Origin of the sequence: Oscillibacter sp., from assembly GCF_031978065.1 — a bacterium.
Lineage (GTDB): Bacteria > Bacillota > Clostridia > Oscillospirales > Oscillospiraceae > Oscillibacter.
In genome coordinates, this window is sequence record NZ_DALZCH010000013.1 from 1 (window position 1) to 46,849 (window position 46,849).

The window sequence follows — 46,849 nt, forward strand, 5'->3', positions numbered from 1 at the left end:
TTCAACCTGCGTCAGGTTTCACAGCGCGTCCGCGACGGCGTTTACCGTGCCGGCGGCACCCCCGTGGAATTTGGCGTGATTGGCGGCTGCGACGGCATGGCAAACGGCCATACCGGTATGCACTACATTCTTCCCCATCGCGAACTTATCGCCAACTCTATTGAGACCATGGCGCAGATCAATCAGTTTGATGCACTGGTCCTGCTGGGCTCCTGCGATAAAATTGTCCCGGGAATGCTGATGGCAGCCGCCCGTCTGGATATCCCCTGCATCGTGCTTCCCGGCGGTCCCATGGAGGGCGGCAAGGTGTTTGACGGCCGCGAATCCGATCAGACCTCCAGCACCGAGGCCTACGGAATGCTTTCTGCGGGTAAGATTACCGAGGAAGAATACGTGTCTCTTGAAGATACCGCCTGCCCCGGATGCGGTTCCTGCTCTTATCTGGGCACTGCCAACACCATGTGCTCTCTGTCTGAGGCTTTGGGTATGACGCTTCCGGACGCCAGCTTAGCGCCCGCCACCTCTGCCCGCCGCCTTGCTCTGGCCGAGGAAACCGGCATCAAGATCATGGAGCTGGTTGAAAAAGAGCTTACCTCCCGCAAGATTATTACCAACGGCAGCATCCGCAACGCCATCAAGGCCTGCATGGCCATGAGCGGCTCTACCAATGCCGTTATGCACCTGATCGCCATTGCTCACGAGGCTGAGCTGGATATCGACGTTCTGGCCGAGTTCGACGCCCTCTCCCGCACCACGCCGCAGATCGCCAAAATGAATCCCGCCTGCAACTACAATGTCATTGATTTCTTCAAGGACGGCGGCGTGATGCGTATGATGCAGAACCTGACCCGCGAGCATCTGGATTACGAGCAGATGACCGTTACCGCACATACCATTGGCGAGAACATTGCTTCCCACAAGTATCTCTATCCCGACACCGGCCACACCATCCGTACCCTTGACGACCCCTTCGGTTTCACCGGCGGCGTCGCAGTTTTGCGGGGCAACCTGGCCTCCAACACCGGCATTACCAAGCCCGGTGCCTTTGACAAGAGCCTTCATCACTTTCAGGGCGAGGCTATTTGCTTCGATTCTGAGGAAGCCGCCGAGGAGGCGATTTTGGCGGGCAAGGTCCACGACGGCCATGTCGTGGTCATTCGTTATGAGGGTCCCAAGGGCGGCCCCGGCATGCGGGAGATGTACAAGGCTATGAAGTATCTCTATGGCCGCGGGCTTTCAAAAACCACCGCTCTGATCACCGACGGTCGATTCTCCGGCACCAACAACGGCTGCTTTGTCGGTCATATCTCTCCCGAGGCTTCTGAGGGCGGCACCATTGCTCTGGTCCGTGACGGCGATCGCATTGCCATTGACGTCGAGGAGCGTTCTCTGAACGTTCTGGTCAGCGACGAAGAGTTGGCCGTCCGCAAGGCTGCATGGAAAGCCCCCGCGCCCAAGTTTACCCGTGGCTGGCTGAGCCTGTACTGCAAGCTGGCAGGCTCCGGTGCTGAGGGCGCTGTCATGGATATGAAGAAGCTGGAGAACCTGTAATCTCTTTTTAAATCATATACATCAAGAAGCGCCGGGGCGGAGGCACTTCCTGTGTCTCATTAAGTCCTCTGCAGAGGAAAAGGCCGCTTTACAGCGGCCTTTTCTCTTGCCGGAAATCTCTGCTCCCGCAACGCTTCCACGCATCCTTTTGCCTTAAATCTCTGTTTTCTTCGGCAGAATGCTCATACGGATATTACTTCCGTTTTTCAATTACAACCGATATTTTATGACGAACAATACAGGAGGATTATTATGACGATTGCAGAAATCAAAGAACAGGTCGATCAGGAAAAAGTCATTGCCATTGTCCGCGGCATCAAAACAGAGCAGTGCATGAAGGTGGCAGATGCGCTGTACGAGGGCGGCATCCGTCTGATGGAAGTCCCCTTCAATCCGAAGGCCCCCTCTTCCGATGAGGAAACCGCCAATTGCATTGCTGCCATCGCCAAAAAGTACGCAGGCAAAATGTTGGTTGGCTCCGGCACTGTTTTAACCGTAAAGCAGGTCGAGCTGACCGCGCAGGCAGGCGGTAGCTATACCATCGCCCCCAACACCAACGCCGCCGTCATCCGCCGCACGGTGGAACTGGGCATGGTGGCAATGCCCGGCGCCATGACCCCCACCGAGATCGAGTACGCACACGCGTGCGGCGCAGCGTATGTAAAGCTGTTCCCTGCCTCAAATTTGGGCGTGGATTACATCAAGGCCATCCGTGCCCCCTTGAGCCATATCAAGCTTCTTGCTGTGGGCGGCATCAGTGAAAAGAACTTTGCTGATTTCCTGAAGGTCGGAATGTCCGGCGCCGGTGTCGGCGGGAATCTGGCCAACAAGGCCTGGATTGAAGCCGGAGAGTACCAGAAGATCACCGAGGTGGCACGGCAACTGGTGGAAATTGCACACAACGCTTAAGGGCACCAATTACTTATCTGAAAAAGGAGTACATCGCTATGAAAATCGTTACCTTTGGCGAGATTATGATGCGCCTGAATCCGGAAGGGTACCAGCGCTTTGTCCAGTCCGAAAAATTTGAGGCCACCTATGCCGGGGGCGAAGCCAATGTCGCTGTGTCTCTGGCCAACTATGGCGTTGATGCCGCATTCGTAACCAAGGTCCCTGCTCATGAGATCGGTCAGTGCGCCATCAATGAGCTGCGCCGCTATGGTGTTGATACCGGCATGATCGCGCGCGGCGGCGACCGTCTGGGCATTTATTTCGTGGAGAAGGGTGCTTCTCAGCGTCCCTCCAAGGTCATCTATGACCGCGCCAACTCCGCTATTTCTCAGGCTCAGCCCTCTGATTTTGATTGGAATAGCATTTTCCGGGGCGTTGATTGGTTCCACTTTACCGGTATCACCCCCGCACTGGGCGGCAAACTTCCTGAAATCTGCATGGAAGCATGCAAGGCCGCTAAAGAGATGGGCGTCACCGTCAGCTGCGATCTGAACTTCCGCAAAAAGCTGTGGAGCCGTGAGCGGGCCGGCGAAACCATGAGCAAGCTGATGCCCTACGTGGACGTCTGCATTGCCAACGAAGAGGATGCCAAGGATGTATTCGGCATCGCCGCGGCTGATACCGATTTGAATACCGGCAAGATCAGCCACGAGGGCTACATCAGCGTGGCTAAGCAGCTAAGCGAACGTTTTGGCTTCAAGAAGGTCGCCATCACTTTGCGGGGAAGTCTCTCCGCTTCTGTAAACGACTGGGCCGGCATGCTGTACAGCGACGGCAAGGCCGTCTTTTCCCCCACCTATCGCATTGATATCGTGGATCGCGTGGGCGGCGGCGACAGTTTCGGCGGCGGCCTGATCTATGCTCTGATGAACGGCTGCGAAAGCCAGAAGGTCATCAACTTTGCCATCGCAGCCTCCTGCCTGAAGCATACCATTGAGCATGATTTCAACCTCGTTTCCATTTCCGAAGTGGAAAATCTGGCGGGCGGCAACGCTTCCGGTCGCGTCCAGAGATAAAACAGCTTCTTGCAGTAAGAATTTTGACGCAATCCTGTTGACATAGATACAGAGAGAAATCAGCAGATGACTGTCGCGGTCACAGCGTGGCTGTGCGACAATACGTCATTATTGACGAGAAGTGCCTTCCTCAAAAGAGGAAGGCACTTCTTGTCAAAGGGGAAGACAGCAATCATGAAAAATCATGCCCGCCTCTTGAAAACATCCATATACACTGCCATCTATGGCGGTGAGTTTTTGGCAAACCGCGCCTTGCTTTTCCCGCTCTCCTCTGCTAAGATGAGCAAAACATATCGAAGTGGAAAACCCCGATCCCGAGAACTGCCGCCGGGCGTTCCGGACCGCGTTCGCAGAAAGGGAGCTGTGCCATATGTCTGACATACACGAAAATCAGGACAAGCCCATTTTGATTAACTGGACGCCGGACCGCGCCTCCGGCGTCCCTCTGTACAGTCAGATTGTCAGCTATTTCAGCGGGAAAATTTCGCGCGGAGAGTGGGTAAGCGGCCAGAGCATTCCCTCTCAGCGGCGACTTTCCGAGCGTTTCGGCGTAAACCGCAGCACCATTGTGGAGGCCATGGACGAGCTGGCCGCCATGGGCCTGATCGAGCGGCACTATGGCGGCGGCACCCGGATTGCCAGCGACAGTTGGGCCGCGCTGATGCACGCCAAGTCCCCCAACTGGAAACGATATATTACGGCGGGGAGCTTTCGCTCCAACATTCCCACTGTCCAGACCATTAACCATTTGGAATTTGAGGAAGGTATCGTCCGCCTGAGCACGGGAGAGCTTTCCCCGGAACTGGTGCAGATGGATTTGGCGAAAAAGGCGCTGGCCAGCCTGTCGGAGCGCAAGCTCTTTATGAATTACCCGGACCCTTTGGGGATGCCGGGGCTGCGGCTGGCCGTGCAGGCTCATTTGAAGCGCAGCGGCATCAACGTCCCCATCTCCTGCATTTTAATTGTTTCCGGTGCGCTTCAGGCGCTTCAGTTGATTGCCAGCGGGATTGTTCAGCCCCGCTCCACGGTTTACATGGAGTCGCCCTCCTATCTCAAGTCCCTGAATATTCTTCAGTCCGCCGGGGCCACGCTGACAGGCGTGCCTATGGATAAAGACGGGATTTTACCGTGGATGATACACAATCAGCCCCGGGAGGGAGTGTGCTCCCTTCTATATACCATTCCCACGTTTCAAAATCCCACGGGAATCGTCATGCCCGAGGAACGGCGGCTGGAGGTGCTGAAATACTGCGCGGAGCAACATATGCCTATTATTGAAGACGACGTATTCTGCGATTTGTGGCTGGACACCCCGCCTCCGCCGCCCCTAAAGGCGCTGGATAAAAGCGGCGGCGTGGTGTATATCGGAAGTTTGTCCAAATGCTTCTCCCCCGGGCTGCGGCTGGGCTGGCTGGTGGGGCCGGAGCCGGTGGTGGACCGGCTGGCGGACATCAAAATGCAGATGGACTACGGCGTCAGCGTTCTTACGCAGCAGGTGACGGAGGAGCTTTTGAACAGCGGCCTTTATTACGAGGGCATCAACGTCACCAGAGCGCAGCTCCGGGAGCGGCGGGACTTTATGCTGCGCCTGCTGGAAGAGTTCTTCGGCGATCTGGCGGAGTGGAACCGGCCCACCGGCGGGTTTTTTGTTTGGGTGAAGCTGAAGCATCAGCTTTCTGCGGAGCGAATTTTTAACCTTGCGCTGAAGGAAAAACTTCTGGTTCCTCCGGGCAGTATTTACGATCCGCTTTATACCTCTCATCTGCGGCTGACCTATGGATATCTCTCTATGAGCGAGATGGAAAGCGGCATACGCTGCCTGTCGCAGATTGTGCGCGGCCTGCTGTAAACGCCGACCGCGGACGGCTGACCGTAACATTTTTTAGAAACTCTTGGATATTTTGAAGAAAAAATCTCCGGGCCGTGTTTATGGCCCGGAGATTTTGTGCTTTCAAAAGTTTGGTTGCTTTAGTTTGTGCCGCTTGGTCGGATACAAGCAGGGAAAGCCCCGATATAATGGGAGCAATTCCGAAACCGTAATATTACATTGCGCTTGGAACGCAGACTTTTTAAGGAGAGATTAACTATGGGAAAGCTGGACAACAGAATTGCCATTGTCACGGGAGCCGCGCAGGGGATCGGCAACGGAAGCGCCAAGGTACTTGCAAAGCACGGCGCTACCGTAATTCTCATGGATTTTGCAGAATCGGTGGAAGCAGCCGCAGAGGAAATTCGCAGCATGGGGTATCAGGCCGCGGCAAAGCGCGTGGACGTCAGCAATCTGGAAGACGTGCAGCGGGCGGTGGACGAGGTTGCCGCCGAATATGGCAGAATTGACATTCTTTTCAATAATGCCGGAGTCAACCGCCGCGTCCGGTTCGAGGAACTGGACACGAAGACCCGCGACTTTATTTTTGGCGTGAACATCATCGGCGTGTGGAACATGGCCCGCGCGGTATATCCCTATATGCTGAAGACAAAGTACGGCCGCATTATCAATACCTCCTCCGTCACGGGCGTGAAAGTGGTGGACGAAGGACAGACCACCTATTCCATGACAAAGGGCGCTGTGCTGTCCTTTACCAAGGCGCTGGCCTACGAAGCCGGCCCCTATGGCATCACCGTCAACGCCGTGCTTCCCGGCTGGGTACGCACGCCCAAGGTGGAGCAGGTGGCTGCCGACAGCCGCCCGGAGGATCCCGAGGGCGCACTGCGGGACATGGCGGGCTTCATTCCCCTCAAGCGGCTTTGCGACATTGAGGAAATCGGCGATTTGGTGGCCTTCCTCGCGTCCGACGAGGCGAAATACATTACCGGCACGGAAATGGTCATCGACGGCGGCAGCACTCTGCCTGAAACATTTGACATTCTCCACGCCTGAGCCTCGCCGCAAGGTTCAGATACAAAGCGGGTATCCCATTCCTTTAAAACGCGGTGATTGGCCGCAGACCGATTAGGAGGCAGACACTATGATGCAGTATCCGTACATCCCTAACAGCAACAACGCTGTGCGCAGGGAGATGCTGGATTTCATCGGCGCACAATCTGTGGAAGCGCTTTATGCGTTTATTCCGGACGAGGTTCGGATGAAGCAGGCCCTGGACCTGCCGGAGCCGTTTCTTTCCGAAATGGCCCTTAAAAAGCATGTGAACGGCATTCTTGACAAAAACAGCTCCTGCGACGAAAGCATCAGCTTTTTGGGCGCGGGCTGCTATAACCACCACGTTCCCGCCGTGTGCGACGAGATCAACGGCCGGTCGGAATTTCTCACCGCTTACAGCGGCGATACCTACGCCGACCACGGCAAGCTCCAGACCTTTTTTGAGTTCACCAGCATGATGGGCGAGCTGTTGGACATGGACGTGGTGGGCTTCCCCACCTATGACGGCGGGCAGGCGGCTTCCACCGCCGTGATGATGTCTCGCCGCATCAATGGGCGGGGAACCGCTCTGGTTCCCGCGGCCATGAATCCCAGTTTGTATTCCCAGCTTTCGTGCTACTGCGAGGGGATGGAGCTGGTGAAAGTGGCTTCCCGCTCCGACGGTCAACTGGATTTGGAGGACCTCAAGAGCAAGCTGCATGACGATGTAGCCTGCGTTTTCATTCAGAACCCGGCCTTCTTGGGATTTTTTGAAGAGCAGTGCGGGGAAATCGGGAAGCTTGCCCACTCCGTCGGCGCGGAGTACATTGTCTACGCCGACCCTTCAGCGCTGGGTATTGCTTCACCCCCGGCAGATTACGGCGCGGATATCGCCTGCGGAGACATCCAGCCCCTTGGTATCCACATGAGCTATGGCGGGGGCTTGGGCGGCTATCTGGCCACCCGGCAGGAAGAAAAATACGTCATGAACTATCCCCACCATCTGTACAGCATTTTCCAAAACTCCAAGGGCCAGTTTGGCTATGCCCGCGCCCTGCCGGAGCGCACCAGTTATTATGTCCGGGAAAAAGCCGTGGAATATCTTGGGACGTGCGTGGGCCTGTGGGCCGTGACCGCGGCGGTATATCTGGCGGTGATGGGCCCGGAGGGTATGCGGGAACTGGGGGAAAATATCCTCTGCAAAAGCGATTACGCCCAGAGAACCCTTTCCTGTTTAAAGGGCGTGCGGCTCCCCTATGCCGAAAGCCGCAGCTTTATGGAGCTGGTGGTGAATTTCGACGGCTGCGGAAAAACCGTGTCCGAAATCAACCGGGCACTGCTGGGCGCGGGAATTTTCGGCGGCTATGACCTGAGCCGCGAGCTGCCGGAGCTGGGGCAGTCCATGCTGGTATGCGTCACGGAGAAAACCGAGCTCTCCGACATTGACGTGCTGGCAGACGCACTCAAAAAGATTCTGTAAGGAGGAACCGACGTGTCTTATTCAAAACTGCGGAATTTCCACGAAGCACAGTGGGATGAGCCCATCATTTTCGAGCAGAGCGTACCCGGCAGCCGGGGTATCCTGCTTCCGGACGTATCCAAAGAGGCCGGGGTTTCCTCCGGAAAAGAGCTGCTGCCCGCCGGGCTGCGGCGGACGCAAAAGCCCGCCCTGCCGGAAATGGCCCAGCCCCAAGTGCTTCGCCACTACTTGCGCCTTTCGCAGGAGACGATTGGTCAGGATATCAATATTGATATCGGCCTTGGCACCTGCACCATGAAATACAGCCCCAAAATCAACGAGCAGTTTGTCCGCTCTTCCAAGTTCGCAGAGCTTCATCCCTATCAGGATGACAGCACCGCTCAGGGCATTTTAAAAATCATCTATGAGTTCGAGCAGATTATGAAAGAGATCTCGGGGCTGGACGCCGTCTCCTTTCAGGCAGGCGGCGGCGGGCAGGGCATTTTCGCCAATGCTGCGATTTTGAAGCATTATTTTCGTGACCGGGGCGAGGAGACACAGCGCACCCAAATTATCACCACCATCCTCTCCCACCCACTGAACGGCGCCGCACCCGCCACCAAGGGCTTTGAGGTCATCAGTCTCTATCCCGACGACAGCGGCTATCCCAGCCTTGAAAATCTAAAGGCGGTGGTTTCCGAAAAGACGGCGGGTATTTTTATCACCAACCCGGAGGACACCGGCGTATTCAACCCCATCGTCCGTCAGTTTGTGGACGTGGTTCACGAAGCCGGGGGACTGTGCGTATGCGATATGGCGGATTACAACGGCCTGTTCGGCCTGGTCCGCGCTAAAGAGCTGGGGGCGGATATGTGCCACTTCAACCTCCACAAAGCCTTCTCCTCACCCCACGGCTGCATGGGCCCCGGCTGTGCCGCCCAATGCGTGAGCGCGGAGCTTGAACAATACCTGCCCCGCCCCCGCGTCCACTTTGACGGAGAGCGCTATTCTACCGATTATGACGGCCCCGCCTCCATCGGAAAGGTGCGCCAGTTTCAAGGCTCTCTGGCGGCGGTGCTGCGGGCCTATTCCTGGGTGATGAGCCTTGGCTGCGACGGACTCAAGGCCGTGGGTGAGGCTGCCATTTTAAATAACAACTACATGATGAAGCGCCTGTTGGGCGAAGTGCGGGGCATCACCATGCCTTGGGCGGAGGAGGCCCCCAACCGTCTGGAGCAGGTGCGGTACAGCTTTGAAAAGCTTTTGGAGGAAACCGGTGTGGGCGCCGAGCACGTGAACCGTCACATGCTGGATTTCGGCTTCCAGCGCTTCTTCCCCAGCCACCATCCCCTTGTGGTGCCCGAGCCTTACACGCCGGAGCCCACCGAATCCTATTCCAAGGACGACATTGACGAATATGTCTCCGCCCTGAAAAAGATCAGCGACGAGGCGTACACCACGCCGGAGGTCGTTCTCACGGCCCCACACAACGGCCCTATTTCCCCCTTGGAAAAAGACACCGTGGAATCGGTGGATCAACTGGCCGTGACGTGGAGGGCATACCAGAGGCAGCATGAATAACACTAAGGCGCTGGGGCTGATCGTCAATCCCATCGCGGGCATGGGCGGCAAGGTGGCCCTGAAGGGAACCGACGGCAAGCGCGTTCTTGCCGCCGCCCGGGCGAAGGGGGCAATCCCGGAATCCGGAGAAAAGGCAGAGCGGGCCATGCGGCTTTTGGTTCCGTACCGCGAAAACCTGTTAATTCGAACCGCGTCCGGCCCCATGGGCGAGGACCTGTGCCAAAAGTTGGATCTTCCTTGCGAGGTGGTTTACCGGGCGGGAGCGCCCACCTCCCCGGCCGACACAATTGCCGCAGCGGCAGCAATTCGCGCAAGGGGCGCGGCCCTGCTTTTGTTTGCAGGCGGCGACGGAACCGCCCGCAACATCTGCGAAGCCGTAGGAAGCGACTTCCCCGTGCTGGGCATTCCCGCAGGCGTAAAAATCCAGTCCGCCGTGTTTGCGCTGCACCCGGAATCCGCCGGGGCCATCGCCGCTAACATCGCACAGAGCCTTCCTGTATCCATGCTTTCCCGAGAGGTGGTAGATTTGGACGAGGACGCTTACCGCACAGGTAGCGTCCGAGCCGCACTGTTTGGCTCCATGCTGGTGCCTAACCAGCCGGACGCACTCCAATCCATGAAGCAGGGGGGCTTTTCCTCTGAAGAGGACCAGCTTCGGGGCGCAGCCCTTTACCTCAGGGACCACATGGAACCGGATGCTTTTTACGCCGTGGGTTCCGGCTCCACCGCCAAGTGCATTTCCCGCCTGCTGGGGCTGGAGTATGAGCTTTTGGGCGTGGATATGATTCATGGCGGAACGCTGGTGGAAAAAGACTTGACGGAGGAACGCCTCTGGTCTTACGCTCAGACGGGCAGGATGAAAATTATTGTCTCCCCCATCGGCGGGCAGGGTTTTCTTTTCGGGCGGGGAAATCATCAGTTCAGCGCCCGGGTCCTGCGCGCCGTGGGAAAGGAGAATTTGCTGGTCGTGGCGGGAGAGGCCAAACTGCTTTCCCTTCCCCGCCACCGGCTGCACGTGGACTGCGACGACCCTGAAATCTGCCGAGAACTGCGGGGTTATTATCAGGTCCTGTGCGGATACGGCAGATTTCATTCGCTCCTTTGTCAAGATTGACAGAAATTTGGATGGGTGAAACCCTGCCGCTTGGTTGTGGTACAATCCATAAAAAAATGCAATAATGTAATTAGCTAAATTACAACCGTGGATTTTCAGAATTTCTTAGACAAGTAACCACGCTCAACGGCGCAGGCGCGGGCGGCTCGCTTTTGCGCCGCCAAGATGAAAAGGGAGGTGAAGTATGGCCACAGCCTACATCAACGGAACGATTTACACCATGCTGACAGAGGGCGACCGCTGTGACGCCTTTGTTGTGGAAGACGGCAAATTTTTATACTGCGGCACGGAGGCAGAGGCGCGGAGTCTGTCCGGCGGAAATGTGGTGGACTTGGCAGGAGCCACAGTGCTGCCCGGCATGATCGACACCCACCAGCATCTGTTTGCTTACGCCCGGGACCGGCTGAAGCTAAATCTTAAAAAGGCGGAGTCCTTTGAGCAGCTTTTGGAGCTGATTGATCAGCGGGCGCAGGAAACGCCTGCGGGACAGTGGATTCTCGGCGTGGGCTTCGACCATGAGAAATTCACAGACCGCAAGGCGCTTCCCACCAAGGAGGAATTGGATCGCGTCTGTCCCAACCATCCCCTGCTGATCACCCGCTACTGTCTCCACGTGAACGTGGCCAACTCCCTTGCGCTGAAGGCCGGAGGAATCGGTCCCGGCTTCCGCCCCAAGGTAGAGGGTACTGTGGAGTTTCGACCCGACGGCCAGCCCACCGGCACGCTGCTGGATGCGGCGGGCGCGGACCTCGCCGCCTTGATTTCCGACGCTCTGTCCACGCAGGAGGGCCGTAAAGACGCGGTGGAGGCCGCCTGCCGGGAGCTGAACCGCCACGGCCTGACCGGCGTTCACGCCATTCAGGGGCTTCACTGCAACCTTCCGGAGTTCACCAGCGTCTATCAGGATTTGGCGGACGAGGGCCGCCTGAGCGCCCGGGTCTTTCTGGGCTTTGACCGGCTGCCCGGCTGCTCCATCCGCACGGGGCTTGGGGACAACATGGTGAAGTTCGGCTTCTATAAGCTCTATGTGGACGGAAACATGGGCGGACGCACTGCACTGCTGACCCAGCCCTACGAAGACGACCCTTCCACCTGCGGCGTTCCTAATTACACGCAGGAGGAGCTGGACCGTCAGGTAAAGCTGGCTTATGACCAGAACATTCAGGTGGGAGCCCACGTCATCGGCGACAAAGCCGCCGAAATGCTGACTACAGCCATCGAGCACGCCGTGGCAGACCACCCCAACAATGATTCCCGGTGCTTCCGAATGATACATATGTCCCTTTTGAATCAGGACGTGGTGGAGCGCATTGCCAAGCTGCCGGTGGTAGTGGACATTCAGCCCATGTTTGTGTCTACCAATGTCCGTTGGTCGGAAACCCGGGTGGGCCGAGAGCGGGCCAGATACCACTATTGCTGGAGAACTCTGCTTGACAGCGGTGTGATTCTGACAGCCGGTTCCGACTCTCCCTGCGAGTCCTTCGCTCCCATGGACGGAATTTACGCAATCACCACCCGCAAGGGAATGGACGGCTGGCCGGCGGACGGCTGGTTTCCCGAGGAGCGGGTCACGGTTTACGAAGCCATCTCCATGTACACCCGCAACGCCGCCTTTGTCTCCTATGAGGAAGACCGCAAGGGAACCATTGAATCCGGTAAGCTGGCGGACTTCGTGCTGCTGGATACAGATGTCTTTCGGACAGCCCCTGATAGAATCAAGGATATTGGCATTGTGAAAACCTATCTGGGCGGAAAGCTCGTATACTCCCGTGAATAACCGTGTCTCGGATACGCTTGCATATTTGACAAACATTATGAGTAATGGAATTTGTGAGGAGAATTATGATGAAAAAGGCATTTAGTTTGCTTCTTTCCCTGGCAATGTCCGCCGCTGTCCTTTCCGGCTGCGGCGGCACCAACAGCTCCGGCGGCTCGGGCGCGGGCAGCGGTGCGTCATCTTCCCCTGTCGTTCCCGTGGAGGTAAACACGCAGGTGACTTCCACCGACAAGGTTACCATCCGTGTCGCGTACGATGTGGCCGAATCTCACCCCTCTCATACGGCCACAGTTGAAAAATTTAAGGCGATGGTGGAGCAGGGCTCCGGCGGCAACATCACCGTGGAGCTGTATCCCAACTCCCAACTGGGCTCCCTGTCCGAGAACATGGAATCCATGCGCATCGGGGATTTGGAAATGGCTTATCTGAATGATGGCACCATTTCCGCCTCCGTGCCCGAGTTTAGCGTGGTGGGCCTGCCGTACCTGTGGACCTCTATCGACGCGGCCCACGAGGCGCTGGACGGCGACTTCGGCCAGTATCTGGACCAGAAGCTGCTGGACGGCACTGGCATCATCAATCTGGGCTATGCGGACGTGGGATTCCGCAACATTACCAATAGTAAGCAGGAGATCAAAACTCCCGACGATTTGAAGGGCCTGAAAATCCGCACCATGACCAATCCTCTGCATGTGGAGTATTTCACGGCGCTTGGTGCCATTCCCACGCCCATGTCCTTCAGCGAGTTGTTTACAGCTTTGCAGCAGAAGACCGTGGACGGGCAGGAAAACCCCACCGCTCTGGTTTATAACAACGCTATCTATGAAGTGCAGAAGTACATGACCATTTCCGAGCACGTTTGGACCAGTTGTCCGCTGACCATCGCGGCCAACTTCTTCAACGGCCTGCCCGCCGACTATCAGGCGCTGATTAAAGAAGCCTCAGCAGCCACCATCTCCTATCAGCGGGAGATGATTACAAAGGAAAATGCCGACCTCGCCTCCGAAATCGCCGCAGCGGGTGTGCAGGTCACGACCCTGACTGATGATGAGAAAGCTGCCTTTAAGAAGGTCGCGGAGGACTCCGTTTACAAAACCGCTGCCGCTGATTTTGGTCAGGACCTGATTGAGATGGCCACAGCGCACAACAAATAAAAACTGCCCCAGCAAACAGCGAGGGAGCCATATCGGGGCCTTCGGTCCCGGTATGGCCCCAGAGAGAGGAGCGCCAATCTTTCATGAGTGTATTAAGATTCTTAAATACAAAACTGGAGGAAGTTTTCCTGGTAATCCTGATGTCCGCGGCAACCATTCTGGTCTTTGCACAGGTTTTTACCCGGTATATTTTGAGAATTCCTCTGCCCTGGAGTGAAGAAATCGCCCGCTACATGTTCCTCTGGCTGACGTGGGTCGGCGCGTCCTTTGCCACAAAGGAGCGCAAGCATGTCAATATTGACGTTGTATATCAGTTGCTTCCTCAGGCAGGAAAGAAAGTCTGCACAGTCCTCTCCACGTTTATCTGGATTGTCTTTGTCTGCATTATGGCCTATCTTTCCCTCAAGCTGACTCTCAGCGTCGCAAGCGGAGGGCAGATTGCCATCGGCAGCGGGGTCCCCATGTGGATTCCCTATGCCTCCATCCCCACGGGCATGACCCTCATGCTGTTCCGCCTGCTTCAAAACTGCGTTCACGACTTCAAAGCCGGGACGCAGGCAAGCATGGAAGGCGGTGAAAACGCATGATTCTCAAGATTTTAATTCTATTCGGCGTGATGTTTGCCCTGATGATTATCGGTGCTCCAATTGCCGTTTCTCTGGGCATTGCAACGATCACCACCATGGTCACCACCACCAATATCGGACTGACGTCCATCGCCACCGCCTGCTTCAGCGGACTGGACTCTTTCCCACTGATGGCCATTCCCTTCTTCATTCTTGCGGGCAACCTGATGCGCTCGGGGGGTATTTCGCGACGAATTCTGGATTTTGCGGACGCGCTGGTGGGCTCCATCACGGGCAGCACCGGCATGGTCACGGTGGTTGCGTCCATGTTCTTCGCGGCCCTGTCCGGGTCCTCTCCGGCCACTGTAACCGCCATCGGCGGCATCACGATTCCCGAGATGAAAAAAGAGGGCTATGACCCGGCCTATGCCACCGCTCTGGCCGCCGCCGCCGGAACCATCGGCGTAATTATTCCTCCCAGCATTCCCTTTGTCATTTACGGCGTGGCCGCCCAGTGCTCCATTTCCGATTTGTTTTTGGCGGGCATTATTCCCGGCATTATGATTGGCATTGTGCTGATGGGTGTTAATTACTTTACCTCAAAAAAGTACAATTACGGCACCAAGAAAAAGTTTCAGATAGGAACCCTGATTGCCTCCCTGCGCACCTCCATCTGGGCACTGCTGGTGCCGGTGATCATTCTGGGCGGAATCTACGGCGGCATTTTTACACCCACCGAATCCGCCGTAGTGGCCATTGTCTATTCTCTTCTTGTGGGCGTGTTTGTGTACAAAGAGCTTGATAAAAAGGCCATTTATGAGGCCCTTCGGGACACCGTTCTGATTAACGGGCAAACCACCTTCCTCGTGGGCATTTCCATGGCCTTCGCCCGGTTTTTGACCATGTCGCAGGTCCCCACCAGCATCGCCAGCAGCATTTTAAACATCAGCAACCCCATTTTAATTCTGCTGGTAATTAACGTATTCCTGCTGATTGTGGGCTGCTTCATCGACAATATTTCCTCCTGCGTCATTTTGACGCCCATTCTGCTTCCCATTGTCACCGGCATCGGGATGAGTCCCATCCAGTTCGGTATTGTGATGACCGTTAACCTGGCCATTGGATTCATTACTCCGCCATACGGCTGCAATCTGTTTTTTGCCTCGGCCATCTCCGGGGTGCCGGTTACAAAAATTGCCGCCAAAATCTTGCCCATGATTTTAGTAATGATCTGCGTTCTCATGCTGCTGACGTTTGTTCCCGCATTGAGCATCGGCATTTTGGGATGACCCTCCTTTTTCCCGATCATTCTTAGGTGTATACATCCGCGCCGGAGTCTCGTTTTTATGATGTACTCCACGCAAAAGGTCCCGGCGTGTTACAGCACGCCGGGACCTTTCTTTACAAATTCTCATCCTCCGCGCAGATAAACCCATGCAGCGCACGATACAGCGCCTCGGGCTCAATCGGCTTGGCCAGATGGGCGTTCATCCCCGCCGCCAGACTTTTTTCCACGTCGTCCTCAAAGGCGTTGGCAGTCATTGCCAAAATGGGCGTTCGGGCGGCGTCCGGCCGGTTCATGCCGCGAATCGCACCGGCGGCGGTCAGCCCGTCCATCAGCGGCATGCGAATATCCATCAGCACCGCATCGTAATACCCCACGGGAGATTTTTTAAACAGCTCCAGCGCCCGTAGGCCGTTGACGGCGGTATCCACCTCAAAGCCCACCCGCTCCAGCAGCTTCACGGCAATCTCAACATTCAGGGGATGGTCCTCCGCCAGTAAAATACGGCGGCCCTCAAAATTGTGGGCCTTGGCGGCGGACCGAGCCTTCGACTGTGTCTTGCCCGAGGAAGCCCGCGCAAAGGCGGACTCCAGCGTGGAACGGAACAGCGGCTTTTCCAGCAGCACGTCCACACCGGCGGAGCGGGCCTGCTCCTCAATGCTGCCCCAGTCATAGGCGGTCATCAGGAAAATCATCGTTTCCCGCCCCGCCAAGGCGCGCAGCCGTCGTGCCGTCTCCACTCCGTCCATCTCCGGCATCTTCCAGTCCAGAAAAACAGCGGTAAAGCACTCGCGGCACTCCATTAGCGCCTTTGTCCGGGCGATGGCCTGCGGGCCACTATCCACGCCCTCGGCAGCAGCACCCATCTCCCGAAGCATCTGCACCGTGCTTTGACACACAGCGGCATCGTCGTCCACCACCAGACACCGCATCCCCTTGTATGCAAGGGCCTCCTCCTTTCGAGGGCACTCTTCCGGGCCTGCGCCCAGCCGCACGTCCACCGTGAACTCAGACCCCACCTCTGGAATGGAGCGAACGGTAATATGTCCGTTCATCATGTCCACAATGTTCTTCGAGATGGCCAGACCCAGCCCCGTACCGCCGTATGCAGTGGTGGAGCCGCCGCTCTCCTGAGCAAACGCGTCGAATACCCGGGGCAAAAAGCCCGGATCAATGCCAATTCCGGTGTCCCGGATCACAAAGCGAAGCGTGGCGTCGCTTTTCCCGCGGTTCACCTCCTCGGCTGAGAAGGTAACTTTTCCGCCACCGGCAGTAAACTTCACGGCGTTGGTCAGGATATTCACCAGCACCTGCTGGAGCTTCATCTCGTCGCCGGTGTAGCCCTCGCCCAGCCCGGGATACAGAACGCAATCAAACTCCACGCCCTTCTGCCCCGCCTGCGCGCGAATGATATCGGCGGTGTTGCAGATCATGCCCTTGAGAGAAAAGGGCTGATTTTTGAGCAGCATCTTTCCGCTTTCAATACGGCTCATGTCCAAAATATCGTTGATGAGGGACAGCAAAAATCGCGAGGAAACGCCGATTTTGGCAAGACAGTCTGAAATTTCCCGCCTGTCATCCCCGGCGGAGGCAGCAATGGACGCCATCCCGATGATGGCGTTGAGCGGCGTGCGGATTTCGTGGCTCATGCGGGAGAGAAAGTCACTCTTAGCCAAATTGGCCTGCTTTGCCGCCTGAAGGGCAGTAAGCAGTGCCTCCTGCTGGCGCTGTTCACTTTCAATAATGTCGGTGATATCCACTCTGTTAAGACACACATGGCCGGTGATCTTGTCAATATAGGAAAGGCTGTATTTTTTATATCGCAGCCCCTTGTTCGTCTGGCTAGGCACTGTGAAAGAATAGGAGGGGCTCGTCTCCAGTCGGGCACGGATGTTGTCAAAATCCAACTGCTTGAAATATTCCGCCCGGGACGCCTCCGGAATGGCGGCGGCGGAGGCCCTGCGGAACTCCACATGAAATTCCCCCGTGTCGGGTAGGCTCATCACGCCCGCCTCGCCCCGGGCCGCGACGTGATAGCGGTTGTTTTCAATGTCCACGTCCATTAGAAAATCATAATCCATGATGGACGCCTGCTCCAGAAGCCTGCGGGAAAGCCACTCCTCGGTAATATCAAAGCTGTAAATAAACAACGTCAGGTGGCTAGTTTCCGGGGTGAGATAGGTGCGGCCCACCGTCCGGCACCAAATCATCTTTCCGTCCGCGCGGCGGCGGCGGTACTCCACACTGTGGTCTGTCTCTCCAGCGGCATAGGCCTCCATCAGGCGGTCACGGGAAAATCGCTCCAGAAAACGAGCCGCATCCTCTCCGGAGGCGGCACTGTCGGCTATGTAGCGCATGGCCTCGTCCACAGTGGCAGCGGTAAAATACGCTGCCGTGGCGGCGCCGCCCAATCCGGAATAGGACTCGAATGCGTCTTCCGTTAAATTCGCAAGGGCCTTTGCAACCAGATTCGGGGCCGCCAGCTCCGTGGCATGGTCCGATTCCCGCTGAAACCGCCTGCGAACCCGCGCCCGTTCCTCCACCTGCTCGGTCACGTCGGTAAGCATACAGAAGAGCACAGGCTCGCCGCCGTCGGTTGCAACCGTAATGTGTCCCCGCAGCGCGATCCAGATAGTCTCACCGTCCCGCCGGTTCAGGCGGCACTCGGTGTACACGCTTCCGGCTCCCGCAGCAAGCTGCGCGTGAAAGGCCGGGAGAATCTTTTCCGCGTCCTCCGGCTCCAGCAGGGCTGTCAGCCGGCCTCCTGCCAGCGCCAGCTCCTCCGGTCCATACCCGGTGATGTCGTACAGCACGTCGCTGGTGTCCATCACCTCCAGACCCTCGGCATAGCGGCAGCGCAGCACCGCGCCGGGAATGGTATTGAGCAGTTGGCGACGGTCCTCTTGCGCGATGCGCAGAGCCGTGATATCCACGCACACGGAAATAATTGCGGGCTTCCCGTTTTCCGTCGTGACGCTGCGGCCAATATCGTGTACCCAGATGTACTCGCCCGTTTTCTTCCTCATCCGGTACTCCACCGTGTATTCGCCGCTTTCGGCAATCTGCCCGGCGATCCGGTGCGCCACCTCGGCCCGCTCCTCCGGATGAATGCCGTTTGATATCAGCCCCGCAATATCCGTCACAAATTCCTGCTCGCTGCCATAGCCCAGATAGTCCAGCATCCGCTGGTTCACAAAGTAGAACGGGAAGCCCAGCTCCTGATAGCCGCCGATCATACCGCCGGGAATGGCCTCGTTTAAAAGGTCGCTGCGCTGGCGGTTCAAGCTTTCCATCACCAGCGTGTGGGGATAGTGCTCCGCACCGCGCTGATTGCCCGTAGCTTCGGAAATATGGATATGGCAAACGCGCCAAAGTCCTTTTTCCGTACGAAGCAGGAAGGAAAATCGCAGTCGCCAGCTATATTCTTTATTTTGCAGGAGCACCTCCAGCTTCACACAGGCGCAGCCCTGTGCCACCTGCTGCTCCCATGGGTGGAGAAATACGATGTGAAACTGGCCCGGCTCCTCCCGGCAGTCCTGTGTGAGATAGCCATTCATGGCGGCGGCGCCCAAAACGTCTTCTCCGCCGCCGGGGCCTACAAAGCCGATTTCGTCGGACAAATACCGGGACGCGGTTTCTGCATCCCGGCGGCAAAACCAAACCCGCAAAAATTCCTGCACCTGCCCCATGGCTCCGGCACACTCTTTCATTGGCAGCACCCCTTTTCCAACAACGGTTTTCGCCTTCCTGCCCCCGCCTCTGGCTCAGGCAAAGCACACACCCTTTTGATTGCGCTTTGCGCGGTAAAGCGCCTGATCTGCCCGGGCAAAGGCCGCATTAAAGGATTCTCCCTCCCCCATCAGGGCCATGCCCGCGGAGCAGGAGGGGCAAAAGCCGTCCGGCAGATGGGGACTGCTGTCCCGAAACGCCTGACATATCTCCTGCCCTTTTTTCATGGCGGCCTCTGCCGAGCGCATCCGGGGCATCACGGCCACAAACTCGTCTCCGCCGATGCGGGAGAGAATGTCCCCCCCCCGGGTATGAGAGCGGAGCACACTGCTGAACCGCCTGAGCATCTCATCGCCCCCCGCGTGGCCCTTGGAGTCGTTGCAGTCCTTCAGATTGTCCATGTCAAACACAAAGACCGACACGCTGGTCTGTGACTGGTCCATCCGCGCCATGGCGTCGTCCAGCCCCCGCCGGTTTAAAAGGCCGGTCAGATAGTCCTGATAGGCGGCCATCTCCAAAATATGCGTCTTTTCCAAAATGTCCGCGTTTTTCAGGGAATTTTCCTCCTGTGAATCATCCACATCCTCGAGAAACTGCTCAAACTCCTTCCGGGGAAGCGGAGGCGCGTAATAATAGCCCTGGGCATAGTTGCACCCCATGCTCCGCAGCTTTTCCACCTGCTCGGCGGTTTCCACGCCCTCGGCAGTGACCTGAAGGTCCAGCCAGCGGGCAAGGCTCACCACGAAGCTGAGAATTCCGCGGCGCTTGCTCCGCTCCTGATCTTCCTTCAAAAACTTCATATCCAGCTTCAGAATATCAATCGGCAGTTCATTGAGCATATTTAGCGAGGAATAGCCGCTGCCAAAGTCGTCCATTTCAATGGTAAACCCAGCGTTACGAAGCTTTGTCACCTCGTCGCAAAGCTGACGACGATCCTCCGTATAGGCCGTCTCCGTAATCTCCAGATGAAGGAGCGACGGCTTGATGCCGTACCGCTGTCGAATTCCCAGCAGCACAGACTCCAGATTGGCGTTATAGATGTCAGCCCTTGAGACGTTGACGGAGACGGGCACCAGCGGCATTCCCCGCAGCTCCCACTCCCGCAGGGCGGAGGCGACCTCCTCCCAGATATACTGATCCAGACGGGTAATAAAACCGTTGCGCTCAAATAGCGGCATAAAGCTTTCCGGCAGCAAAAAACCCAAAGCGGGGTGATTCCAGCGCACAAGCGCCTCTGCGCCGCAGATGCGGCCACTGCGCAGGCTGAATTTAGGCTGATAAAAAATCTCAAACTGACGGGCGGCCAGAGCGGCTTCCATTCCGTCCTCCAGCGTTTTTTCCCACAGCCGCGTCTGGCGCAGCTCGTCGTTGTAAAAGGCCACCAGCCGACCGTATTCCCCCCGAATGGAGTTGCAGGCCAAAAGCGCCCGGTCGCACATCTGCTCCACGGGAATGTGCAGATCTGTAATGGAATAGACCCCCCACTTCATAGAAAAGCTCTTCACGCCGGACTCTCCCCGGATGCGCTCCGTGGCCCGGTTTAGCGCGGCCTCCAAATCTATGGAGCCACGCCGGATCATACACGCGAAAATGTCCGCCTGCAACCGTCCGCAAAAGTGCTCGCCCGGCAGCCCGTCCCGCAGTTCCCGGGCAATCAGGCGCAAAATCTGATCTCCCACCGCAAGACCGAACACCTCGTTGATAAACTTAAAATTCTTCACGTTGGAGCACAGCAGGTCATAGGGCTCGTCCGGATTCCGGCGCAACGTTTGACGCACCTGCTGATAGAAAAACGCCTGGCTGTGCAGTCCGGTCAGCCGGTCGTGCTCCATTTGATTCACCAGCGCCGCCGTCTCTCGCAGGGAGATGATGTTGGCGGCCCGGTGCAGCACCACGCCGGGCTTGTACGGCTTTGTAATAAAGTCCATGGCACCGCAGGTCAGCGCCTCCACCTCGTCCTCCTCTCCGCCGCTTTGGGTTACAACAATCACGGGGATGGCAGATAGAAGCTTGTCCGTCTGCACGCTTTTCAAAAACGCGTAGCCGTCCATCACAGGCATCCTGATATCCAGAAAGATCAGAGAAATTCTCAGCGACTCCCGGTTTAGAATCTCCAGCGCCTTCTGCCCGTCGGAGGCCTCCAACGTTTCGTATTCCCGAGAGAGAATTTTACAGAGCGTCAGGCGGTTGGCAATACTGTCGTCCACCACCAGAATCTTGCGCCGCGTATTCATCCCGCTTTTTCCCCCGTTCTTTCCCAGCGTGCGTGTCCGCCCTTGCCGAGTCCGCCGCAAACAGTGACGCTAGAGGCGGCGAAGCTTTGGCGCACGGTGGATGAAATAATAATAGGTTATTGTATTATATAATTATAATATTGAAATTACAACGCTTCATCTTATTTTCAGCCCGTTTTTTTCTTAAATTTAAAATAAATAACACAAAAACCGCCGCATTTTCTACTTTTCTCGAAAATGCGGCGGTTTTCGCGCTTGCCTCCGGAATTACACGGGGTGTTCCCGCAGATATTCCAGCCACTTCTTGCACCCTGCGGTGTTGAGATGCACCCCGTCAGTGGTCAGTTCCGTGGGGAGGGTTCCGTTTTCATCCATCACGGCCGAGGCCACGTCCAAAAATGTGCAGCCCTCTTCCGCCGCCAGCTCATCAAGAAGCCCGTTAAACAGGACGATGCGCTCGTTCTTTACATAGCTTCGCTTGGCGTCCTGCTTTGCGCTGACGGGCGGCAGGGACTCAATTACAATTGTCGTCCCGGGGTGGTCCTCCCGAATGCGGGCAATCACCTTTGCGTACTGTTCGGTAAACTCCTCCGTGCGGTACCAGCCCAGCTCGTTGATGCCCAGCATCACATAGATTTTTCCGTAGCTTCCTCGGGAGAGCGCGTCTAAAATTGTCTCGGCCCCCGAAGGTGCCTCCTGCGTCGCCTTATCCATGACCGTCTGGACGGTGGCGCCCACCGCACAAAAATATGTACCTTCCGTCAGGCCGCTGTATAGCTGAAAGCCCTCGGTCCGGGAGTCTCCAACGAAGGCCGCGTCTGCAAAATAGCTTTCTTCCACAGGAATGCTTTCCCCACCTGCTTCAGATTCCGACAGAGCGTCCGTTTCTTCGTCCCCTTCAGCGGGTGCTTCTCCGCCGAGAGCGGCAGGGTGGGTGGGCCCGTCCAAAAAATCCGCCCAAGCCTTGGGCTGCGTTTGCGCCTCCGTCTGTGGAACGGCCGGGGTGGCCGCCGCCGCCACGGAGGCCAACGAGGCGTCCAGCGTAGGCGTCAGCGGTGTGGTCACTGTAAGGCCCACCGTTAAAAGCAACACCAGCAAAACACCCTTATGTATTCTTTTCTTTTCTCGCTCTTTTCGTCTTCCCGCCACGCCGCTCGCTCCTTTAACCCGTTTATGTATTCCATTGTATACAAAAAGGACGCGCCAAAGAAGAAAGAAGTGAAGACAATCCGGTTAAAAATAATGACAAATTTCGTCGAAATAGTTACAGTGCCGCCCCGTAGGTAGTTCTTTACGTTTGGGAGACTTTGCTTTGACGGACGATGAGAAGGTTCTTTTAGAGCCGCAGACAGCATTTTTTATTTTTGCTGCTTGAATTTTTGAAAAGCTGTTGACAAACTTGTCGTTTTCGTGTATTATTCATTCGTTCACTTCGGACGATTAGCTCAGCTGGCTAGAGCACCTGCTTGACGTGCAGGGGGTCACAGGTTCGAGTCCTGTATCGTCCACCACAGAATCCCTTAGAGCCGCAAGGCTTTAAGGGATTTTTTTATTTGCTTTTCGGAGTGAGTATTTGGGGCCGGTTTACCGGTCTTTTGGGATCTTTTCCGGTCAAAAATGAGACCAATTGCAGCGAATTGCAGCGGTGGAAAGCCCTGGCGAAGAAAAACTGGGGCCAATTATAAAATGCAAGACGCTTCTGTCCACTCGCCGTTGTCTGATCGACGCCCTGCAGGTGTCCGCTGATTCATTACTCCGGCCAAATACGCCAGGGGCAACAAGCCTTTATGAGAACGAGTTTTCAGAGATTCTCAATGACTGTACTCCATCGCAGATGGATTCCATCTTAAAAATTGTCTGGGAACTGAAGCAGACCATGTGCAAAAAAGAAGAATCACATTGATCGAAGCGAGTTGGAGTAGTCTGGCAAAGTCATTGTTTGGGGTTCGCTGACCTCTTGCAAGCCGCGAATAATTTTGCTAGAATAATTTATGCAGGCGTGCTCTATGATTATAAAATCATCTACTGCGCTCAGAAATGACTATGGCGTAATTTCGGATATAGCACACAGAGAGGCGGAGCCCATTTATATCACCAAGCACGGTGCGGGCGATTTGGTTGTTATGAGCATCGAAGCATTTGAACAGAGGGAGGAAACTCTGAAGCTTCGGGCAAAGCTTGAATCAGCGGAACAGGCAAGGGTATCCGGCACTCAGACCTATACGCTGGAAGAATCCAAGAAGCGGCTGGAGGCGATCTATCAGCGTGGCTAATCTTGTGATTTTGGAACCGGCGCAGAAATAACTGGAGGAAATTGCCGAACTGCATCTGCGTCTTGTCGGGCCCAACTCCGCACGAAAAATAACCGACCTGATTTGGGATACCCTGTCACGGTTGGAACCGTTCCCTTTATCCGGGCATATTCCAAGAGATAAGGAATTGCGCGGCAGCGGATACCGATTTGTGAATGCAGGCAAGTATCTCTGTGTGTACCGGCTGATTGCCGAGACGATGTTTGTTTACCATATTGCACAGGTCGCAAGCAACTATCCAACGCTGTTCAAAATGCTGCTGCGAGAAGAAAAACAGGGAATAAGAATATAGAAAACACTCCTCACTCAGGAGCGCAAGAACGCCGCCCATGAAAAAGCCAAAGCGGTCGTGGTAGAACTAAGGGTGTGCAAAAGAAATAAAGGAAAAATATCAAGCTCCGGGCCGTTGAACCGACCCGGACTTATATTTTCCCAGATAACAAGCCGCAAGGCAGCTCGGACTTTAAAACACAAGGAGCCTTTCAAAAAACAGCTATCTGCAAAATACTCTGCTACATATATTTGAGAGTACAGTCAGCCGGAAGCTGAACAGCCTGGGTTTCAATTTATCCCATTTTATAAAAAAGCCTGTATCTCTTTCAAAAAATGATCGTATGCTCTCTCTTCCGCAGCTCCCAAATCTCCTCGTCAAATTCCCCCTCATCCGAATCCATGTACGCTCCGGCGGTTGGCAAGATTTCGCGGGAGGCTTCCTCAAAGGTGATTTCCTGAACGGAAGGCGTTTGATTCCCGGAGTATCGGATGACGCGAAACACATTTTCTTCCCGTTCCCCGAAAGCCTCCCGGATGGTCAGCCTGTCTGAGAGCATGGCAATGACCTTGGCGGAAGTTGTTTTCTCAACAACCCACTGGTGCTTTTCCCCATCCACGTTATATTGAGAGCAAATATACAGGTTCCCGCCGTCATCCGTGCAGGTAAACAGCATCGGATAACGGCCCTCAAACAGAATCAAATCCATATACAACTTGGGTAGTCCTCCGCCCGCTTGCAGAAAAACCGCTTGATTCGCATTCATGGCACTGTCCCCTCCGCAATCTGATCGCAGACCGAGAGGAACGTCCGCAGCAGCCTTAAAATATTCGGAACGTCCAGCCGCTTTTTGGCATGGACGCCGCCGCATTTTGCGCTCACTGTGTTCGTGTCGGGATTTACCCATACCGTGACACCACAGTAAATCTGATTGTATTTGTTCACGGCTTCCAATAGTTGCTTCAGATCCTGTTTCTCCGCTGTGTACAGCTTCGAGATCAGGAATTCCAGCTGACGCTCCTCCACCAGCATATCCAGAGCGGTGCTCTCCCCGCGAAATCCAATCGGCACGTAAAATCGGTAAATCGTCTGCCCGTCGCTTTCGGAAACGGCGGCAGGAGAAATGCCCATTTTCCTCAGCTGCGCAAGTAAGATATCCAGATTCGCAAAGAAGCGGGATGCGTCCGGCATTTCAACTTGGTCAACGGGTCTGGGCAAGGAACCGTCCAATCGCAGAGATAAAGCCGGCTTCTCCCGCATCCGCCGGCTAGAGATGCAATGCAGCATAGCCTCCGCGTCGGTCAACCCCGGATTTCTCCGCAGGACGGTATCCACGCTGACGCGGGGCAGTTGATAGGCATTCAATGCCTCCGCCCTGCTGGCATATTGAACGCCCAGGAACGCAAACGGCTTTGACATCCCCTGGCCGAACGGTTCTTTCTTTCCCTGGCGGCGGGCGCACACATAGGCCAGCACCTCCGAATCGGAGCAGTCGGGGTTGCTCTTTTTCAGCTTTTTGCGGGTCTGGTAGAGCTGTGTCGGCGTGACGCCCAGCGCGGTTCCGGCGGCGGAAAGGGATGGGTAGGAAACACCTTGGTACGAAACGGCGCTCTGGGCCGTGCGCTTGCGCGCCCTGCCTTTTGTGCGCAGCAGGATTTCCTTCGCCGTGAGTCCCTGCCGGAGCCAGAGCGTCACGCTGGGAATGGAGAGCTGATGCGCGCTCGCAAAGGCGGTCGCGGTGGCGTACCGCTCCACTTCGCCGTGCTCGTTGGTAAGCTGAATCCTGTATTTTCGTACCATATTTCGCTGCACCTCGCTTTCAGGAAGCTAATTCTATTATATACAACTGTGGTAAAAAGAAAAGCGTCATTTGAAAGAAATTTCACAGCACGATGAACTGTATCTATATAAAGGAAACATATAAGCCGCGCCGTGGAAATGAGCAACACCTCAAAAGTTAGATAGTATGCTATGCTGAATAACAATTGGGGTGCAGTTCAGCCTGAAGGCCCGGTCCTCTTGCTTTTTCATCATCAACGGAACCGCACGGGAGAGGATGATCATGAACCACTTTTTTCAAGCTCCTTTTAATATTTTGTACCGACTCAATTCGGAACAGCTAGTTGCAGTTTCAACAAATTGTCCACAAGGTTACCATCTGCAATATCTTAATCGCAAATGAACATCTCATTTTATTTAATAATAAAAATCGGCCATTAAAAAATACACATCGTGATGTATACTGTATCGGGGAGTGATGGCGATGGAAACAGCAAGGATTTTTGAGAACGAAGGAAGTCAGGCCGTGCGTCTGCCGGAGAAGTTTTGCCGCAATGTGGACGAGGTCGCGGTACAGTGGCTTGGGGATGCTGTTCTTCTGGTTTCCAAAGAGTCTGTGCGTAACCCCTTCATAGATGGGCTTGAGAGTTTCTCTGACGATATTTTTTAAGATGGCCGAAATCAAGGAATTCAGGAAGAGCGAGAGACCTTATAATGTTATGGGACACTCACGGGTTTGTGTTGCCGTTTTCGGAATCCATTGCTTTTTTCAAGCACCAGTTTTCCCCGCAACACGCTTCATCTACAAGCGCCTGAATATATACATAATATCACAATGGTGGTATCATCGTGAACATATCCAAGAGAAATCTGAGCGGTGCAGCCGAAAAGAGACACGCAATGGAAGCGGGTAAAGATCAGCAGGCACAGCATAGGGTGAACGAGATCTCTTCTGCTGAATTCGCAGAGCTTTGCAAGCTGGCGGCTAAGAACCGCGAGGATGTTCCGACCTTTGCGTGTGCGATAATGCCGCATTCGGAGACAGGGCGGCTCTGCAAAGGTTACCTGAACGGACACATCAAGCGTTTATTAATTTCTAGCTTACCCATTGGCCTTTATAAATGAAAAGATAGCGGCGTCCTCTCACCTTTCGTTTGAAGTGAAGAGGACGCCGCTGTTATGTTAATCCGTCTGCGCTATGACACTCACAGGTTCGCGTTGCCGGTCTCTTCCGCCATCGCTTCCTTCAAGTACGCTGCGGCTTCCTCCGGATTCGCAGCCACCCAGCACAAAAACTGCTTGGCCAGCTCTTCCGCGGTAAGGCTATGGGCCTTAAAAATTTCCCTGACCTCCTCCAGCAATCCCGTGTTAACTTCAAGCTCTATTGTTTCCATTCTGTGCGGCTCCTTTCCTGCGGCCCATCGGCTCAAAATCATTTTATAGCGTCCATGCGGAATTTTCAAGGGTCAGTCACACCCCCTTTTTCTGCAGCTACACGCTTCGAATCCACCCACGGCATCGGTCTTCCTCAAGGTTCCCTCCAGGGCACCTTATCGCTGCCCGAAGGCTACTCCCAGGGTACTTATGGCAAGAACAGTTTTCCATTCTGAAGCGTTCAAAAATAGCTCAAGAGACATTCTCTTTTTCTACTCCAGCCGCCAATCCCGAATTTACTCTCAAAATCAGGGTATTTCAAGCCCCTTTGCTTTCAATATTCAGATGTATGGATAACCAAATTTTGTTGTAATTCTGTTTGTCGCAAAATTTCACATTCAAAGGCACTACACCACCGGAAGCACAATCATTTCATCTATTCCGACATCCTTGATGCAACATTTTATATGGTCACGGACATAAGGCTGCAAGTGGTAGAAATAGACACACTGGTTAAAATGTTCTAACAACAAAGGAGATATTCTCTTGTAGCCGTACCGTATCATCAGTGTGCGGCGCTTGACCCTTACATACGGCTTGCCGCCACCATAGAGAATACCAAGCCGAACGCTCTTGAAAAACAAGTCAAGATTAAAGTCGTTTGTGATATAGCTGTTCTCATCCAATTCTCTGACAATGGCGAGTATATCCCGCTGTATAACAGGAAATTCAGCATCAATGCCGGGCTTAGGGCATGCAATCCATACCAATATTCAGGAGGAAACCCGCTGTTCTTCAAGATTCTGTCAAATGCACGTCGAAAATTTTGCAGTGTGAGGAGTGCTGGCCGTCCTCTCGGTACAGCCCGTCGATTGTCTTGTTCAAATTCTTCGCTGTTATGGCCAAAGCATTCTTGGCACAATTAAAAAGAATGCGCTTTCGCACAGAAACTTTTTTATAATTGTGGACAATAGCTGTGCTACTAGCTATTATCAGTTAAAGCGCTTTGGATTTTTTCAAAGTGCAGCTTGGTTTGAAGTAAAGGGTTCTCTCCGAAAGGGGGGCCTTTTGCTTTACCCCAAACAGTTATGTTATAACGCTGATGGGGCCTCTCGGCCAGCGCGCTCATGGATGAGCCGCGAACAGCCGACGTGATACCCAGCTTCAGCTACTTCATCCAGAATCCATCTGAAGATTCTGCCCACCGTTTCCACTGTGAACCGATGCCGAAATTATAGCTGGCCGTTGAGAAGTGGGGCGTTTCTTCTTGCAGCATATACCCCAGAAACCATCGATAGGTATTGTTCAAATAGACTTCATCCGCCGTCCGCCGTAACGAAGACAGGCCGTAAAGATGCTGGATCAGAACCATCTTCACCAGAATCACAGGGTCCTCACTGGGGCGTCCATTGTCCTCGCTGTACAGCGACTCCACCATCCCGTACAGCGGCTCCCAGTTCACCCCCGCGACTATCTTCCGCAGCAGATGATCCTGCGGCACCAGGCTTTCCGTATCCACCATTTCCATCACGTCGCGGTCCAGTTTTCCCCGTTGCAGCATTTCCCATCACCCAATCTCCAGTTTACCAGATGCAAATAAAAAAGCCCAGTAAAAACCCAACTTTTTCGACAGACTGAAGCAAGCGGTACAGCTCAATACTGTACCGCTTGCTTTTTTATGGTTTTAACACTTATCCATTGCTCGACATGGGAAAGGGTCATAGTACCAGAGCTTAAATCTCCACTACGGAACCCCTCTCCACGATTTCGCCGCATACGACATACATCCCGTGTTTTTGCGACCGGTTTTCAATCATGGAAGTCTGGGCATCCACCGCCTTTTCCGCCATATTTTTCAAGTCGATTCCATACGTCGTCAGCGGAGGTGAGACCAGTGTCGAGAAAATATACCCGTAGAATCCGGTAACGGAGATATCCGTCGGGATCCGATAACCCTTTTGCTGAAGATCTCGCACAAAATGGTATGCCGCCTGATCGCTGCAGCAGACAAAGGCAGTGGGCATAACGGCAGGCAGGTCAAAGTTCCGCTTGAATTCCACCCCGTTCCGGTCCGGAAGAATCCACTCCCTGTTCACCTCGATTTTATTAAACGCCAGTGCCTTCAGATACCCGTAATAGCAGTCCTGAATATGGGTATTAGCGTCCACACTGCCCACAAAGCCGATTTTTCTGTGCCCCTTGCCAATCAAATATTCCGTCATTTCCGAAATGCCCCAATAACTATTGGGAATTACGCAGACTGCCTTTGCATCACAATTTGTGTCAACCTGCACCAGCGGAAGCGCCGTCTGTTCAAGCAGCTGGAGATAGTCCCGGGGCATGTTTCCCAGCACAAATACCCCTTCCACCGTCCCATTGGAAACAAACGCAGGCAGCGTCGGCTTCTGCTCCTCCGTGGCTACCGGCTCAAACATACAATTATAGTTGTGTTCTTTAAGGCATTCCACAACGCTCAGATAAAGCGCCCAGTAAAAAGAATGCTCCGGCTTGATTAGATAGTGCGCGATCAGAATACCGACCGTTCGGAGTTTTTCGTTGGCTCTTTCCATATTTTTGGGACGGTAGCCCATTTGAGCGGCAGTCTGTTCAATTTTCTGACGGAGGGATTCGCTCACTCCGTCTTTGCTGGACAGAGCCTTGGAAACCGTAACAACGCTGATGCCAAGCTCTTTGGCAATGTCGCTCATGCGTACTGCATTTTTTGACAAAGACGGTTCTCCTTTCAAAAGAATATTGGATTATTGTACTATATTCGATTTAAAAAATCAATGCCCCCATCCTGTAATTGCCGGAGAAGTCTTTGTATATGCCGCTATCCCCCGAAAAAAACCGACCGCCGAGGATTGTGCCGGTAGCAATGAACAAGCAGCGCGGAAGCCAAATTAGAGGCCGCCGCGCTGCAATTACAGATACATCAATCATCGTTCATATTTTTTATGGCAGGGTTATCCCGCTGCGCTGCCGGATGGTATCCAGGACATCCAGCAGCACGCCTTTCGATGCGTGGGCTTTGTAAAAGCGGTTGGGTCTCTTATTGATCTCCAGAATATACTCCGACAGAGCCGAAGCCGCTTCTTCCACCGCCTCGGGTTCCAGCCTACTCCCTTCCAGACAGCGCTCCGCCGAAAACGCCCGCACGGGTGTAGTAGCGACGGCGCCCAGTATGATTCTCGTGTTCGCTACCACTCCCTCCCGCATTCGGACCAAAACGGCCAGCCCGACTCTGGAGATTGTGACCTCGCTTCTGCTGCCAAGCTTTCGATATGCGGTATAGGTAGAGGCCGACGGGACCGGGTAAGAGAACGATAAAATCGCTTCGTCATAGTTTAGTGACGTTTTTTCAATCCCAACGACGGTCTCTTCCATGGTCGCAGTCCGGATACCCCGCGGGCCCGCAATGTGGACTCTGGCGTCCATCAGCCACAGCGGCACAGTCAGGTCCCCTGCCGGAGACGCATTCGCCACGTTTCCGCCGACGGTGGCCTTGTTCCGGATTTGAACCGAACCCACATGCCCTGCGGCGTCCGCCAGCGCCGTACAAGTCCTGGCCACCAAGGGATTTCTGGCAATCGCAGTCATATCCGCCATCGCGCCGATATGAATTTCTCCGTCTTGCTCGGAAATCTCTCTCCCTTCCGGCAGAGCTCCCAGATAAAGCAGAGTATCCGGGCACGTCTTTCCAGCGTTCAGCTTCAAAATGAGATCCGTCCCTCCGCTGATAAACCTGCTGTCCGGCGTCATCCTTCCCAGATACTCAAAGAGTTCCTCTCTGGTTTCGGGAGCAAAATACTGTTCAACCACGCTCTGCCTCCCCGCGTTCCTCCGCAGCGGCCCGCTTCACCGCCCGGATAATCTGCGTATACCCCGAGCAACGGCAGATGTTTCCGGCAAGCGCGACGCGAATTTCCTCCTCCGTGGGGTTCGGATTTTCATAGAGCAGCGCCCTTGCCGACATCACCATTCCCGTGGTGCAATAACCGCACTGAACCGCCGTCTCCTCCACAAACGCGCGCTGCAGATCGCTCATCTCGCTGCAATCGCTCAGGCCCTCAATGGTGACGACCTCTTTCCCGGACAGCTGCGTGGCAACGGTGAGGCAGGAATGGACGGCCCGACGGTCCAGCAGCACGGTACATGCGCCGCACTCTCCTTCCCCGCAGCCTTCCTTCGTTCCGGTCAGCCCCAGATCTTCTCGCAGGATATCCAAAAGCCGGCGGTCAGGCGGAACTTCCAAGCTGGCGTTTTTTCCATTTACCGTAAATTCAAGCTTCATGTTGCTCCCTCTTAATCATCAGATCCACAATCGCGTCCGGCGTCAGTGGGAAGCTGGACAGCTCGCTGTCCAGCGCATCGTTCACGGCTCCTGCAACCGCCGCCGCCACCGGAACATAGCAAGCCTCCCCGATGGACTTTGCCCCGTAGGGTCCCTGTGTTCCGCCGTCTTCGATCAGTTCCACCCGGACATTTAAAAGATCGGGCGTATTTCTGACGTGATAATCCTTCATACTTGCGGTGGCCTTTCCGTTTTTGGGGCTGGTATCCATATGCTCGCTCAGCGCCGCGCCGCAGCCCATGGCCACCGCACCCTGAATCTGTGCCACGCACATTTCCCGGTTAATTGCCTGTCCAATGTCGTGTATCGCCAGGTAATCCAGCAGCTTTACCATTCCGGTGCAGGTGTCCACCTCCACCCATGCGAAATGGGCGCCCGTGACACCGGGATTACTCTGGGACTGACTCTGATGGCTTACCCAAAGCTCTCTTTGCTCCTCCCAAAGCATCCACACCGCAACATCCCCGAAGGAAACGGCCCTTCCATCGGGGAATCTGATCTCTCCGTCTTTCACCCACAGCTCCGACGGGTCCGTATTCTGCCAGCGGCCGCAGGCTTCCAAAAGTTCATTCCGGAGCTTTTCAGCGCAGTCAAAGAGCGCGCGTCCGATGACATAGGTGGTGCGGCTGGCAAAGCATCCCACATCGTGAGGGGTGACCGCCGTATCGCCCTCCGAAATTTGAATTTTCTCCAGCGGGAGATCCAGCACTTCCGACACGATCATCTTCATGACGGTCACTGTTCCGCAGCCGTGATCATGCAGCGTCGCCAACACCTGTACGCCGCCGGATTCGCTGACCCGCATGGACACCCCGGCATAGTCGGGAAATCTAGGATAATACCCGTTCACGTGCCCGGCACAGCCCACCGCGATTCCCCGGCGGAAGCGCGTGTGACCGGCGTTGAATATGCGGTTTTCTTCCTTTCGCTTCTCCCAGAAGGACTTCTCCCTGCCCAGCAGAAGGCATTCCCGAATCCGGATCTCGCCCAGCGGACGTCCCGTCTTCCGGTCCACCTCGCCGGGCAGCGCCACATTCCGGAGCCGCAGCTCCAGCGGGTCCATGCGCAGTCGGCGAGCCGCCATGTTCAGGTTGTGCTCCATCATGGTGTACATTTCCGGGGCGCTCCAGCCCCTGTAGGCGCCGGACATCGGCGCATTGGTGCACACCGCTTTTCCCTTATAATATGCGTAAGGATAACTGTAGCATCTGAAAAACTTGCTGGCCAGCGCCTGAATGTAATCGCAGGCGTTTCCCACGTAAGCGCCCGAGTCCAGAATGACGTCCGCCCCCATGCTCTGGATTTTTCCCCGGGGCGTGATTCTGGTGACAAACTTTGCGTGAATCGGTCCGCGGGAGATCGTGGAGACCATGCACTCCGCCCGGTTAAAGACCAGCTTTACGGGCCGCCCCGTTCTCAGCGCGGCCGCCGCCGTGACAGGCTCCAGAATCCACTCCTGCTTTGCACCAAAGCTGCCGCCCATGGTGGTCTTGACTACCCGCACCTTTTCGTAGGGCAGGTCAAACAGCTCCGCCAGAACCGTGCGGATTCCATAGACCGACTGATTGGGACTCCATACGGTCAACTGCTCCATAGCGCGGTTCCACGAGGCGACACAGCAATGCGTCTCCATGGTCATATGGGTCAGGCGGGGCAGAAAGGTTTCCGTCACAGTCTCCACGGTGTCCGGCCGCATTTCGGGCTCTTTGCCAAAGGCAAGCTCCACCGCGCCGAAAACCGCTCCCTCTGGATGAATGCAGTCAATCTTCCCCTCCAGTGCCTCGGAAACCGTGGTTGCAAAAGGCAGCGGATCATACGTAACCTCTACCAAGGCGGCCGCTTGCCTTGCGGCCTGCGGCGTTTCGGCGAGCACGCAGCCCACGCGGTCCCCCACATACCGGACATGCCTTTGAAAAATCCGGTCCTGTTCCAGCGTCTTTTGTCCCTTCATGGTCCTGAACCGGTTAAATGGCCGGTCTGTGGTGTTAAAACAGTGCAGCACATCCACTACTCCGTCAATCTCCATTGCCCGGTCAGCATTTACTTTCGTCACATATCCATGGGGAATCCGACTAAACATAACAGCCGCATAGAGCGTGCCCGGAAGCTCAAAATCCCCCGCATATCGAACAGAGCCGGTCACTTTTGCCTTTGCATCGTGAATCGGCCGACTGTTCCCAATAATTTTCATAGTGCTTCTCCCTTATCTTTTATCTGATCAATACCGCCAAGCCAAAATTCCCCTTGGCGGCATGGATCAAATAGAGGCGGGAGGAGGCTGACAGTGCCTGTCAGCCTCCTCTGCGCGAGGCCATCTTACTCTTCTATCTTTTCCATGAAAAACACTTTGACTGAAGATAAAATTTGCAGTAGGAATATGAACAAAACCACAAAGCCGCCCGCTGTGGCCAGAGCCTTGACACCGTCCACGCCCTGTGCCCCTCCTCCGAACGCGGCCATGACAATCGCCACCGCGCCGATCACGATGCCCCAGAGCATCTTGATCTTTGCGGGAGGCTCGGTTCCGATGGGGACATTTTTGACGCACATGGAACCTACGTTGGTCAGCGTTGCATCTGCTGCGGTGACAAATGAGATAATAACAATCAGCAAATTGAACGGTACGATCAGCTTGCCGATTCCAAACGGCAGATTCTGCAAAAAGACCCAGAGGGCCATGACGGCTCCGCCCTGATTTAAGGCGCCAACCAGATCTGCGGTGCCCTGCATCTGCATGTAAAGAGCACTGTTGCCCCAGATTGAAAACCAGACAAAACCAAATACGGAGGGCAGAATCCAGTTGACAATCATGAATTCGCGGATGGTGCGTCCGCGGGAGAGCATGGCCAAGAAGATTCCGGTGACGGGGGCGTAGGCGATCCAGCACGCCCAGTCAAACAGCGTCCAGGACCGTGTCAGAGCCGCGCCACCAATGTCAATGGGATCCAGACCCCAGATCCAGAAATTTTGAAGCCAAGTTGCGAGTCCAGCGGTGCTGTTTCTCATGATGAACAGCACCGGCCCCGTGACCAGCAGCAGAATCAGCAGTCCATAATAAAACCACGCGTTGAGACTGCCCAGCACCTTAAGCCCCCTGTCCATTCCAATATAGGACGAAAACGTAAAGCAACATACAATTACGATGCCGATGCCGATGAAAAGCGGCAGCGAGTCTGAGATACCGTAACCGCGTAAGCCTGTCATCACCAGCGTGATGCACATAGCCAGGCCGCCGCAAATGCCGATGCCCAGCGCCAGCATGGACAGCGTATCGATAACGGCAGCCAGCGGGCCTTTGGTGATCCGCTCGCCAAACAGAGGCCGCAGAGTGGCCGTGACATTGAGCTTTTGCTTTTTGTTATAATAGAGATAGGCGACCAACACACCGCACAGGGCATAGATCGCGTAGGGCAGAAAGGTCCAGTTCATAAAGCTTCTGCCCATGGCGAATTGCGCGGCTTCCGGAGTAAACGCCTTAATGCCAAGCTGATCGAGCTCGCCCCACACATTGCCGTAGTAAATCAGCGGTTCATTGACGCCCCAGGTCACGATGCCTGTGGCCACACCGCCGGTCAATGTCATGGCGAACCAGGTCATGAACGGTATTTTCGGCTTTGCGTCCTTTCCGCCCAGACGGACCTTGCCCAGTTTTGAAAATGTGATAATTGCCACTAGGATGGTGCTCCCAATCACAACATACTGATAGAGCCATCCAAACGAGTCCAGTGACCAGTTGAAGAACGCCATGGAAGATTTCGTTAGCGCCTCATTGTTGAAAATTCCCACTAATGCCGCAATGGCAAACACCACAAAGCCAGGAATAAACACTTCCCAGCGGATGTTTTTCTTGGTCTCCTGAAACGATTCCTGCTTTTTTTCCTCTTGTGTTTTAACTTCCTTACTCAATTGCTCATTCTCCCTTTCTTTACTAGATAACCGTGTGAGTCTCAAGCGGCCTTTGTCGCACCTCCCTCAGCCAAAATCAGCGTCCCGAAGGATATCCGTGACAGCGGTCAGCCCAGATTCCCGACCGCCTGCTGTGCCAAGTCCAGAAGCTTTCCGGAGTGAATCATCTCGCGCAAATACTCAATATGGGGATAGAGCTGAATATCGTTTTCCATATCCTGAACCGCCTTTCCGATCTCGGTAAAGATACCGGCAGTCGCACGGCTGCGCCGCAGGCCGGGGTCCAAAAACTTCTGGGCCTGATAGCCCGACAGCAGCTTGATCGCCAGAATGTACTCCAGGTTCCTGATTACCGATCCCGCCTTTTTGCAGGCATTGTAGCCCATGTCCACATAATCCTCCTGCCCGCAGCAGGTGGGTGTATTGTCAATCACGGAGGGGGTGGACAAAATCCGCATATCCCCCAGAAGTCCGGCCTGTGTATACTGCGGAATCATCAGTCCGGAATTGAGCCCGGGATTTTTTACAAGGAAGGACGGGAAACCCGACATCGTCTCGTCAATCAGGCGATTGTTCCGCCGCTCCGACATCTTTGCGATTATCGTGCAGGCGATCGCCGCACTATCCATGACAATCCCCGCGTAAGCGGAGTCACAGTTGCAGGCGGAGAGTACATCCGCCGCGTCACCGTTATCCCAGATAACGGGGTTGTCGCAGCAGGAGTTGATCTCGGTCTCCAGCGTATCCACTGCCATGTCGATGGTCTTTCTAGCCGCGCCGTGCAATTGTGGAATACACCGCATCCTGCAAGCGGAAGCCGGCGTAATGGCGGATGACCTCTGAATCTTCCAGCAGCCTTCTCACGTTGGCCGCGGACACAGCCTGTTCCGGGTGGGGCCTGACGGACATTACCCGTTCGTCAAAGGCCTGCATAACTCCCTTGAGCGCCTACAGAGAAACCGCTCCCACCACGTCCGCACATTTCACGGCGTTGACCATATCATATGCAGCCAGCGCCGCAAGGGCCGTGACGGAAGTGGTTCCGGAAATGAGAGCCAGTCCCTCCTTCTCCGCCAGCTCGATTGGTTCAATCCCCGCGCGGCGCATCGCCTCGCCGCCGGGCAGAAGCTCTCCGGAGAACCAGGCCGTTCCCTCTCCGGTCAGGGCCAGGGCCAGGTGCGCCTCCGGCGCCAGATATCCCACGGAGCCGTCCCGTGGCATCGTGGCATCCAGGGCGTCACCCCGCCGTTGAGCATGCTGCGGATCGTCTCCAAAGTCCCCAAACGTACGCCGCTGTATCCCTGCCCGAGGTTCTGCAGAATCATCAGCATGGTCGCCCGAGCCTGTTCCTCATCAAACGGTTCTCCCACAGAGACTGAATGAGACAGTATAATGTTCTTCTGAAGGGTTTTGGCCTGCTCCCGGTCAATTGTTTTCGTGCTGAGCAGTCCAAATCCCGTTGTCACGCCGTACATGACCCGCTCTTGTGAAATTGCCTGCTCAATCAGATACCGGGATCGGTTAACCCGATCGCAGTAGCTTTCGGAAAATTCAACTTTTGCCCCGAATCTCGCCGCAGCCACCAAATCCTGCAGCCCAATCTTCTCTCCCAGCTTCACCTGTCGGATCGTCTTTGCTCCCGGCATGTTGCAGCCCTCCCTTACTTATTGTAACTCTGCCAAACCCTCCGCCGTATCAAAATGCTTAATTTTAAAAAATATTTACTTAAAATTATCATTAAATAAGAAATAATTCAACTAAACAATTAACCAGAATTTTTTCGCATCTTTGTACACTATTTACAAAACGAAGGATATTGTAAGCTCATATTTGATATTATGCACAATTCACGGGTAAAAATTTAGAGGATATGGAAAAAATTAATTGAATTTTAAAAATCTTTTAAATTTAGTTGCATCTGTCTTTAATAAAAATTATAATGTATATCACTTTATGTATCAGTGATATATTTAGCTAAATTAGCTTAGAAAAACGGAGGAAGGACATGGAGAAAATTACTTTAACAGGCGACAATCTTACGATTGAGGAAGTGGCCTCCGTCGCTAAGGATTACACTCAGGTCAAACTTTCCGAAGGAGCTGAAAAGAGGCTCCGGGACGCGCGTCAGCTGGTTTTTGATCTTGTAGATGCGGACTTTCCCATCTATGGGTTCAATGTGGGCGTTGGCTGGAACAAGGATAAAAAGGTTTTTAAGGAATTTTTCAGTCAATACAACTGCAACCTGATTCGTTCCCACAGCATCGGAGTACCTCCCTGGGCCTCTGCGGAGCAGGTTCGGGCCATTATGCTCGCCCGGCTCAACGGGATGCTCAGCGGCTGTTGCGGAGTTGCCCCCGAAATTCCCGAGATGTACACGAAGATGCTTAACCGCCATATCCATCCCCTGATCCCCATGCGCGGATCGGTGGGCGAAGCCGATATCGGCCTGCTCTCCCACATTGGACTGACCATTATCGGAGAAGGCAACGTCGAATTCGGCGGAAAGATCATGCCCTCCAAGGAGGCCTTTTCTCTGGCCGGCCTCGAGCCGCTTTCCCTCGGTCCGAAGGATGGACTGGCCATTGTCAGCTCCAATGCCGTCAGCGCCGGACACGGTGCGTTGCTTCTCAAGGATATTGAGAATTTTTTCACGGTTGCGGACGCTATCTACGCTCTTTCCCTGGAGGGCTTCAACGGCAATGTTTCGCCGCTGGATGACCGCAGCCACAAGCAGCGCCGCTACGTGGGGCAGCGCAAGGTCGCCGCGCGCATCCGAGAGGATCTGGAGGGCAGCTTTATCTACGAGCCGGATCGACAGAAGGCTGTTCACGATCCTCTATGCTACCGGGATGTCCCCCAGATCCACGGAGCAGTCCTTGAGCTGCTGCAGTACACCCGGGAACGTCTGGAGATTCAGCTCAATACGACGGACGACAATCCCTGCGTGCTGCTAGAGGATAAGACGATTGTGCCCTCCGCCAACTTTGAACCCCTCAACTGGGTGCTGGGCTTTGAGAGTCTGGGCGTTGCCCTCTCTCACGTCTCAAAGGCCAGCTGCCTGCGGCTGATCAAGCTCTCCGATCCGTCCTTTACCAATTTGCCCCGGTTCCTCAGTCCCGCTGCGGATGTTCTGTGTTTCTGCACCGTCCAAAAAACCTTCACCTCCTTGGATGCAGAAATCCGGCATCTGTGCAATCCTGTCTCCATGGATACGCTTAGTCTGGCCGGAGGCATGGAGGATATGTCCACCAATGCGCCCTACGTGGTGCAGAAGCTGGACAAAATTCTCGACAATCTCCGTTACATCTTTGCGTTGGAATTGATCCACGCCGCCCAGGCGGTGGATTACCGGAAGGGGCGCAATCTCGGCAAATATTCCGGGGCCGTTTATGAAAAGGTTCGGTCAGTCATCTCGTTTTACGACAAGGACCGCAATATCACCGAAATGATCCAGAAGGCGCACGAGCTGATCGCAGACGGCACGCTGCTGAACCTGTTTTCTCGGGATTGAGCTCTTAGAAAGGCGGCCGCACAGCAAACGTCCGGGAACAGGCGCGCCCAGCTACCGCCCTCCCTCTATCCTCCCCCGCCTCAAATCCGCGCCGCAGCGGAAAAAGAAGAGAGCCTCGCGGTTATGCCGCGAGGTTCTCTTCAGCCTGCCGAAGAACCCGGTTTGCGCTGCGGCGTAAACCGGGTTCCTTGCGTAGTTCCTGTTGAGGCAGTAAAGTAAGAAGGAAGAAAGGGGTTCCCTCCACTTCCAAGTGGCCAGCTTTTTCAGATTCATGGCAGCAAATTTAATCTTCACCCAGTTTGTCAACTGGGTAAGGCCTCTGCACTGCGTATAACGCATGGCGTGTTTTTCCTTGGCGTCGGCAAAGACCCGCGCTATGGTCTTCTTGCGTTTGGCATAGATTTTCAAGGCTTGTTGAGATTTGATGGTAAGCGTTCTCTGTCATGACGCTTTTAATAATCTGTTAAGATAAGACACCTATTTTTTTAGAAATGCCCATTTTGACCGCTGAAAACGGTTCTTCAAAAAATAGACGCGCTGAGAGGGTGGCGGCTGATACCCCCATCCCCTCATTTTTTGTGCAGCTACGTGATATACAAAACCGGGGAATCCTTTTACCCGCAAGTCGAGTGGGTTTTTCCATCCCAGTCTGACGGGAACGGTATATCGATCGATGTTCTCCATCAGTTTACTGATATAGGTAGAGTGAGATAGCGGTCAGCTTCTTTGCCAATTCGCGCTCTACCTTCACCATGCAGTAGTTAACACGGTCTCTAAGATTGGGCCAATAGGATGCGTACACTTCTCTCTCATAGACAAATTGTTTCTCGTAGCGGTCGGTGAAAAATTCCCCGTCTATTGAAATTTCAACACGTAAATCTTCAACAGATGAGGCTGTATGAAAAGCAACATCTTCAATTCGCTCATAAATATCATCGGACAACAATGCAACCGCTTTGTCCACGCCCTTTTCGACGGGTGGGATTTTAATGTGTACTGTGTACTGTGTCATTGCGGACTACTTTCCCCATCAGGTAAACTTTAAGCACAACGATTTTTAGAAACTTGCTACGCAACTTTATCCCCCCTCTCTCATGCGGCTACGCGATATACAAAACCGGGGAACCCTTTTATGCGCAAGTCGCGTCGGTCTTGCCTTTCCTGTCTGACTGGAACAGTGTATCGAGCGATGTCCTCCATTAGCTTGTCACCGTCTGCCTTTGGAGTTCGGATGTACTCTTTGCAAAGCATCACCGCCATCTTGAAATTGACCTTGTAGGCGTAAATGCCCTCTGTCGGTTGTCGAACAACAACTTCCCGGCAAACCCTGCTTGTAAAATTGAAAGTGGTCAAGCTTGAATAGATTTCCTGCTCCGCAAACGAATTAGATTTGCCGTGTAGATTCATTAGCCCTAGCGTGTACTTGAGGTCGCGGAAACTGGTTTCTATCCCCCAACGTAGGCGGTAAAGGTTCTTAATGTCCTCCAACGTAAATGACTTTGGTAACGATGTCGCAACGGTTTCCAACTCGCCGCTGTCAATCTGAAAACGGCAGATTCGGAAGCGCATGGGGTAATAATTTTCAAAATCCCAGCGTCCGCGTCTGGTGGTTGAACCCGGTTTCGACTTTTGAGGAACTTGCAGGAACACATAATTTTGATTTTCCTTGTCGGTTTTCTTTTGTGTGGTGCAGATGGAAAATGAGATGTCGCAATCCAGTTCCAGCATGGGCAGTTTCGTCACCTCGCGCATGGCCGAACGGCTCTGTTTTACACGAATAAGGAAGTCTGTGTTGGGCTTTTTAAGAAGGTGAGCGATGAGATTGTAGCTCTCAAAGCTACGGTCAGCCACAATAAGAGTCTTTCGGTCAAAGGCGTTGCGCTGAAGCATTGTAATCAACGCCCCGATTTCGTCTTTCTTCGGTTCTGGCTGTATGACGACATCGGTAAAGGTGCGGCTGAGGATGTCGTACAGCGGCGTTGCATGAAGCTGATTTACTCCCTTGGGAATACCCTCATTGCATACGAATGACGGGGACGCTGGATTTCTGAGAAAATTGACCGCAGTCCATCCACGGCTAAAATGCGGTAATCGCGAAAGAATGCACTGCCCGCACAATGGTCATTGAAGTAGGTAAACACAGCACGAAACACAGCGGGGTTAATCTGGGCGCGGCGCTGGCTGACAGCGGACGCAGTGACTTTAATACCAGCAGCATGCAAAATCTTATCTAAAGAGCCGCCTTCCGCGCCAATTAAAAGACGTATGATTGATTCCCGTGTGAGAGAACTCTTGCGAGAAAAGTTCCTGCTTTTGCCGCACTGTGCAACGGCGGTTCTGATTGCACAATTTAGTGCCGCATTGGCCGCATTGATTGGTTCAGGTTCTCTGAAGCATTCTCCGCTGCTTTCCGAAGCAGTTCAGGAAGGACGGGCCTCCATGTGAGGATACCATAAAAATCGCCCTCCGCTCCGCCGTCGAGCAGCCCTCCTGAATTTTCTCGGGGAGAGACGGAGCACATCATATAGAAAAGCAATGGCCCCCGGCATCTTCGAGATGCCGGGGGCCGTTCTCATGCATTTTCACAAAATCGCTCCACAGCCACCGGGTCAGACGCCTCGGCAGGCCTTTGCGAAGCCGCGTGGCAAGAAGCAGCTTCTATGTCATCGCCGGGCGGCGTTTCTCCTCTTTTTTATAAAATTTTTTAAATTCCTGCAAAGCATTGGCGGATAAGAACTTGAAGGAAAAAGGAGTGTCCTATTCAGCCAGCAGGAGTTTGTTTTTTCGGTTTTAACTTAATTTTGCCAATGCATTTTTTTAGTTTTGCATATAATAAATTGCGAGCGTAAGTTTTGACCTGATTCGCCCGATCATTTGCCCCACGATATGTCTTTAGGAGAGACAATTTCCTCGCGCCGTTGTCCCTCCCATGCGCGGCTTCTTTTACGATAGAGATTTCTATTTCGCGCTGCAGCCTTTACAACTAATTATCCGGACAGATCATAACTCGCATACGCTTATTTTCTTTAAAAATAAAAGGAGGAAAAGCTATGCAACCATTGGAAAAAGGCGTCTACGCCGAAGAGGAAATTCGTTTGAGGATGACCGCCGCTGCCCAGGCGGAAAAATCGGAGCTTCCCTTTCCGGATTTATCTCTCTCGGGAGAGGACAAGCTCACTCAGGACGCGCCGGCAGAGCCGGCGCCAACCGAGGATAAGGACGGCGAACAGGCCCTCCTGATGGAAAAACCCCGCGGTGTATTGGAGGAGAAAAGCTTAGCCGGACTAAGCGCCGAGGTAAGGGCCCTACTGAAAGCCCACGGTGCAAACAGCCTGAGCAAAGTCGATCCGGCTGAGTATCCAGCTCTTCTTTCCGACGCTGAAAAACTCGGAGGCGCGGCCGAAGCAAGCGCACCATCGGAGATTCCAAGCAGCGAAGAGCAGCCTGAAAGCTCCACTGCCACCCCCGGCGCAGATCCCAACACACCCGAGAGCCAACCCGGCGCGCCGGAACACATTAATGATGAAGCGACGGAAACCGCAGCCCTTGCCGCGTCTCAAGGGGGCGGCACCGGAATTTCTTCGGGAGTCGTCCCTGCCGTTGCGTTGGCACAGCAACACGCTCTGTCAGAGACTTGGATGAAATCTCTGGAGTGTAATCGTGATGGCAAAGTTTTAAATACCACCAGAAATTACATACACATTCTGAGATACGATGAAACTCTCCGCGCTATCCGATATAATGTGTTTACGGGCTCCCTCTCAGTAGATGGCAGCCTGCCTTGGAATCAAATTACTCCCGGTTGGAGTAATCTTGACAACAGCTGCCTGCGAAAGTACATTTCAGATACGTACGGCATATGGCCGTCTACGACGCTAGAAAACGCGATGGCTGCACTGGCAAGTCAAGAAAGGGTCCAGCATCCCGTGAAGGAATTCATTGAGCGCGTGCCCTGGGACGGCATGGATCGGTTAGATACCCTGCTCGTTACTTATCTTGGCGCGGAGGATACGCCGTATACCCGGGAAGTCATTCGAAAAGCTTTGATCGCGGCTGTCGCGCGCATCTATCAGCCTGGAATCAAGTTTGATTACGTGCTGGTGTTGGTCGGAACCCCGGGTGTCGGAAAGTCGATGTTATTCAGCAAGCTAGGCGGTCCCTGGTTTTCAGATTCATTGGGGTTTTACGACATGAAGGATAAGACCGCAGGCGAAAAGCTGCAGGGCAGGTGGATATTAGAAATTCCCGAGCTGGCCGGCATGAGCGAAGGCAAAATTGAGATCATCAAGTCTTTTATTACCAGGGTTTCGGACGTATTTCGCCCTGCCTATGGTAGGGACACAGAGGTGCATCCGCGCACCTGCATTTTGGTCGCCACCACCAACGCCCTCCATGGCTTTCTGCTGGACACCACGGGAAATCGCCGGTTCCTTCCGGTTCAGGTCTCCGGAAAGAGCAAGCTGCATCCGTGGGACTTAAGGCAGGAGGTCGTCTCTCAGATTTGGGCCGAGGCTTACGAGGCGTACAAATCCGGGGAAAGTCTGGTCCTGTCGGAGGCAGGTACCACCGCCGCAACGGCTATGCAGAAAGCGGCCATGGTATCCGATGATCGGGAGGGTATGGTGCGGGAATATCTGGACACGCCTCTGCCGGACAACTGGGCGAAGATGAATCTGCACAGCCGCCTGCAATATTTGGATCACGGGAACAAATCGGGAACCGTACACCGCGAGCGCGTGTGCACAGCCGAGATCTGGTGCGAGTGCTTCCGCAAAGACCGCGCGGATATGAAAAGGGAGCATACGAATGAAATTACACAAATGCTTTGCAAACTGGACGATTCGGAAGCGTATCACGGCAAGCTTTCATTTCCAAACTACGGAGCGGCACGGGCATTTGTGCGGGTTCCGAAAAAAATCCATAAGACTGAGCCTTGAGAGTCTTCGAGGAAAAGCCTAGCTTTAAGCACAGAGGGGCGCGCCATGATATGGCGCGCCCCTGCTGTTCTGATAGGTTCCGGCAGCAATGCCGGCGGATCTCGCAAAACTTCTATAACACCAAGCCGTTTTACGACTTGGTGTTTTGTTTTTTCTTTATCCCGTACTCCGCTCACCGCTTCCAGGATACAACATCGGGGCACCCGGGGTATAACGTGGAAAGAGGAGCTGGGTATGGCAAAACAGCCTCTGAGCGCGGTGCTGGGAGAGGAAGAGGACGAATAAAGCGCCGCCCGCTCAGGCGCAATCACTGAGCGGGCGGGTTCTTTTGCCACGCTGGTTACTCAATTCCGTCTTCCATTCCGAAAATGTGATAGAGATAGTTGGTTCGCGCATCCGCAAGGTGGTACACATACACCGTGTCTCCGTCGATTCGGTAAATGCAGACATACTGCGAGATAAACAAAGCCCGGAAACCATATTTCCCCAGAAGCCGAGTCTCCTTTTGCACGCCCAACTCGGGGAACCGCTCCAACTGCCTGACGCCGCCCAGTATCTTTTCGGAAAACCGTCTTGCATATGCGGGACCGGAGTTGACCCGATAATAGGTGATCAGCTCCCGAAATTCGGCCCGCGCTTCGTACAGCCACTCAATCCTCACGCAGCAGTTCCTCTGACAGCGCGGACATCTCCTCCATGGAGACCGTCTTTGCGCCCGCCAGACGGTTCTGCTCCCTGCGGAGCAGCTCGGCCAGGAGATTCAGCTCCGCCTCCCGCTTTTCCCAGAGCTCGATGGGCAGAAACACCATCTCCCCGTCCCCGTTGCGCGTGAGGAAAATTGGCTCCTGCTTTGATTTCGAAAGCTTTACCATACTGTCGTAGTCATTGCGCAGCGATGTCGCGGACTTAATGACCATTCCCAATACCTCCCATTTTATAAGGTAATTATTCTAACTGAATTATAACTTGATTATTACCTCTTGTCAATAAATATTCTACATTTGAAATCGATGTTTTCCGCGAGCGATTCGCTGATGGAGGGGGCGCGCGTTGCGCAAGACCCCCGAAAGTGGATTTGGAAAGTCAGTGGTCTTTCGGACAACAAGTTAACTGATGTCGCTGAGCAAAACCTGAAACGGCTGATTGTTTCGAGTCCCTTCGTCAGGATTTTATATTCATCGCCGCGCGATTTCCGGCTGTCAGCCGCAGGGTTCTGCCTGCGGCTGCAAGAGCTGGATTTCCGCCTTGTCCGTGACAGAACGCGCTTTACGGCTGGGTATCACAGCGCGTCCCAGCCGCGCTGATACGTTCCGGCAGTCATGCCGTCGGCTCTCGCAAGTCGCCTTTCCAGATTGTTTCCCGTTGGAGAGATGCATTCTGTACAAATGAAGCGTGTTTTGAAAGAGAGACGGTTCAAACCGAAAACCTGTTCAGGCGATTGAGCATACGCGGTATTTAAAGAAATCAATTCAAATAATGGAAAATAGCAAGCGCCGGGCCGATAACGACCCGGACTTCTATTTTTCCCATAACAAAAGTGACAGCCCAGCCACCCACATTGTGCCGTTTCGCAAAAGAGACAAGATATCCTATATGAAGCAGAAAAAAATCATTTAAGCGCAAAATTCAAAGGAGGAGCGGCATCCCACAGGATTGCCCACTCCTCTTGAATGGCTGATTTTTCCGTTGCCTGCCAACCACTTGTTCTTATCTTGCGATAAGAATAGCCGCATATTTCAGGCTTTCACTGCGTCAGCCCACAGCGCATGGAATACCAGAAAGGAGATCGCCCGCGCACGGGTATAGCGGCCTTACAGAGTTTTGCCAAGGCTCACCCACGGTTATCCAGATGATGTGCCAACGGCGTAGCCGAGTAAAAATGCCGGGCTTTTTTGTCCGGTTCACAATTGCGGCTCTTGCGCCGTTTCTGCCAACGGTTCGACACGTTCAAACCTGAAGAGGCGCTCGGAGTATGAGCAAGCTGCTCCGACAAGCTTTAAAATCCTTGGCAGACCAGAACAAAAGAGTATCACTGGCAGGCCCAGTTGATTGCATCGATGCATCGCAGCGATCATGCCGCGCATTTCCTCTTTCGTCAACGCCTGGGCCTCATCTATGAGAATCGCGATTGTATCGCCGGATCGAAACGCCGCTTTCCCAAGCGTCACAAAAAGCTCGGCCAGATCGTCGGCAAAAATTCCCGTGGAAAGATCCAAGTTCTGTTCGACGCTCTCACCGATGGGATTTCCCTCAATATTGTAGGCGCACATAAACGACTGGAGCCACGCAGCGGATCTTTTTGCAAGACCTTCCACAGGCGTTCTTGAGCTGATATTTTGCAAAAGCTTGTTAAATGCTCCAATCAACTGCACCGTGAAGGTTTCGCCTTTGCCAGCCTCAATACAGACGTGCAGGATCCCCATACCGTCAGCAGCTTTTTCAATGGTATGAAGCAGCGCCGTTTTCCCAACGCCATGCAGCCCGTAATAAATCACCGAGCGCTGCGGATGCCGCTCCTGCGCGCTTTTCAAATAGGTTTCAGCTTCGTAAACCAGAAATTCTTGGCCCGCCAAATACGCAGGCTTAGCCCCGCTGTCGGGGGTACATGGAGTTGCACGCATTAGGAATCCCCTTTCAGCCGATTATTTTCCACAGCCTTCCTGCGCGTCCTGCAAAGCGCAATCTTGAAAGATTTGGTTTTGTGGCCCCGAATTCCGGCTTTCTTCTCCCCTTTGAGGAGAAATATATCAGTAACGGCATGGCTTATATGATTCCCCATGTTGCCGGAAGGCTGATGTGTTACTTCACGGCTTGGCTTGCTTCTGGAGAAATTTCCGATATTTCTGCACAGAATCGTTATCCCAGGTAAAAAATGCGTTTTTCTCCGGAAAATCCTCCTTTGGAACTTGAGAAATCGCCTCTTGCCTCAACGCGAATTGATTGGCATTCGAATCATAGAAAACATAGAAGGCTTTTCCGTCTTTTGCGCTCTGAAAGGCCTGCACCATGGGAATGTTTCCATCGATCATTTGCAAAATACACTGGAAATCAGTTTCCACCAGCAAATATTTCTGGTTGATTGTAAATGAAGTTGAACAGTTGAAAAGAAAAGCCCACGGTGATTTTTC

At 54.2% G+C, this 46,849-nt stretch carries 38 protein-coding genes, 1 tRNA gene and 2 pseudogenes; 20 read left to right on the forward strand and 21 right to left on the reverse strand.

Annotated features, from left to right (window positions below; all coding sequences use genetic code 11):
- From RTK01_RS03425 to RTK01_RS03480, 12 genes are all read left to right on the forward strand, one after another.
- The coding region (locus RTK01_RS03425; RefSeq protein ID WP_312279634.1) for a dihydroxy-acid dehydratase at positions 1-1,551 on the forward strand (1,551 nt) is incomplete at its 5' end.
- 252 nt (positions 1,552-1,803) lie between these two features.
- Positions 1,804-2,460, forward strand: coding sequence for a bifunctional 4-hydroxy-2-oxoglutarate aldolase/2-dehydro-3-deoxy-phosphogluconate aldolase (locus RTK01_RS03430; RefSeq protein WP_312279635.1), 657 nt, complete (start codon positions 1,804-1,806; stop codon positions 2,458-2,460).
- A 38-nt stretch (positions 2,461-2,498) separates the two neighbouring features.
- The gene (locus tag RTK01_RS03435) at positions 2,499-3,518 is read left to right on the forward strand and encodes a PfkB family carbohydrate kinase (protein WP_397352247.1); all 1,020 of its coding nucleotides are present in this window, start codon (positions 2,499-2,501) and stop codon (positions 3,516-3,518) included.
- A 370-nt stretch (positions 3,519-3,888) separates the two neighbouring features.
- Positions 3,889-5,367 (forward strand): PLP-dependent aminotransferase family protein, encoded by a 1,479-nt coding sequence (locus tag RTK01_RS03440; protein ID WP_312279636.1) that lies wholly within the window; start codon positions 3,889-3,891, stop codon positions 5,365-5,367.
- A 237-nt stretch (positions 5,368-5,604) separates the two neighbouring features.
- A complete protein-coding gene (locus tag RTK01_RS03445) occupies positions 5,605-6,399 on the forward strand; it encodes a glucose 1-dehydrogenase (protein WP_312279637.1) in 795 nt (264 codons plus the stop codon).
- Positions 6,400-6,487: 88 nt separating this feature from the next.
- On the forward strand, positions 6,488-7,858 hold the full coding sequence (gene gcvPA, locus RTK01_RS03450) for an aminomethyl-transferring glycine dehydrogenase subunit GcvPA (RefSeq protein ID WP_312279638.1): 1,371 nt from the start codon (positions 6,488-6,490) through the stop codon (positions 7,856-7,858).
- A 12-nt stretch (positions 7,859-7,870) separates the two neighbouring features.
- On the forward strand, positions 7,871-9,418 hold the full coding sequence (gcvPB, locus tag RTK01_RS03455; protein ID WP_312279639.1) for an aminomethyl-transferring glycine dehydrogenase subunit GcvPB: 1,548 nt from the start codon (positions 7,871-7,873) through the stop codon (positions 9,416-9,418).
- Positions 9,411-10,532: an ATP-NAD kinase family protein gene (locus RTK01_RS03460; protein ID WP_312279640.1), complete on the forward strand. Its 1,122-nt coding sequence runs from the start codon at positions 9,411-9,413 to the stop codon at positions 10,530-10,532. Before gcvPB ends, RTK01_RS03460 begins: the two co-directional genes overlap by 8 nt.
- Before the next feature lie 184 nt (positions 10,533-10,716).
- Positions 10,717-12,309: an amidohydrolase gene (locus RTK01_RS03465; RefSeq protein WP_312279641.1), complete on the forward strand. Its 1,593-nt coding sequence runs from the start codon at positions 10,717-10,719 to the stop codon at positions 12,307-12,309.
- A gap of 68 nt (positions 12,310-12,377) precedes the next feature.
- Positions 12,378-13,463, forward strand: coding sequence for a TRAP transporter substrate-binding protein (locus RTK01_RS03470; RefSeq protein ID WP_312279642.1), 1,086 nt, complete (start codon positions 12,378-12,380; stop codon positions 13,461-13,463).
- Positions 13,464-13,546: 83 nt separating this feature from the next.
- Positions 13,547-14,050 carry a TRAP transporter small permease gene (locus tag RTK01_RS03475; RefSeq protein WP_312279643.1) on the forward strand — a complete coding sequence of 168 codons (504 nt, stop codon included), beginning with the start codon at positions 13,547-13,549 and terminating at the stop codon, positions 14,048-14,050.
- Positions 14,047-15,318 carry a TRAP transporter large permease gene (locus RTK01_RS03480; protein ID WP_312279644.1) on the forward strand — a complete coding sequence of 424 codons (1,272 nt, stop codon included), beginning with the start codon at positions 14,047-14,049 and terminating at the stop codon, positions 15,316-15,318. The genes RTK01_RS03475 and RTK01_RS03480 overlap by 4 nt, the downstream gene beginning before the upstream one ends.
- A 112-nt stretch (positions 15,319-15,430) precedes the next feature.
- On the opposite strand, the gene RTK01_RS03485 is transcribed toward RTK01_RS03480, so the two are convergent.
- From RTK01_RS03485 to RTK01_RS03495, 3 genes are all read right to left on the reverse strand, one after another.
- Complete coding sequence (locus RTK01_RS03485) at positions 15,431-19,024, reverse strand: response regulator (protein ID WP_312279645.1); 3,594 nt, start codon at positions 19,022-19,024, stop codon at positions 15,431-15,433.
- 54 nt (positions 19,025-19,078) lie between these two features.
- A complete protein-coding gene (locus tag RTK01_RS03490; RefSeq protein ID WP_312279646.1) occupies positions 19,079-21,277 on the reverse strand; it encodes an EAL domain-containing protein in 2,199 nt (732 codons plus the stop codon).
- A 267-nt stretch (positions 21,278-21,544) separates the two neighbouring features.
- A complete protein-coding gene (locus RTK01_RS03495) occupies positions 21,545-22,426 on the reverse strand; it encodes a GDSL-type esterase/lipase family protein (RefSeq protein WP_312279647.1) in 882 nt (293 codons plus the stop codon).
- Between the two features lie 285 nt (positions 22,427-22,711).
- Between RTK01_RS03495 and RTK01_RS03500 the strand changes: the two genes are divergently transcribed.
- From RTK01_RS03500 to RTK01_RS03515, 4 genes are all read left to right on the forward strand, one after another.
- Positions 22,712-22,788: transfer RNA gene (locus RTK01_RS03500), tRNA-Val, on the forward strand.
- Between the two features lie 116 nt (positions 22,789-22,904).
- Complete coding sequence (locus RTK01_RS03505) at positions 22,905-23,180, forward strand: hypothetical protein (RefSeq protein WP_312279648.1); 276 nt, start codon at positions 22,905-22,907, stop codon at positions 23,178-23,180.
- A gap of 103 nt (positions 23,181-23,283) precedes the next feature.
- On the forward strand, positions 23,284-23,550 hold the full coding sequence (locus RTK01_RS03510) for a type II toxin-antitoxin system Phd/YefM family antitoxin (RefSeq protein ID WP_312279649.1): 267 nt from the start codon (positions 23,284-23,286) through the stop codon (positions 23,548-23,550).
- A 55-nt stretch (positions 23,551-23,605) separates the two neighbouring features.
- Entirely contained in the window at positions 23,606-23,881 is a 276-nt protein-coding gene (locus RTK01_RS03515; RefSeq protein WP_397352259.1) for a type II toxin-antitoxin system RelE/ParE family toxin, read from the forward strand.
- A gap of 307 nt (positions 23,882-24,188) precedes the next feature.
- Here RTK01_RS03515 and RTK01_RS03520 read toward each other — a convergent pair whose 3' ends face one another.
- Together RTK01_RS03520 and RTK01_RS03525 are read right to left on the reverse strand one after the other, a co-directional pair.
- Entirely contained in the window at positions 24,189-24,626 is a 438-nt protein-coding gene (locus RTK01_RS03520) for a DUF6575 domain-containing protein (RefSeq protein ID WP_312279650.1), read from the reverse strand.
- The gene (locus RTK01_RS03525) at positions 24,623-25,660 is read right to left on the reverse strand and encodes a hypothetical protein (protein WP_312279651.1); all 1,038 of its coding nucleotides are present in this window, start codon (positions 25,658-25,660) and stop codon (positions 24,623-24,625) included. Before RTK01_RS03525 ends, RTK01_RS03520 begins: the two co-directional genes overlap by 4 nt.
- A 463-nt stretch (positions 25,661-26,123) precedes the next feature.
- Between RTK01_RS03525 and RTK01_RS03530 the strand changes: the two genes are divergently transcribed.
- Positions 26,124-26,309: an AbrB/MazE/SpoVT family DNA-binding domain-containing protein gene (locus RTK01_RS03530; protein ID WP_312279652.1), complete on the forward strand. Its 186-nt coding sequence runs from the start codon at positions 26,124-26,126 to the stop codon at positions 26,307-26,309.
- Positions 26,310-26,539: 230 nt separating this feature from the next.
- Positions 26,540-26,764 carry a hypothetical protein gene (locus RTK01_RS03535; RefSeq protein ID WP_312279653.1) on the forward strand — a complete coding sequence of 75 codons (225 nt, stop codon included), beginning with the start codon at positions 26,540-26,542 and terminating at the stop codon, positions 26,762-26,764.
- Positions 26,765-26,844: 80 nt separating this feature from the next.
- Here the strand turns inward: RTK01_RS03535 and RTK01_RS03540 are convergent, their stop codons facing one another.
- The 9 genes and pseudogenes from RTK01_RS03540 to RTK01_RS03585 all read right to left on the reverse strand — a co-directional run bounded on the left by RTK01_RS03540 (position 26,845) and on the right by RTK01_RS03585 (position 36,919).
- Positions 26,845-27,033, reverse strand: coding sequence for a hypothetical protein (locus RTK01_RS03540; RefSeq protein ID WP_312279654.1), 189 nt, complete (start codon positions 27,031-27,033; stop codon positions 26,845-26,847).
- Positions 27,034-28,181: 1,148 nt separating this feature from the next.
- Entirely contained in the window at positions 28,182-28,574 is a 393-nt protein-coding gene (locus RTK01_RS03545) for a transposase (protein WP_312279655.1), read from the reverse strand.
- 172 nt (positions 28,575-28,746) lie between these two features.
- Entirely contained in the window at positions 28,747-29,742 is a 996-nt protein-coding gene (locus RTK01_RS03550; protein WP_312279656.1) for a LacI family DNA-binding transcriptional regulator, read from the reverse strand.
- Between the two features lie 226 nt (positions 29,743-29,968).
- Positions 29,969-30,835 carry an FAD binding domain-containing protein gene (locus tag RTK01_RS03555; protein WP_312279657.1) on the reverse strand — a complete coding sequence of 289 codons (867 nt, stop codon included), beginning with the start codon at positions 30,833-30,835 and terminating at the stop codon, positions 29,969-29,971.
- The gene (locus RTK01_RS03560; RefSeq protein WP_312279658.1) at positions 30,828-31,307 is read right to left on the reverse strand and encodes a 2Fe-2S iron-sulfur cluster-binding protein; all 480 of its coding nucleotides are present in this window, start codon (positions 31,305-31,307) and stop codon (positions 30,828-30,830) included. The genes RTK01_RS03555 and RTK01_RS03560 overlap by 8 nt, the downstream gene beginning before the upstream one ends.
- Positions 31,297-33,558 (reverse strand): xanthine dehydrogenase family protein molybdopterin-binding subunit, encoded by a 2,262-nt coding sequence (locus tag RTK01_RS03565; RefSeq protein WP_312279659.1) that lies wholly within the window; start codon positions 33,556-33,558, stop codon positions 31,297-31,299. Before RTK01_RS03565 ends, RTK01_RS03560 begins: the two co-directional genes overlap by 11 nt.
- Positions 33,559-33,683: 125 nt before the next feature.
- Positions 33,684-35,273: a BCCT family transporter gene (locus tag RTK01_RS03570; RefSeq protein WP_312279660.1), complete on the reverse strand. Its 1,590-nt coding sequence runs from the start codon at positions 35,271-35,273 to the stop codon at positions 33,684-33,686.
- 107 nt (positions 35,274-35,380) lie between these two features.
- Positions 35,381-36,494, reverse strand: a pseudogene (gene hutH, locus RTK01_RS03575) (histidine ammonia-lyase).
- A complete protein-coding gene (locus RTK01_RS03585; protein WP_312279662.1) occupies positions 36,434-36,919 on the reverse strand; it encodes an aromatic amino acid lyase in 486 nt (161 codons plus the stop codon). Before RTK01_RS03585 ends, hutH begins: the two are co-directional and overlap by 61 nt.
- Before the next feature lie 359 nt (positions 36,920-37,278).
- On the opposite strand from RTK01_RS03585, the gene RTK01_RS03590 reads away from it, so the two are divergent.
- Positions 37,279-38,784 (forward strand): aromatic amino acid ammonia-lyase, encoded by a 1,506-nt coding sequence (locus tag RTK01_RS03590; RefSeq protein ID WP_312279663.1) that lies wholly within the window; start codon positions 37,279-37,281, stop codon positions 38,782-38,784.
- A 231-nt stretch (positions 38,785-39,015) separates the two neighbouring features.
- Here the strand turns inward: RTK01_RS03590 and RTK01_RS16820 are convergent.
- From RTK01_RS16820 to RTK01_RS03605, 3 genes and pseudogenes are all read right to left on the reverse strand, one after another.
- Positions 39,016-39,198: pseudogene (locus tag RTK01_RS16820) on the reverse strand (transposase); the annotation flags it as partial.
- Positions 39,199-39,472: 274 nt separating this feature from the next.
- On the reverse strand, positions 39,473-39,796 hold the full coding sequence (locus tag RTK01_RS03600; RefSeq protein WP_312279664.1) for a hypothetical protein: 324 nt from the start codon (positions 39,794-39,796) through the stop codon (positions 39,473-39,475).
- 80 nt (positions 39,797-39,876) lie between these two features.
- Positions 39,877-40,902 (reverse strand): transposase, encoded by a 1,026-nt coding sequence (locus RTK01_RS03605; RefSeq protein ID WP_312279665.1) that lies wholly within the window; start codon positions 40,900-40,902, stop codon positions 39,877-39,879.
- A gap of 932 nt (positions 40,903-41,834) precedes the next feature.
- On the opposite strand from RTK01_RS03605, the gene RTK01_RS03610 reads away from it, so the two are divergent.
- The gene (locus tag RTK01_RS03610) at positions 41,835-43,721 is read left to right on the forward strand and encodes a virulence-associated E family protein (RefSeq protein ID WP_312279666.1); all 1,887 of its coding nucleotides are present in this window, start codon (positions 41,835-41,837) and stop codon (positions 43,719-43,721) included.
- A 340-nt stretch (positions 43,722-44,061) separates the two neighbouring features.
- Here RTK01_RS03610 and RTK01_RS03615 read toward each other — a convergent pair whose 3' ends face one another.
- From RTK01_RS03615 to RTK01_RS03630, 4 genes are all read right to left on the reverse strand, one after another.
- A complete protein-coding gene (locus RTK01_RS03615) occupies positions 44,062-44,382 on the reverse strand; it encodes a type II toxin-antitoxin system RelE/ParE family toxin (RefSeq protein ID WP_312279667.1) in 321 nt (106 codons plus the stop codon).
- Positions 44,372-44,638 carry a type II toxin-antitoxin system Phd/YefM family antitoxin gene (locus RTK01_RS03620; RefSeq protein WP_312279668.1) on the reverse strand — a complete coding sequence of 89 codons (267 nt, stop codon included), beginning with the start codon at positions 44,636-44,638 and terminating at the stop codon, positions 44,372-44,374. Before RTK01_RS03620 ends, RTK01_RS03615 begins: the two co-directional genes overlap by 11 nt.
- A 984-nt stretch (positions 44,639-45,622) precedes the next feature.
- The gene (locus RTK01_RS03625) at positions 45,623-46,342 is read right to left on the reverse strand and encodes an AAA family ATPase (protein WP_312279669.1); all 720 of its coding nucleotides are present in this window, start codon (positions 46,340-46,342) and stop codon (positions 45,623-45,625) included.
- A 183-nt stretch (positions 46,343-46,525) separates the two neighbouring features.
- On the reverse strand, positions 46,526-46,849 hold a 324-nt coding region (locus RTK01_RS03630; protein ID WP_312279670.1), incomplete at its 5' end, for a hypothetical protein.

Excerpts from the sequence above, each read along its gene's own strand:
- RTK01_RS03430 (WP_312279635.1), top strand. The coding sequence starts at position 1,804 with ATGACGATTGCAGAAATCAAAGAACAGGTCGATCAGGAAAAAGTCATT.
- RTK01_RS03435 (WP_397352247.1), top strand. The coding sequence starts at position 2,499 with ATGAAAATCGTTACCTTTGGCGAGATTATGATGCGCCTGAATCCGGAA.
- RTK01_RS03440 (WP_312279636.1), top strand. The coding sequence starts at position 3,889 with ATGTCTGACATACACGAAAATCAGGACAAGCCCATTTTGATTAACTGG.
- RTK01_RS03445 (WP_312279637.1), top strand. The coding sequence starts at position 5,605 with ATGGGAAAGCTGGACAACAGAATTGCCATTGTCACGGGAGCCGCGCAG.
- gcvPA (WP_312279638.1), top strand. The coding sequence starts at position 6,488 with ATGATGCAGTATCCGTACATCCCTAACAGCAACAACGCTGTGCGCAGG.
- RTK01_RS03460 (WP_312279640.1), top strand. The coding sequence starts at position 9,411 with ATGAATAACACTAAGGCGCTGGGGCTGATCGTCAATCCCATCGCGGGC.
- RTK01_RS03465 (WP_312279641.1), top strand. The coding sequence starts at position 10,717 with ATGGCCACAGCCTACATCAACGGAACGATTTACACCATGCTGACAGAG.
- RTK01_RS03470 (WP_312279642.1), top strand. The coding sequence starts at position 12,378 with ATGAAAAAGGCATTTAGTTTGCTTCTTTCCCTGGCAATGTCCGCCGCT.
- RTK01_RS03475 (WP_312279643.1), top strand. The coding sequence starts at position 13,547 with ATGAGTGTATTAAGATTCTTAAATACAAAACTGGAGGAAGTTTTCCTG.
- RTK01_RS03480 (WP_312279644.1), top strand. The coding sequence starts at position 14,047 with ATGATTCTCAAGATTTTAATTCTATTCGGCGTGATGTTTGCCCTGATG.
- RTK01_RS03485 (WP_312279645.1), bottom strand. The coding sequence starts at position 19,024 with ATGAAAGAGTGTGCCGGAGCCATGGGGCAGGTGCAGGAATTTTTGCGG.
- RTK01_RS03490 (WP_312279646.1), bottom strand. The coding sequence starts at position 21,277 with ATGAATACGCGGCGCAAGATTCTGGTGGTGGACGACAGTATTGCCAAC.
- RTK01_RS03510 (WP_312279649.1), top strand. The coding sequence starts at position 23,284 with ATGATTATAAAATCATCTACTGCGCTCAGAAATGACTATGGCGTAATT.
- RTK01_RS03520 (WP_312279650.1), bottom strand. The coding sequence starts at position 24,626 with ATGAATGCGAATCAAGCGGTTTTTCTGCAAGCGGGCGGAGGACTACCC.
- RTK01_RS03525 (WP_312279651.1), bottom strand. The coding sequence starts at position 25,660 with ATGGTACGAAAATACAGGATTCAGCTTACCAACGAGCACGGCGAAGTG.
- RTK01_RS03530 (WP_312279652.1), top strand. The coding sequence starts at position 26,124 with ATGGAAACAGCAAGGATTTTTGAGAACGAAGGAAGTCAGGCCGTGCGT.
- RTK01_RS03535 (WP_312279653.1), top strand. The coding sequence starts at position 26,540 with ATGGAAGCGGGTAAAGATCAGCAGGCACAGCATAGGGTGAACGAGATC.
- RTK01_RS03540 (WP_312279654.1), bottom strand. The coding sequence starts at position 27,033 with ATGGAAACAATAGAGCTTGAAGTTAACACGGGATTGCTGGAGGAGGTC.
- RTK01_RS03545 (WP_312279655.1), bottom strand. The coding sequence starts at position 28,574 with ATGCTGCAACGGGGAAAACTGGACCGCGACGTGATGGAAATGGTGGAT.
- RTK01_RS03560 (WP_312279658.1), bottom strand. The coding sequence starts at position 31,307 with ATGAAGCTTGAATTTACGGTAAATGGAAAAAACGCCAGCTTGGAAGTT.
- RTK01_RS03565 (WP_312279659.1), bottom strand. The coding sequence starts at position 33,558 with ATGAAAATTATTGGGAACAGTCGGCCGATTCACGATGCAAAGGCAAAA.
- RTK01_RS03585 (WP_312279662.1), bottom strand. The coding sequence starts at position 36,919 with ATGCCGGGAGCAAAGACGATCCGACAGGTGAAGCTGGGAGAGAAGATT.
- RTK01_RS03590 (WP_312279663.1), top strand. The coding sequence starts at position 37,279 with ATGGAGAAAATTACTTTAACAGGCGACAATCTTACGATTGAGGAAGTG.
- RTK01_RS03600 (WP_312279664.1), bottom strand. The coding sequence starts at position 39,796 with ATGACACAGTACACAGTACACATTAAAATCCCACCCGTCGAAAAGGGC.
- RTK01_RS03610 (WP_312279666.1), top strand. The coding sequence starts at position 41,835 with ATGCAACCATTGGAAAAAGGCGTCTACGCCGAAGAGGAAATTCGTTTG.
- RTK01_RS03620 (WP_312279668.1), bottom strand. The coding sequence starts at position 44,638 with ATGGTCATTAAGTCCGCGACATCGCTGCGCAATGACTACGACAGTATG.
- RTK01_RS03625 (WP_312279669.1), bottom strand. The coding sequence starts at position 46,342 with ATGCGTGCAACTCCATGTACCCCCGACAGCGGGGCTAAGCCTGCGTAT.